The 45,481-nt window shown below is 73.6% G+C and carries 39 protein-coding genes; 18 read left to right on the forward strand and 21 right to left on the reverse strand.

Going from position 1 to position 45,481, the window contains the following annotated elements; genetic code table 11:
- Positions 1–230: 230 nt before the first annotated feature.
- Positions 231–1,415, forward strand: coding sequence for a ribonuclease D (locus tag AB0B41_RS25215; protein WP_358207497.1), 1,185 nt, complete (start codon positions 231–233; stop codon positions 1,413–1,415).
- Positions 1,416–1,443: 28 nt separating this feature from the next.
- On the opposite strand, the gene AB0B41_RS25220 is transcribed toward AB0B41_RS25215, so the two are convergent.
- The 3 genes from AB0B41_RS25220 to AB0B41_RS25230 form a co-directional block, all read right to left on the reverse strand.
- A complete protein-coding gene (locus tag AB0B41_RS25220; protein ID WP_358207420.1) occupies positions 1,444–1,761 on the reverse strand; it encodes a trypco2 family protein in 318 nt (105 codons plus the stop codon).
- A gap of 503 nt (positions 1,762–2,264) precedes the next feature.
- Positions 2,265–6,209 carry a hypothetical protein gene (locus tag AB0B41_RS25225; protein ID WP_358207422.1) on the reverse strand — a complete coding sequence of 1,315 codons (3,945 nt, stop codon included), beginning with the start codon at positions 6,207–6,209 and terminating at the stop codon, positions 2,265–2,267.
- 247 nt (positions 6,210–6,456) lie between these two features.
- Positions 6,457–7,683, reverse strand: a complete 1,227-nt coding sequence (locus AB0B41_RS25230; protein ID WP_358207424.1) for an FAD-dependent monooxygenase — start codon at positions 7,681–7,683, stop codon at positions 6,457–6,459.
- Positions 7,684–7,926: 243 nt separating this feature from the next.
- On the opposite strand from AB0B41_RS25230, the gene AB0B41_RS25235 reads away from it, so the two are divergent.
- Both AB0B41_RS25235 and AB0B41_RS25240 read left to right on the forward strand, forming a co-directional pair.
- Entirely contained in the window at positions 7,927–9,300 is a 1,374-nt protein-coding gene (locus AB0B41_RS25235) for a UDP-glucose/GDP-mannose dehydrogenase family protein (RefSeq protein ID WP_358207427.1), read from the forward strand.
- Positions 9,297–10,649: a lipopolysaccharide biosynthesis protein gene (locus tag AB0B41_RS25240; RefSeq protein WP_358207429.1), complete on the forward strand. Its 1,353-nt coding sequence runs from the start codon at positions 9,297–9,299 to the stop codon at positions 10,647–10,649. The genes AB0B41_RS25235 and AB0B41_RS25240 overlap by 4 nt, the downstream gene beginning before the upstream one ends.
- Position 10,650: 1 nt before the next feature.
- Here AB0B41_RS25240 and AB0B41_RS25245 read toward each other — a convergent pair whose 3' ends face one another.
- Positions 10,651–11,544: an ATP-grasp fold amidoligase family protein gene (locus tag AB0B41_RS25245; protein WP_358207431.1), complete on the reverse strand. Its 894-nt coding sequence runs from the start codon at positions 11,542–11,544 to the stop codon at positions 10,651–10,653.
- 157 nt (positions 11,545–11,701) lie between these two features.
- On the opposite strand from AB0B41_RS25245, the gene AB0B41_RS25250 reads away from it, so the two are divergent.
- On the forward strand, positions 11,702–12,682 hold the full coding sequence (locus tag AB0B41_RS25250) for a glycosyltransferase family 2 protein (RefSeq protein WP_358207434.1): 981 nt from the start codon (positions 11,702–11,704) through the stop codon (positions 12,680–12,682).
- A 16-nt stretch (positions 12,683–12,698) separates the two neighbouring features.
- On the opposite strand, the gene AB0B41_RS25255 is transcribed toward AB0B41_RS25250, so the two are convergent.
- The 5 genes from AB0B41_RS25255 to AB0B41_RS25275 form a co-directional block, all read right to left on the reverse strand.
- On the reverse strand, positions 12,699–13,835 hold the full coding sequence (locus AB0B41_RS25255) for a HAMP domain-containing sensor histidine kinase (RefSeq protein ID WP_358207436.1): 1,137 nt from the start codon (positions 13,833–13,835) through the stop codon (positions 12,699–12,701).
- A gap of 23 nt (positions 13,836–13,858) precedes the next feature.
- A complete protein-coding gene (locus tag AB0B41_RS25260; protein ID WP_037041403.1) occupies positions 13,859–14,524 on the reverse strand; it encodes a response regulator transcription factor in 666 nt (221 codons plus the stop codon).
- The gene (gene dxs / locus AB0B41_RS25265) at positions 14,524–16,500 is read right to left on the reverse strand and encodes a 1-deoxy-D-xylulose-5-phosphate synthase (RefSeq protein WP_358207499.1); all 1,977 of its coding nucleotides are present in this window, start codon (positions 16,498–16,500) and stop codon (positions 14,524–14,526) included. Before dxs ends, AB0B41_RS25260 begins: the two co-directional genes overlap by 1 nt.
- A 69-nt stretch (positions 16,501–16,569) precedes the next feature.
- Positions 16,570–17,190: a histidine phosphatase family protein gene (locus tag AB0B41_RS25270; protein WP_358207439.1), complete on the reverse strand. Its 621-nt coding sequence runs from the start codon at positions 17,188–17,190 to the stop codon at positions 16,570–16,572.
- Between the two features lie 2 nt (positions 17,191–17,192).
- The gene (locus AB0B41_RS25275) at positions 17,193–17,630 is read right to left on the reverse strand and encodes an HIT family protein (RefSeq protein ID WP_358207441.1); all 438 of its coding nucleotides are present in this window, start codon (positions 17,628–17,630) and stop codon (positions 17,193–17,195) included.
- A 70-nt stretch (positions 17,631–17,700) separates the two neighbouring features.
- Between AB0B41_RS25275 and AB0B41_RS25280 the strand changes: the two genes are divergently transcribed.
- From AB0B41_RS25280 to treZ, 5 genes are all read left to right on the forward strand, one after another.
- The gene (locus AB0B41_RS25280; protein ID WP_358207444.1) at positions 17,701–18,168 is read left to right on the forward strand and encodes a PPOX class F420-dependent oxidoreductase; all 468 of its coding nucleotides are present in this window, start codon (positions 17,701–17,703) and stop codon (positions 18,166–18,168) included.
- Positions 18,169–18,257: 89 nt separating this feature from the next.
- A complete protein-coding gene (gene glgX, locus AB0B41_RS25285; RefSeq protein WP_358207446.1) occupies positions 18,258–20,408 on the forward strand; it encodes a glycogen debranching protein GlgX in 2,151 nt (716 codons plus the stop codon).
- The gene (treY, locus tag AB0B41_RS25290) at positions 20,408–22,762 is read left to right on the forward strand and encodes a malto-oligosyltrehalose synthase (protein ID WP_358207448.1); all 2,355 of its coding nucleotides are present in this window, start codon (positions 20,408–20,410) and stop codon (positions 22,760–22,762) included. Before glgX ends, treY begins: the two co-directional genes overlap by 1 nt.
- 202 nt (positions 22,763–22,964) lie before the next feature.
- Entirely contained in the window at positions 22,965–23,432 is a 468-nt protein-coding gene (locus AB0B41_RS25295) for a MarR family transcriptional regulator (protein WP_358207451.1), read from the forward strand.
- Positions 23,433–23,800: 368 nt separating this feature from the next.
- A complete protein-coding gene (gene treZ, locus AB0B41_RS25300; RefSeq protein ID WP_358207453.1) occupies positions 23,801–25,543 on the forward strand; it encodes a malto-oligosyltrehalose trehalohydrolase in 1,743 nt (580 codons plus the stop codon).
- Between the two features lie 74 nt (positions 25,544–25,617).
- Here the strand turns inward: treZ and AB0B41_RS25305 are convergent, their stop codons facing one another.
- Positions 25,618–26,601, reverse strand: a complete 984-nt coding sequence (locus AB0B41_RS25305; RefSeq protein ID WP_358207455.1) for a malate dehydrogenase — start codon at positions 26,599–26,601, stop codon at positions 25,618–25,620.
- A 163-nt stretch (positions 26,602–26,764) separates the two neighbouring features.
- On the opposite strand from AB0B41_RS25305, the gene AB0B41_RS25310 reads away from it, so the two are divergent.
- From AB0B41_RS25310 to AB0B41_RS25335, 6 genes are all read left to right on the forward strand, one after another.
- Positions 26,765–27,907, forward strand: a complete 1,143-nt coding sequence (locus tag AB0B41_RS25310) for a DUF418 domain-containing protein (RefSeq protein WP_358207457.1) — start codon at positions 26,765–26,767, stop codon at positions 27,905–27,907.
- 10 nt (positions 27,908–27,917) lie between these two features.
- Positions 27,918–28,247 (forward strand): hypothetical protein, encoded by a 330-nt coding sequence (locus AB0B41_RS25315; protein ID WP_358207460.1) that lies wholly within the window; start codon positions 27,918–27,920, stop codon positions 28,245–28,247.
- 222 nt (positions 28,248–28,469) lie between these two features.
- On the forward strand, positions 28,470–29,486 hold the full coding sequence (locus AB0B41_RS25320; RefSeq protein WP_358207461.1) for an ABC transporter ATP-binding protein: 1,017 nt from the start codon (positions 28,470–28,472) through the stop codon (positions 29,484–29,486).
- Positions 29,483–30,199, forward strand: a complete 717-nt coding sequence (locus tag AB0B41_RS25325; protein ID WP_358207463.1) for an ABC transporter permease — start codon at positions 29,483–29,485, stop codon at positions 30,197–30,199. Before AB0B41_RS25320 ends, AB0B41_RS25325 begins: the two co-directional genes overlap by 4 nt.
- Positions 30,200–30,859 (forward strand): ABC transporter permease, encoded by a 660-nt coding sequence (locus AB0B41_RS25330; RefSeq protein WP_358207466.1) that lies wholly within the window; start codon positions 30,200–30,202, stop codon positions 30,857–30,859.
- 24 nt (positions 30,860–30,883) lie between these two features.
- Complete coding sequence (locus AB0B41_RS25335; protein WP_358207468.1) at positions 30,884–31,930, forward strand: glycine betaine ABC transporter substrate-binding protein; 1,047 nt, start codon at positions 30,884–30,886, stop codon at positions 31,928–31,930.
- Positions 31,931–32,008: 78 nt separating this feature from the next.
- On the opposite strand, the gene AB0B41_RS25340 is transcribed toward AB0B41_RS25335, so the two are convergent.
- The 4 genes from AB0B41_RS25340 to pyk form a co-directional block, all read right to left on the reverse strand.
- Positions 32,009–32,497, reverse strand: coding sequence for a CoA-binding protein (locus tag AB0B41_RS25340; protein ID WP_358207470.1), 489 nt, complete (start codon positions 32,495–32,497; stop codon positions 32,009–32,011).
- Complete coding sequence (locus tag AB0B41_RS25345) at positions 32,494–33,819, reverse strand: O-acetylhomoserine aminocarboxypropyltransferase/cysteine synthase family protein (RefSeq protein ID WP_358207473.1); 1,326 nt, start codon at positions 33,817–33,819, stop codon at positions 32,494–32,496. The genes AB0B41_RS25340 and AB0B41_RS25345 overlap by 4 nt, the downstream gene beginning before the upstream one ends.
- Before the next feature lie 97 nt (positions 33,820–33,916).
- Positions 33,917–34,792 (reverse strand): acyl-CoA thioesterase II, encoded by an 876-nt coding sequence (locus AB0B41_RS25350; protein WP_358207501.1) that lies wholly within the window; start codon positions 34,790–34,792, stop codon positions 33,917–33,919.
- 52 nt (positions 34,793–34,844) lie between these two features.
- On the reverse strand, positions 34,845–36,266 hold the full coding sequence (gene pyk / locus AB0B41_RS25355) for a pyruvate kinase (protein ID WP_037041382.1): 1,422 nt from the start codon (positions 36,264–36,266) through the stop codon (positions 34,845–34,847).
- A gap of 53 nt (positions 36,267–36,319) precedes the next feature.
- Between pyk and AB0B41_RS25360 the strand changes: the two genes are divergently transcribed.
- Positions 36,320–36,649, forward strand: coding sequence for a VanZ family protein (locus AB0B41_RS25360; RefSeq protein WP_358207475.1), 330 nt, complete (start codon positions 36,320–36,322; stop codon positions 36,647–36,649).
- Positions 36,650–36,653: 4 nt separating this feature from the next.
- On the opposite strand, the gene AB0B41_RS25365 is transcribed toward AB0B41_RS25360, so the two are convergent.
- From AB0B41_RS25365 to AB0B41_RS25395, 7 genes are all read right to left on the reverse strand, one after another.
- Entirely contained in the window at positions 36,654–37,304 is a 651-nt protein-coding gene (locus AB0B41_RS25365) for a DUF2461 domain-containing protein (RefSeq protein ID WP_358207477.1), read from the reverse strand.
- Positions 37,301–38,275: a prolipoprotein diacylglyceryl transferase gene (gene lgt / locus AB0B41_RS25370; protein ID WP_358207479.1), complete on the reverse strand. Its 975-nt coding sequence runs from the start codon at positions 38,273–38,275 to the stop codon at positions 37,301–37,303. The genes AB0B41_RS25365 and lgt overlap by 4 nt, the downstream gene beginning before the upstream one ends.
- Positions 38,276–38,497: 222 nt before the next feature.
- Positions 38,498–39,325: a tryptophan synthase subunit alpha gene (trpA, locus tag AB0B41_RS25375; protein ID WP_358207481.1), complete on the reverse strand. Its 828-nt coding sequence runs from the start codon at positions 39,323–39,325 to the stop codon at positions 38,498–38,500.
- Positions 39,322–40,662 (reverse strand): tryptophan synthase subunit beta, encoded by a 1,341-nt coding sequence (gene trpB / locus AB0B41_RS25380; protein ID WP_358207484.1) that lies wholly within the window; start codon positions 40,660–40,662, stop codon positions 39,322–39,324. The genes trpA and trpB overlap by 4 nt, the downstream gene beginning before the upstream one ends.
- Complete coding sequence (gene trpC, locus AB0B41_RS25385) at positions 40,659–41,504, reverse strand: indole-3-glycerol phosphate synthase TrpC (RefSeq protein WP_231498055.1); 846 nt, start codon at positions 41,502–41,504, stop codon at positions 40,659–40,661. Before trpC ends, trpB begins: the two co-directional genes overlap by 4 nt.
- Before the next feature lie 49 nt (positions 41,505–41,553).
- Positions 41,554–42,231: a Trp biosynthesis-associated membrane protein gene (locus AB0B41_RS25390; RefSeq protein WP_358207487.1), complete on the reverse strand. Its 678-nt coding sequence runs from the start codon at positions 42,229–42,231 to the stop codon at positions 41,554–41,556.
- Positions 42,224–43,810, reverse strand: coding sequence for an anthranilate synthase component I (locus AB0B41_RS25395; RefSeq protein ID WP_358207490.1), 1,587 nt, complete (start codon positions 43,808–43,810; stop codon positions 42,224–42,226). Before AB0B41_RS25395 ends, AB0B41_RS25390 begins: the two co-directional genes overlap by 8 nt.
- 60 nt (positions 43,811–43,870) lie before the next feature.
- Here AB0B41_RS25395 and AB0B41_RS25400 point away from each other — a divergent pair, with 60 nt between their 5' ends.
- Together AB0B41_RS25400 and AB0B41_RS25405 are read left to right on the forward strand one after the other, a co-directional pair.
- Positions 43,871–44,470 carry a TetR family transcriptional regulator gene (locus AB0B41_RS25400; protein WP_358207492.1) on the forward strand — a complete coding sequence of 200 codons (600 nt, stop codon included), beginning with the start codon at positions 43,871–43,873 and terminating at the stop codon, positions 44,468–44,470.
- Between the two features lie 253 nt (positions 44,471–44,723).
- Positions 44,724–45,481, forward strand: a 758-nt coding sequence (locus tag AB0B41_RS25405; RefSeq protein ID WP_358207494.1) for an oxygenase MpaB family protein, incomplete at its 3' end; no start/stop codon positions are given.

The following is a 45,481-nucleotide window of genomic DNA, read 5'->3' on the forward strand; positions in this document are numbered from 1 at the left end:
GGGGGGGGGGGGGGGGTGGGGGGGGGGGGGGGGGGGGGGGGCGGGGGGGGGGGGGGGGGGGGGGTTTTTTTTTTTGTAGTGCTCGCCCGCCGGGCGGGGGGGGCGCGCCGGCGCCGCGGCCGGGGGCGCCCGGCCCCTCCGCCGTGCCCGGGGACGGGTCCGGTCCGGGATCGGCATCGGTCCCGGGTTCCGCCTCGGGCGGTGATGCCGAGGGGAACGCCCCGACCCCGCTGCTGCATCCTGCCGACGGGCTCCCCGAGGTCGTGCGGGACGCGGCGGCGCTGGCCGACACGGCGGCCGCCCTGGCCGCCGGCAGCGGCCCGATCGCCGTCGACGCCGAGCGGGCGTCCGGCTTCCGGTACTCGCAGCGCGCCTACCTGGTGCAGCTGCGGCGGGCGGGCTCCGGCACCGCCCTCGTGGACCCCGTTCCGCTCGGCGGCGACCTGAGCGGCCTCGCGCCGGCCCTGGACGGCCCCGAGTGGGTGCTCCACGCCGCCTCGCAGGACCTGCCCTGCCTCGCCGAGGCGGGGCTGCACCCCGCGCGGCTGTTCGACACCGAGCTCGCGGGCCGGCTGGCGGGTCTGCCCCGCGTCGGGCTGGGCCCGCTCACCGAGCGCATGCTCGGGCTCACGCTGGAGAAGGGCCACGGGGCCGCGGACTGGTCCCGCCGCCCACTCCCCGAGGACTGGCTCGTCTACGCCGCGCTCGACGTCGAGGTGCTCGTCGAGCTCCGGGACGCCCTGGCCGCCCTGCTCGAGGAGCAGGGCAAGCTCGAGTGGGCTCTCGAGGAGTTCGAGGCGGTCCGCACGGCCGGGCCGCCGCCGCCGCGGGTCGACCCGTGGCGGCGCACCTCCGGGATCCACAAGGTGCGCAAGCCGCGGGCGCTCGCCGCCGTCCGGTCGCTCTGGGAGGCCCGGGACCGGTTGGCCGCCGAGCGGGACGTGGCGCCCGGCCGGGTGCTGCCGGACTCGGCGATCGTGGAGGCCGCCGTCGCCTCCCCCACCACCCCGAAGGCGCTCTCGCAGCTGCCGGTGTTCCGCGGGCGCGCGCAGCGCAGGCTCGAGTCGTACTGGTTCGGGGCCCTGCGGTCCGCGCAGACCCTGCCCGACGCCGAGCTGCCCCGCCCCGCCGCGGCCACCGACGGTCCGCCCCCGGTGTCCCGCTGGGCCGACCGCGACCCGGCCGCCGCCGCCCGGCTCTCCGCCGCCCGCACGGGTCTGTCCGAGCTGTCGGAGCGCTGGTCGGTGCCGGTGGAGAACCTGCTCCAGCCGGACCTGCTCCGCCGGCTCTGCTGGACCCCGCCCGCCGACGGCGACGTGCCCGCCTTCCTCGAGCGGGGCGGCGCGCGGAACTGGCAGATCGCGCTCACCGCCCCGGTGCTCGAGAAGGCGCTCTCGCCCCGTCAGGAGCCCTAGGAGCCGGTCGCGCCGTGGCTCGCGCCGATCAGCGCTCGCCGGGCAGCTCGGAGCCCGAGACCTCGGGCGGGCCGGGCACGCCCGACTGCCTGGGCGTGAGCGTGACCTTGACCTTCTGGGTGGTGGTCGACGCGAGCTTCCCGTCGACGCCCGCCTCGACGACCCAGAACTTGACCTTGCCTCCGGTGGTGCCGGACTTCTCGACCGCGACGGTGAGCTCGAGCTCCACCGGACCGACCTCGAAGCGGAGCGCCTCGTTCCGGCCTTTGTCGATGGCATCGGCGAGTTCGGTCCGCAGCTCGGCGATCACCTCGGCGAGGTCCAGCGCCACGAAATCCTCCGTCATTGGGAATCAATCGGTTTCAGGGCATGACTCGACAACAGGCGCCGAGGGCGACCGGGTACACGAGAATCGTCTCCCGACGGAACCGGAGGATAGCGAGAACACCGTCCGCGGGATCGGGCGACCCGATGTCGGACGGAGACTGCTTCTTACGGCAGTGAGCCCATCCCGATGCGAGGTCGCCGGAAGTAGCCGCGAACGGCGGCACCCTCCTGGTCACGAAGGTCGGCAGGCCTGACGGCGGCGAGGCCGGTCGGGTCCCGCAGGACCGACGGGCACCACGCCGCGGTGGCCATGGGCCGAACGCCTCGACCATGGAAGTAGCCGGCGAGCGAAACACTGTTGGCGGACATCACGCTCAGACTCCTTCCCGGCGCATCGGACATCGGGCTCGGACATTAGCGCCAATTCAGTTGCGTGTCACCCTCCCCGCCGCTATTCCGATCCGAGGTAGGGCCTCCACCCGATTTCGACGGGGGCCGAGCCGCTCGGAACTCGGGCGGGCCTCATTGACTCGGCGCGGGGCTGCCGCCAGGCGCGCCGGAGTGCGTCTCGACCCATCCGTGGATCAGGGAGAACGCCTCCGGGCACGCCCGGGCCAGCGCCGGTGCGGCACGGGCCCAGAACGGGCCGGACAGCAGGTCCGCGACCGGCCCGACGACCCAGGCCGCGGCCTCCGCCGCCGCGCCGCCCGGCTGCCCGACCGCGCTCCCGAGGACGGTGCACCCCGTCTCCGCGAGGCGCACGAGGGCCGTCGCCCGAGCCTCGTCGCCGTCGAGCGATCCGATCAGCGTCCGCACGCCACCGAGCCGCCTGACCGCCTCCGCGTACTCCGTCCGGGCTGCGGCCGCGAGCGCGCACTCCGCTCGGACGCGGCTCGCCGGATCCCGGACGAGCGTGGCGTGCGCACGCGCCGACTCCACGTGTCCCTCTCGGGCGAGCGTGTCGGTCAGCCATGCCCGTGACCGGGTGCGAGCGGGCTCGGGCAGGGCCTCCAGCGCGCCGGCGGCGCGGCTGTCGAGGTCCGGGCGCTGCGGCGAGCCGTCCGTCGGATCGGGTGCAGCGGCGCGGACCGCCGCGGCGACGACCGAGAGCGCCCGCGCTCGCCGCTCGGGACGGTCCAGTGCCTCCGCCTCCGCCTCGGCCCGCTCGAGGTGCGGTGTCGCGTCGGAGCACCCCGGCGGGAATGCCACCGCGAGGCCGGCCAGGAGCACGACCCGGGTGAAGGCGTCGTCGACGTCGTCGACGAGCCGAAGACCGGACTCCATCGCGTGCGCCGCCTCCGTCGCGGCTCCCGCGGCGATCAGATGTCGGGCGAGCGCGACCGTGACCCGTGCGCGTTGCGGCGCGGGCAGTGTCCGCGCGATCGACTCCGCCCGCCGGTGGCGACCCGACCTGACGAGGGCGAGCGCGACCCGCCCGAGCGCGGACTCACGGAGCGGCCCGTGCACCGCGCGCGCGGCCAGGCTCTCGGCCTCGGCGAGGCGACCCGCGGTGAGAAGCCCGTCGATCACTCCCTCCGCGGCTGCCGAGAGCTGCTTCGGGTCCCCGATCCCGCGGGCGACACGCTCGACCTCCGCAACCAGTTCGGCCGTCCGGTCGCGATCGCCCCGGACGGCGACGGACTGCGCCACGTCGGTCAGCAGTTCGGCCCGGTCCGCCGCGCTCGGCGTCCCCCTGACCAGCGACGCCACGATGCCCCGGTCGCCTGCGGCCTCCGCGACGAGCGCCATCGTCCGTGCCGCGGCGGGGCGGGCCCGGTGTCCGCAGCGCCCGAGCAGGTCCAGGGCCGCCGGCCACTCTCGTGCGACGGCTCGGGCGACCGCGACGCCTCCCGGGTCGGTGGCCCCTGCACCGGCCTCGCCCGCGACCCCCTCCATGACGTCCTCCGCGGCACGGGCCAGCTTCCTCCCCTGTTCGACGCGCCCCACCTCGACCGCATGCACGGCCGCGTCGAGCAGGATCCGGTAGGAGGCGGCCGGGTCCGGAGCATCGTGTGCCGCCGCGCAGAGCGCGTCCGCGAGCCGGTCGGACCGCTCGGAGAGGGCGCCGCCCGCGCCGAGCACCTCGACCAGGGCCCTGGCCCTCAGCAGGGGCGCACGTATCCGGAGGACGACGTCCTCGGCGGCCTCGGACGCACCCGAGCGGGCCAGGAGCACCGCCACACGACGATGCGCTTCGGCCCCGTTCCGTCCCTTGGGCAGCGCGGGGAGCACCGCGCGGACCTCCTCGTGCCGCCCGGCTCCGGCCAGGGCCGTCGCGAGCTCCAGGGGCGTCGGCGTGCCGCCGGCGAGCGATCCGGCGACCAGTGCGGCGGCATCGTCGGCGGTGGCGAGGTCGAGGCGTGCCCGGGTGAGCGACGACCGCGCCTCGTCGGACATCAGGGTGTCCACCATCCGGCGCGCGCGCCGGACGTCGACCGAGCCGGACTGCGCGAGGAGCGCGGCCACGGCTTCGTCGCGCCGGTCGAGGTTCTCGATGGCCGCGACCAGGACCTCCGCCTCCGGCAGGTACCCCGCACGCCCGGCCGCCAGTGAGGCCAGGGCCAGGGCCTCGGCCTGACGTGCGACGCCCACGGCGCTGCGCGCCAGTGACTCCGCCCGGGCGGCATCGCCGAGCGTCGCCCACACGGCCGGCAGCCCGACCGGGACCGAGGCGTTGCTGTGCACGAGGTCCTCCCAGCGGAGGGCCAGCGTCGTCAGCGCGACGAGGTCGGGCGGGCTCTCGTTCGCAGCAGCGGTCCGCGCCACGGCGATCTCGTCGAGCGCGAGGGCATCGCCACCGGTGACCGCGCGGAGGCGCAGGTGCCGGTCCCGGTCGCCCGCGAGCGCGACGAGCCGGTCGTGGTCGCCGACCGCGGCGAGCATCCGCGCGTAGTCACGCAGGAGATAGGTCGGCGTGCTCGCCGGCCACCCCCGTGCCCGGTAGCTCTCGGCCCAGTCGTGCAGCCGCGCGCGGAACCCGTCCACCCGGGGACCGACCATGTGCTCCGCGGCCCGCCGCAGCGTCTCGTGGGCGAAGAGGTAGCCGCGGCTCGTGCCGGCCGCGCCCGCCGACCCGGGCAGTCGCCGGACCCGGCTCCGAACCGTCCGGCCCAGCGCACCCCGCAGGAGTGCCCGGACCTCGTCGGACGGCCAGCCGGACAGCGCGACCAGATCGTCGAGGCTGAGCCCACCCCGGGCGGCCGCGATCAGACCGAGGAGATCCTGGTGCAGACTGCCGGCGAGGAGCTGCTGCTCGAGTTCCCGCAAGGCGTACGCCGCCTCGTCCCGGCCGCCGCGGAGGGCGGGGATCCCGCGGGGTACGCACCCGCGCAGCGGATGATCCACGGGGACGTCCGACGGCAGTTCCGGGTCGGGCCTGCTCGTCACCACGATGCGGAGGCCGGGCACGGGTCGTCGCGGTAGCAACGACGCGATGCTCCGCTGGTGCGTGCCCGGGCCGGTGTCCTCGTCGAGCCCGTCCACGACCAGGACCAGGCGACGCCCGGCTGCTCGGCTGCGGGCCACCGCGGCCGAGATCAGCTCGAGCAGCCGGCCCTGCCGGGCCGCCGTCGTGGCGGGTGCACCGGGCGGGCGGTGCGCGAGGACCGTCAGCTGCTCGGCGCACGCCTCGAGGAACGCCTCGCTGTCGGACTGGCCCGCGAGACCTCCGACGACGAAGAACGACACGACGTCGACCCCGGCGGGCGGGTGCAGGGCGAACCAGGCCATCAGCGCCGTCTTCCCGGCCCACGGCTCCCCCTGCCACCAGACGTACGGCTCGGGGCCGGAGCAGAAACGCGCGAGCTCGGCCAGCTCCGGCTCCCGGTCCCGCAGGCTCGGGGGTGCGATGTCGACGACCTGGAGCCGGTATGCCGTCGCGGCGAGCGCGGCGGTCGGCGGAGGCACGACGTCCGGGAGGCCGGCGGGATCCGCCGGCAGGCCGACGGCGGCCGCGAAGCGCCCGCCCCGCTCGGCGGCGTCGATGCGGGTGGCCGTGAGCCGCCCGAGGCCGTCGGAGCGGTGGTGGGCGGTCAGCACCCCGACGAGACAGCCACCCGCCCAGACCGCGGCGCCGGACATCCCCTCCCAGGGGGAGACCGCCGGGTCCGGGTCCCTCTCGGGCGGCGCGACGGTGATCTCCAGGGTGTTCTCGCGGCGGTTCGACAACACCGCGATGGTCGCGTCGATCTGGTGGGAGTCGCGGTAGAACCCGGCGTGGGCAGCGTCCGGTCGGTACGGGCGGGCCTTGAACCGGGGGAAGCCGACGGCGACGGCCGCCAGGACCGCGGCGCTGTCGCCCACCCTGCCGAGAACGGGCTCGTCGACCTCCGGCACGCCGTCGACGCCGCGGCCGCCCGCAGGAGGGGCGATCACGATCGCCGCCAGGTCCGCCACGCCGTCGAGTACGACCTCGCGAGCCTCGCTCGTCCACTCGCCGGCGCGGTCGGCGTCGAACCGAACGGTCACCGACGACGCACCCGCCACGGTGTGGGCCGCCGTCAGGACTGACGTCGTGGACAGCCGGTAGCCCGAGCCACGCCGGCTACGGCCGTCCGGGCCCCGGGCGATGACCTCGGCGACCCGGTGTGGCCGCGGGCCGCCGCCGTCGTCTGCAGGACCGAACACCTGTCCGCGCCTCCGACCACCCGCCGTCGTTGCCCTCCGTGACGGGGACGCTACTGGACCGGCGCCGATCGTGGAGCCACCTCGGGGGTCAGATCCCCACGCGCTCCCCGCGCTTCACCGCGCGGACGGTGCGGCGCACGGTGGTGACGCCCTTGCGCACCTTGCGCAGGCCGTCGACCTGGGTGGCCTTGTGCAGCTGGTAGCGCCAGGCCTCGGGGTGGTCGCCGCGGCGGTCGAGGAGGGTGTAGGCGAAGCGGACCGGGTCCTGGCTGTCCAGGTACCGGTCGACCTCCTCGAACCAGTGCATGTTGCGCAGGGCCTGCTCCTGCACCCGGCCGACCTCGGCACGGCGCAGCGCGTCGTAGCCGGCGATGGCGCCCGGCAGGTCGTCGGCGAACAGCTTCAGGGACTCGGCGAGCCGGACGGCGTCCTGCACGGCCAGCACGGTGCCCGAGCCGATGCCGAAGTGCGTGGTGTGCGCGGCGTCGCCCATCAGCACCACGTTGTCGCGGCGCCAGGTGGCGTTGCGCAGGTGCCGGAAGGTCGGCCAGGGCGCGGCGGTGCCGGAGCTGCCCACGCGGCCCGGCGGGCGCATCAGCGGCTCGCCGCCGAGCGGCTCGGCGAAGATCTCGGCGACGCGCGCGACGCCGTCGTCGACGTCGGCGGTGTCCAGGCCGAGCCCGGTCCACGTCTCCGGGCTGCACTCGACGATGCAGGTGCTGGTCCCGCCGGTCGACGGGTAGGCGTAGAACCACAGCCAGCCCGCGTGCGTGCGCTCGAAGGCGAAGGTGAACCGCTCGAGGTACCGCGAGGTGCCGAGCCAGATGTACCGGTTGCGGCCGGTGGTCACCGCGGTGCCGAAGTCGTGCGCCCCGCGGACCCGGCTGCCCGCGCCGTCGGCGGCGATCACGAGGTGGGCCTCGGAGCCGAGGTCGGCCACCCGGTCCTCGGGCAGCTCGGTCTCCCAGCGGATCGTGACGCCGAGCTCCGCGGCCCGTGCGGCGAGGATCTCCAGCAGCGCGGCGCGGCCCATCGAGAAGCCGTACTTGCCGCCGATGTGCACGGGCGGCCGCCCGCCGATCCGGACGACCTGGTCGCCCCACAGGATCGCCGCGTCCCGGATGGCCCGGCCGCTCTCGGCGTCGTGCCGGTAGAGGTCGTCGAGGAGGTCCTCGCCGAACGTGATCCCCCACCCGTGGGTGGCGCCGGGCGCGTTGCGTTCCAGCACCTCGACCTCGGCCGACGGATCGGCCAGCTTGGTCAGGATCGCCGAGTACAGGCCGGCGGGCCCGCCGCCGACGCAGAGCACCTTCATCTCGTGCCTCCCCCTCGTCCGCCGGAGTCCAACACGTGGCGGGTTAACGCCGGGCGTCCGGGGCGCGAACGTAGCAAGGCACTCGTTCGGACGATTGCGGGGGACCTCGGTGACCCTCCCGTGACGGCCGGACCTGTGCGTTCCGCGACGGGCAGGCTGGTCTACGGTCGATCGTGTCGCACGCGGCCTCCCGGTCGTTGGACGGAGTGTCGCCGTCGGACACGGACATCAGGGGGACTCAGCTTGTTCGCACGAACGGTCGCCGTGGTCGGGACCGGCTATGTCGGTCTGACCACCGGAGCCTGCCTCGCCTCGCTCGGCCACCGCGTGGTGTGCGCGGACATCGACGAGACGAAGGTGGCGGCGCTCTCCCGCGGCGAGATCGCGATCCGTGAGCCCGGGCTGGCCGAGCTCGTCGCCGAGGGCCTGGCCGCGGGCCGCCTCTCGTTCGTCGTCGGCGCGGCCGAGGCGCTCAAGGAGCTGGAGTCCGAGGGCCGCCCGGTCGAGGTGATGTTCCTCTGCGTGCCCACGCCGATGGGCGTCGGCGGCGTCGCGGACCTCGCGGCGGTCGAGGCCGTCGTCGAGGAGGTCCGCGAGGCCATGCCGCCGGGCTGCGTGGTCGTCAACAAGTCGACCGTGCCGGTGGGCACGGCGGACCGGACCAGCGAGCTCCTCGCCCGGGACGACGTCGAGGTCGCCAGCAACCCCGAGTTCCTCCGCGAGGGCTCGGCGGTGCACGACTTCCTGCACCCGGACCGGATCGTCGTGGGCTCGAACTCGTCGCAGGACGCCGCCGAGCGCGTCGCGGCCCTCTACGCCCGCCTCGGCGCGCCCACCGTGCTCACGGACGCGGCCAGCGCGGAGATGATCAAGTACGCGGCGAACTGCTTCCTCGCCATGAAGCTCTCCTACGTCAACGCGCTGGCGGAGCTGTGCGAGCGGGTCGACGCGGACGTCGCCGACGTGACCGAGGGCATGGGCTACGACCGCCGGATCGGCCAGGCCTTCCTGTCCCCCGGCCCGGGCTGGGGCGGTTCGTGCCTGCCCAAGGACACCCATGCCCTGCTCCAGGTCGCCGACTCGGCCGACTTCGAGTTCCGGCTGCTCCGGGCGAGCATCGACACCAACACCCGCCAGTTCCAGCGGATGGTCGACAAGGTCCGGGTGGCCGTCACCGGGCGCCGCGGCGGGCCGCTGACGAAGACCCGGCTGGCGCTGTTCGGGCTCACCTTCAAGGCCGGCACGGACGACCTGCGGGACTCCCCCGCCCTCGGCGTGGCCGCGCTGCTGCGCCAGGCCGGTGCGGAGCTCGTGGCCTACGACCCGGGCGTCCCGGTGGGCTCCGCCGCGGCCGGCACGCTCGACCCGCGCATGCTCACCCTCGTCGACGACCCCTACGAGGCCGCCGCGGGCGCCGAGGCCGTCGTCGTGCTGACCGAGTGGCCCGAGTTCCGCTCGCTGGACTGGACCCGGCTGGCGGAGACGGTCGCCGCGCGCACGGTCGTCGACACCCGGAACCTGCTCGACCCGGCCGTGGTGCGCCGGGCGGGCTTCGCCTGGTCGGGCATCGGCCGGCTGGCGCGGGAGAACCCGAACGCCCGCCTGGGCCGCACGTGACACGTCCGGGCACCGAACCGGCTCCGTCCCCGACGGGCCTCCGCGGCCGGATCCACGGGATCCGCCGGGAGCTGTCCGTCCCGCTGTACCGCAACACCTACGCCCTGATGCTCAACACGGCGGTGAACTCCGCCTTCGGGCTGCTCTACTGGGTCGTCGCGGCCCGCACCTACCCGGACGTCGAGGTGGGCCGCGGCAACGCGCTGACCTCGCTGATGCTGCTGGTGTCCGTGCTGACCCAGCTGAACTTCGGCCAGGCGCTCATCCGGTTCCTGCCCAAGGCGGGCACGGCGTCGCCGCGGCTGATCCTGCTGTCCTACGCCGTCTCGTCCGGGCTGGGGATCCTCGGTGCGAGCGGGGTGGCGGTGTACTGCCACCTGTTCCGGGCCGAGGGCGACCCGCTCCACATGTCCGGGCCCTTCGGGCTGTGGTTCGTCGCCTCGGTCGTGATCTGGTCGCTGTTCAACCTGCAGGACGCGGCGCTGACCGGGCTGCGCGAGTCCCTGTGGATCCCGCTGGAGAACGGGATCTACGGGATCGTGAAGCTGATCCTGCTGGTCGCCGTGGCCCAGACCGCGGTGAGCGACGGCGTGTTCACCTCGTGGACGCTGCCGGTGGTCGCGCTGATCATCCCGGTCACGCTGCTGCTCTTCCGGAGGCTGCTGCCCCGGCACGTGGCGGCCACCCGCGCCGACCAGGAGCCGGTGGCCCGCCGGACGCTCGCCCGGTACATGGCCGGCGACTACGCCGGCCAGGTCTTCAACCAGATGTCGTCGACCTTCCTGCCGGTCCTCATCGTGGGGCTGATGGGTCCTGAGGAGGGCGCGTACTTCCTCCCGGCGCAGACGGTGTTCACGGCGATGAACCTGCTGACGATGGGCATCACGTCGTCGCTGGTCGCCGAGGCGGCCCGGGACCCCGCGCACGCGCACCGCTACGCCCGCGCGGTGCTGCGCCGCATCGCGCTCACCGTGCTCCCGGCCTCGGTGGTGATCGCCCTGGTGGCGCCCTGGCTGCTGCAGCTCTATGGCACGCAGTACCGGGAGAACGCCACCCTCCTGCTGCAGCTTCTGATGATCTCGGTGTTCCCGCGGGTGGTCGTGTCGCTGTACATGACCATGACGCGCCTGGAGAACCGCACGGCCCCGCTCGCCTGGATCCAGCTCGTGCAGTCGGTGCTGCTGATCGCCGGCGTCGTCGTGCTGCACGGGCCGCTGGGGCTGGACTCGGTGGGCTGGGCGACGCTCGTGATCGAGATCGTGCTCGCCCTCGCCGTCGGGCCGGTGGTGGTCCGGTGGCTGCGCGGGCAGCGGGACCCGCGCAGCCTGCCGGAGCCGACCCGGTCCTGACTCAGTTCTTCGCGACGAACCGCTCGGGGACCGGGGTGCCGTGGCGCCACATGTCCCCGAGCGCGCGGTCGAATTCGCGCGGCTGCAGGCGCACCAGCCCGCCGCCCGGGTTGTGGGTGATCTCGCCGAAATAGATCTTGCCGTCGACGTTGTAGAGATCGATCCGGGCGAATGCGAATTCGGCACTCAGTGCCTTCGCGACGTCGAGCATCTCCGCGTAGTTCGCCGGCTGCTCGGGGAGCTTCTCGGCGAAAGCGAACCGCCCGCTGATGTCGTATTGCCGCCACTCGGGCGTCAGCATGGTCGAGGTGTGCCCGGTGAACCGGTCCTGGTCGACGACGACCATGCCCGGCACACCCCCGAACATGAAGAACTTGTAGTCCGTCGGCGCGTCCCCCGTGGGCGTGCCGATGAATTGTTCGACGACCGCGCGGGGCTTGAGTCCGCGGTAGGGCGTCTCGCGCCAGCCCGCCCTGTAGAAGTCCGTGCCGAGCCACCGCCGGACCGTCTCGCGGATGGCGGCGCGGTCGGCCGCGGCCAGGTCCGGGACCAGCACGGTCATGTCACAGCCGTGTGTCCCCTTGATCACGCACGGACCGGGGATCGCGTCGAAGTCGAGATCCGCCGCATTGTCGACGACCTGGTACAGCGGAATGAGGTAATCCTCGCCTACCTTCTCCGCGACGTACTCGCGGACCGCGTATTTGTCCGACGTCTGGTGGACCACCGGGTCCTGCTCGCGGAGATTCTTCGCCGCGAGCAGCTGTGACCAGGTCACGGGGTTGCGGAGCGTGGTCAGCTCGCCCTGGAAGAGGGCGTGCTTGGCGATGGCGAAGGGCCGGTCGGGGAGGAAACGCAGCCGGCGGGCGAGGAGAACCCGCGCATCGAACGTCATCTGCGAGACGATAGCGGAGCCCCGCGGACGTCCCGCCGTCACGTCGAGGAAACACAAAGCGTGACGGACTACCCGTAATCACTCTCCTGCACGCGTCCCGAAAGAGTGAATGGGGTCGCGGGAGCACCCGCACAGCACCATTGATAGGGTCCGATTCGTGCCGAAGAATGCAGCGGTGGTCTCGGTGATCACGCCGGCGTACAACGTCGGGCGGTGGATCGGGGAGGCCATCGACTCGGTGAGGCGGCAGAGCGAGGGCCGCTTCGAATACGTCGTCGTCGACGACGGCTCCACGGACGACACGGCGGACGTCGTCCGCGGGCGGGCGGCCCTCGACGCCCGGATCCGGCTCGTCTCCACCACCAACGCGGGCTCCGGCGCGGCCCGCAACCTCGGCATCGCCGAGACCACGGCGCCGTTCGTCGCCTTCCTCGACGGCGACGACCGTTGGCACCCGGAGTTCCTCCGCCGCCAGCTGCACACCATGCACACCGCGCCGGGCCCGATCGGCGCGACCTTCTGCCACACCCGAGTGATGCTGGAGAGCGGCCGGGTCGTCGGCCCGCGCTGGCAGCCGGCCGGCCCGTGCGACATGGACCGGTTCCTCGCCGAGAACAACCCGACGCACAACGGAAGCTCGCTGCTCGTGCGCCGCAGCTGCTTCGACGAGGTCGGCGTGTTCGACACCAGCATCGCCAGCGCCGTCGACCTGGAGATGTGGCTGCGGATCGGCGCCTGGTCGTCGACCCCGCTCTTCTACGGCATCCGCCGCTACCTGGTCGACATGCGGCTCATGCGCACCGGCAGCATCAGCTCGAACCGCACCGCGCGGTACGAGGCGCTGGACAAGATGCTCACCGAGTACGCGCCGATGATGACCCGGCTGCACCCTGGCCTGGCCTACGTCCAGCCCGCCGTGTTCGCCTACCGGGACGGGCACGACGAGATCGCCGAGCGGTGGGCCCGGCAGGCCCTCGCCGCCGGTCCCACCCGGCTCGCCCGCAGCCGCTGGGGCCAGTCGTTGCTGGGCTGGCACGGCGCCGGTCAGGCCGGCCGCATCAAGATGCGCGCCGCGCGCGACGGCGCCCGCGCCGGCATCTACGGCGGGATCTCGAAGGTCATCCAGTCCGTGAGCTGAGCGGGTGGCCGAGCGGTCAGCCGAGCAGGGCCGGCAGCCGGACCACCACGGTCAGGCCGCCGCCCGGCACCGGCTCGGCCCGCACCGCGCCGCCGTGCGCCGCCACCACGGCCCGCACGATCGACAGCCCCAGCCCGGAGCCGGCCGTCCCGCCGGTGCGGGGCACCGGGCCGCGCCGGAAGGGCTCGAACAGCTCCCCCACCCGCGCCGGGTCGATCTCCGGCCCGCTGGAGGAGACCCGCAGCTCCGCGCCGTCGTCAATCGGCCCGGTGCACACCTCCACCCAGCCGCCGTCGACGTTGTGCCGCACGGCGTTCTCCACGAGGTTGCCCGCCACGCGCTCCAGCAGCGCGGGATCGCCGGACACCGGCGCCGGGCCACCCGTCGTCCGCACGTGCAGGCCGCGGCGGGCCGCCTCGGTCGCGGTGACCCGCACGGCGTGCGCCCCGGCGTCGCGCAGGTCCACCGGGCGCCGCGCCGGTTCGGCGATCCCGCCCAGCGCCTCGGTGCGCGCGAGCAGCAGCAGCCCGGAGACGAGGTCGTCCGCCCGGCGGGTGGCGTCCCGGACCACCCCGCCCATCCGCCGCAGCTCGGCGACGTCGGCGTCCGGGTCGGCCAGGGTCACGTCGACCTCGGTGCGCAGCACGGAGAGCGGCGTGCGCAGCTCGTGGCTGGCGTTGGCGACGAAGCGGCGCTGCACCTCGAAGGCGCCCTGCAGCCGGTCCAGCATCGCGTCGAAGGTGGTGGCGAGCTCGGCCAGCTCGCCGCGGGCCTCGCGCAGGTCCAGCCGGGCGTCGAGGTTCTCCGCCGACAGCCGCCGGGCGGTGGCCGTGATGTCGTGCAGCGGGGCGAGCACCCGCCCGACCAGCACCCATGACGTCAGCCCCGCGGCCAGCACGACCAGCGGGAAGGCGATCAGTCCGGCGTGCAGCACCTCGGCGCGCGCCGCGTCCCGCACGGCGGCGGTGACCTGCTCGGCCGGGACCTCGACGGACCCGACGCGGACCGGGGTGCCGGGCGGCAGGGACGGCACGGACGCGGCCACCCCGCCGACGAGCAGCCAACCCAGCCACAGCAGCAGGGCGCTGACCAGCGCGACGAGGGCGGTGCCGAGGAGCGTCAGCTGCCACCGCAGCGTGAGCCGCGTGCGCACGGCACCCTCCTTACGGCCGCCCGTCAGCCGGCGGAGGGCACCCGGTACCCGGCACCGACCACGGTCTCGATCACGCCGGGCTCACCGAGCTTCTTGCGCAGGGTCATGACCGTGACCCGGACCGTGGTGGTGAAGGGGTCGGCGTTCTCGTCCCACACCCGCTCGAGCAGCTCCTCGCTGGACACGACCGCGCCACCGGCGCCCATCAGCACCTCGAGGACGCCGAACTCCTTGCGGGTCAGCTCGACGGGCGACGCCGCGCGGGTCACCGTGCGCCGCGCGGGGTCCAGGGCCACGTCCCCGGCCACCAGCACGGGCGGGACCGCGGGGGCGGACCGCCGGCCCAGCGCCCGCACCCGCGCGACCAGCTCCGGGAAGTCGAAGGGCTTGGCGAGGTAGTCGTCCGCGCCGCGGGAGAGCCCGTCGACCTTGTCCTCCAGCGTGCCGCTGGCGGTGAGCATGAGGACGCGCGTGGTGCCGCCCCCGCCCACGATGGCCGCGCACAGGTCGTCGCCGGGCATGCCGGGCAGGTCCCGGTCCAGCACGACGACGTCGTAGCGCGTGATCGAGGACTTCTCGTGCCCGGTGTCGCCGTCGAGCGCGACGTCGACCGCCATGCCCTCCCGACGCAGGCCGCGCGCGACCGCCTCGGCCAGCGGGGCCTCGTCCTCGACGACCAGGACGCGCATCAGCCCGCCTGCTCGCCCGACACCTCGCCGGGCTCCGGCACGGCGGCGCCGGCGGACTCCACCACCGGCCCGTCGGGCAGGCAGCCCGGCACCTTCACGGCCCACTCGGTGACCCGGCGGGCGACGTCCTGCGCGGTGAGCCCGACGGCGGCCAGCACGTCCGACCGGGCGCCGTGCTCGAGGAACTCCTGCGGCAGCGCCACGTCCCGCTGCGGGACGTCGACCTCGGCGGTGCGCAACGCGTCGGCGAGGGCGGAGCCGAACCCGCCGTGCCGGCCGGCGTCGGCCACGGTGACGACGAGCTGGTGCGCCCGCGCCATCTCGACCAGCTCCGGCGGCACCGGCAGCACCCACCGCGGGTCGACGACGGTGACGGACACGCCTTGCCGGGCGAGCCGCTCCGCGGCCTCCACACCCAGCTCGCCGAACGCGCCCACGCACACCATCAGCACGGACGGCTCGGTCCCGTTGACCCGGCCCTCGCGCAGCACGTCGACGGTGCCGGCCCGGCGCACCGCCGGGACCGACTCGATGACCGGCCCCTTCGGGAACCGCAGGGCGGTGGGCCCGTCGGCCACGGCGACGGCCTCGCCCAGCTCCTCGCGCAGCGTGGCCGCGTCGCGCGGGGCGGCGACCCGGATGCCCGGTACCACGCCGAGGATCGACAGGTCCCACATGCCGTTGTGCGAGGGCCCGTCGTTGCCGGTCACACCGGCCCGGTCGAGCACCAGGGTGACGGCCTCGCGGTGCAGCGCCACGTCCATCATCAGCTGGTCGAAGGCGCGGTTGAGGAAGGTCGAGTAGACCGCGACCACCGGGTGCATCCCGCCGCGGGCGAGACCGGCCGCCGAGGTGAGCGCGTGCTGCTCGGCGATCCCGACGTCGACGCAGCGATCCGGGAACTCCTGCTGGAACTTCGCCAGCCCGGTCGGGCCCAGCATCGCCGCGGTGATCGCGACGAGATCCGGCCGCTCGGCGCCGAGGCGGACCAGCTCGTCGGCGAACACGCTGGTCCAGCCGGTGGTCTTGGGGCCGGTCGGCAGGCCCGTCTCCGGGTCGAACGCCGACGGGCTGTGCATCTGCTCGGCCTCGTCGTTCTCGGCCGGGGCGTAGCCGTTGCCCTTGCGGGTCACCGCGTGCACCACGACCGGGCCGCCGAAGTGCCGGGCGCGGCGCAGCGCGGATTCCATGGCGGCGACGTCGTGCCCGTCGACCGGGCCGAAGTACTTGAGGCCGAGGTCGGCGAACAGCTCCTGCGGGCTGATCGCGTCCTTGAGGCCGGCCTTGAGCGCGTGCAGCCCGGCGTAGACCGCGGGGCCGACGACCGGCGTGCCGCGCAGCGTGTGCTTGCCGGCCTCGAGCAGCTTCTCGTAGCCCGGCTGCAGCCGGAGCGTGGCGAGCCGGTCGGCGAGGCCGCCGATCGTGGGCGCGTAGGAGCGGCCGTTGTCGTTGACCACGACCACGACGTTGCGGTCCCGCGCCGCGGCGATGTTGTTCAACGCCTCCCAGGCCATGCCGCCGGTCAGCGCGCCGTCGCCGATCACGGCCACGACGTGCCGCTGCTGGCCGGTGAGCGAGTAGGCGCGGGCGAGCCCGTCCGCCCACGACAGCGACGACGACGCGTGGCTGGACTCCACGTGGTCGTGCACGCTCTCGGTCCGGCTCGGGTAGCCGGACAGCCCGCCCGTCTTCTTCAGCCGGTCCCAGCCCTCCTGGCGGCCGGTGAGCAGCTTGTGGACGTAGGCCTGGTGCCCGGTGTCCCAGATCAGGGTGTCCCGCGGGGAGTCGAACACCCGGTGGACCGCGATGGTCAGCTCGATCACGCCGAGGTTCGGGCCGAGGTGCCCGCCTGTCCGGGACACCGCGCTGACCAGGAAGTCCCTGACCTCCGACGCCAGCCCGGCCAGCGCGTCGGGGCCGAGCCGCCTGAGGTCGGCCGGGCCCCGGATCGACGACAGAACGGAGGATGGCTGCACGCTCACGTCCGCCACTCTACGAGCGGTGGCCAGCACGGGGCCCGCCGGACACCGGGCGTGACGCCGCGGTCACGTGCGGGCGGCCGGTTCGAGCAGGTCGGCGACGTGGGCGAGCTCGTTGACCGTCCACGGCCTGCGGACCCCGTCCCGCCGGGCGACGACCCTGGTCAGGCCGGTGTAGTCGAGCGGGAACGGCAGCGGCCGCTCGATCCCGAGCAGGTGGCCCAGGTAGACGTTGATCACGCCGGCGTGCGCGAAGACCACCGCGGTCTCCCGGCCCGGGTGCGCGGCGACGACCTCCTCCAGCGCCGCGACGACCCGCGCCCGGAAGGCCGGGACGTCGACGTGCTCCGGCAGGTGGCCCTCGACCATCCGCCGCCACTCCTCGGGGTTCTCCCGGGCCAGCAGGTGCACCGGCAGGTACTGCTGCTCGTCCGCGTCGTACTCGCGCAGGTCGTGCACGGTGCGGACCGCGAGACCGCGGGCCCGGGCGAGCGGCTCGGCGGTCTGCCGCGCCCGAGTCATGGTGCTCGCGTAGACGGCGTCGACCGGCTCGCCGGCCAGCGCGCCGACCACCCGCTCGGCCTGCCGCAGGCCCAGCTCCGTCAGCGCGGGATCGGCCCGGACCCGAGCCTCGGGCGCACCGTCGACCCGGTCCGGCAGCCCGTGCCGGACCAGGACCAGCCGCACGCCTAGAGCTTTCCGGTGGTGGCCACGCGGTCGCCGTGACCGGCCTCGCGCAGGGTGGTGCGCAGCCGCTCGGCGATCCCGTCCTGCTCGGCGTCGTCGACCGACTTCGCGGCGTTGGCGAAGTCGAACGCCGCCATGTCCCACGCCGGGAACACGTGCAGGTGCAGGTGCGGGACCTCGAACCCGGCCACCAGGAAGCCGACGCGCGGCGGCTGCCAGATCGCCTCGACCGCCTTGGCGATCGTGTGCGAGACGCCGGTGAGGTGCGCGACCAGGTCCGGGTCGGCGTCGACCCAGTGGTCGACCTCCTCGCGCGGCACGACCAGCGTGTGGCCCGGCCCGAGCGGGTTGATCGACAGGAACCCGGCGCAGCGCTCGTCCGACCAGACGAACCGGCCGGGCAGCTCGCCGTCGATGATCTTCGTGAACACGGTGCTCATCACGGCGGACCCTACCGGCCCGCGGCCGTACCGGGGGCGGTCGTCCGTCCGCTCTCCTAGAGTTCCCGCCATGCCCCGCACGATCGCCACGAACACACCCGTCGAGCGCGAGGAGCTCCTCGAGTTCCTCCGCCCGCGGCACAAGGTCGTCCTGCTCACCACCCGGTCGGACGGCGGGGTCCAGGGTTCCCCGGTCACCGCGGGCGTCGACGCGGAGGGCCGGATCGTGGTGTCGACCTACCCGGAGCGGGCCAAGGCGCGCAACGTCGCCCGCACCGGCACCGCCTCCGTGATCGTGCTGTCGGACGAGTTCAACGGCCCGTGGGTCCAGGTCGACGGGGACGCCGAGCTGATCACGTTGCCGGAGGCCGTCGAGCCGCTGGTCGACTACTTCCGCGCCCTCTCCGGCGAGCACCCGGACTGGGACGAGTACCGGCAGGCGATGCGGGACCAGGGCAAGGCGTTGATCCGCGTCACACCCACCCGGTGGAGCCCCGTCGCGACGGGCGGCTTCCCCGCGCGGCTCGCCGAGTCCTGACCCACGCCCCCGGTAGCGTTGCCGGGTTCCTCCACCACCGAACGACAACCGAGACGGTCGGCGGGCACCCGCCGGGAAGTAGGGATCGCATGCGTCCGTGGCCGGGCAACCCGTACCCGCTGGGTGCGAGCTACGACGGGGCCGGGACGAACTTCGCCTTGTTCTCCGAGGCCGCCGAGAAGGTCGAGCTCTGCCTGTTCAGCCCGCGGGGCAAGGAGACGAAGGTCCCCCTCACCGAGGTCGACGGCTTCGTCTGGCACGCCTACCTGCCGACCGTCGAGCCCGGGCAGCGGTACGGCTACCGGGTGCACGGGCCGTACGACCCGGCGCAGGGCCTGCGGTGCAACCCGAAGAAGCTGCTGATCGACCCGTACGCGAAGGCGATCGACGGGCCCGTCAAGTGGGACGAGGCCGTCTTCGGCTACAACTTCGGCGACCCGCTGTCGCGCAACGACCGGGACTCGGCGCCGTTCGTGCCCAAGTCCGTGGTGGTCAACCCGTACTTCGACTGGGGCTCGGACCGCCCGCCGAAGATCCCGTACCACGAGACCGTCATCTACGAGGCGCACGTCCGCGGGCTCACGGTCGCGCACCCGGACATCCCCGAGGAGCTGCGCGGCACCTACGCCGGCCTGGCGCACCCGGTGATGATCGAGCACCTGCAGCGGCTCGGGGTCACGGCGGTGGAGCTCATGCCGGTGCACGAGTTCCTCAACGACCACCACCTGCAGGAGAAGGGCCTCTCCAACTACTGGGGCTACAACACCTTGGCCTTCCTCGCCCCGCACCACGCGTACACGATGCGCGGGTCCCGCCCGGGCTCGCAGGTGCACGAGTTCAAGGCGATGGTCCGGGACCTGCACGAGGCGGGCATCGAGGTCATCCTCGACGTCGTCTACAACCACACCGCCGAGGGCTCGGACATGGGCCCGACGCTGTCCCTGCGCGGCATCGACAACCACGCCTACTACCGGCTGGTCGAGGACGACCCGCGCTACTACATGGACTACACGGGCACGGGTAACTCGCTCAACGTGCGCAACCCCCACACCCTGCAGCTGATCATGGATTCGCTGCGCTACTGGGTCACGGAGATGCACGTCGACGGCTTCCGCTTCGACCTCGCCTCCACCCTCGCCCGCGAGTTCTACGACGTCGACCGGCTGTCGGTGTTCTTCGACCTCGTGCAGCAGGACCCGGTGATCTCGCAGGTCAAGCTGATCGCGGAGCCGTGGGACGTCGGTCCCGGCGGGTACCAGGTCGGTAACTTCCCGCCGCTGTGGTCGGAGTGGAACGGCAAGTACCGCGACACCGTGCGGGACTTCTGGCGCGGCGAGCCGGGCACCCTGGGCGAGTTCGCCTCGCGCCTGACCGGCTCGAGCGACCTCTACCAGGAGGACGGCCGCAGGCCCTACGCGTCGATCAACTTCGTCACCGCGCACGACGGGTTCACCCTCGCCGACCTGGTCTCCTACAACGACAAGCACAACGACGCCAACGGCGAGGGCGGCAACGACGGCGAGAGCCACAACCGCTCCTGGAACTGCGGCGTCGAGGGCCCCACGGACGACGAGGCGGTGCTGGAGCTGCGCGCCCGCCAGCAGCGCAACTTCATCACCACGCTGATGCTGAGCCAGGGCGTGCCGATGCTGCTGCACGGCGACGAGCTCGGCCGCACCCAGGGCGGCAACAACAACGTCTACTGCCAGGACAACGACATCGCCTGGGTGGACTGGTCGCTGGCCGGCAAGAACGCCGGGCTCGTCGGGTTCACCGCGGGCGTCGCGGCGCTGCGGCACGCGCACCCGGTGTTCCGCCGCCGCCGCTTCTTCCAGGGCAGGCCGATCGCGCCGCGCCGCCGGGACTCGCTGGCCGACATCGCCTGGTTCACCCCGGACGGCACCGAGATGACCGAGGGCGACTGGGACTCCGGCTTCGGCAAGTGCGTGATCGCCTTCCTCAACGGCGAGGGCATCTCCGACCTCGACCCGCGCGGCGAGCGGGTCACGGACGACTCGTTCCTGCTGGCGTTCAACGCCCACTGGGAGGACATCGAGGTGACCCTGCCGACGGCGGAGTACGGCAAGGAGTGGGCCATCGTCGTCGACACGGCGGCGGGCGAGGTGGTCACGCTGTCGACCGCCCCGGGCGTGGTCGCGGCCGAACCGCCGATGACCAGGGCCGGCGCCACGCACACCGTGCCCGCCCGCTCCCTCCTCGTCTTCCAGCGGACCGCGTGATGGCGCGCCCCATCCCCTCCTCCACGTACCGGCTGCAGTTCTCGAAGGACCAGACCTTCGCCGACGCGCAGGGCCTGGTCGAGTACCTGGAGCGGCTCGGGGTCGCCACGCTGTACGCGTCGCCGCTGCTCGAGTCGGGTGCCGGTTCCAACCACGGGTACGACGTCGTCGACCCGACCCGGATCTCCGCCGAGCGCGGCGGGCCGGAGGGGCTGCACGCCCTGCTGGCCCGGCTGCGCGAGGCGAACCTGACGATGCTGCTCGACGTGGTGCCCAACCACGTCGGCGTCGAGGCGCCGAAGGCCAACCCGTGGTGGTGGGACGTCCTGAAGCACGGTCAGGGCTCCCGGTGGGCCGGGCACTTCGACATCGACTGGTCCGCCGGCCCGCTGCTGCTGCCGATCCTCGACGCCGACGAGGCCAAGGCCTTGTCGGAGCTCGCGGTGCAGGACGGCGAGCTGCGCTACTACGAGCACGCCTTCCCCCTGGCGCCCGGCACGGACCACGGGTCGGTCGCCGAGGTCCACGAGCGGCAGCACTACCGGCTCGTGTCGTGGAAGCGCGGCGCGGCGGAGCTGACCTACCGGCGGTTCTTCGACGTGTCCACGCTGGCCGCGGTACGCGTCGAGCTGCCCGAGGTCTTCGCCGACACGCACCGCGAGATCCTGCGCTGGCTGGAGGAGGAGCCCACGATCATCGGGCTCCGCGTCGACCACCCGGACGGGCTCTCCGACCCCGGCGGCTACGCGCGCCGGCTGCGCGAGGCGATCGGGCCGGACCGGTGGCTGCTGGTGGAGAAGATCCTGCACCTCGGCGAGGAGCTGCCGGTCTCCTGGCCGGTCGACGGGACCTCGGGCTACGAGGCGCTCGCGGACGTCCAGGGCGTGTTCGTCGACCCCTCGGGCGCGGGCCTGCTCACCCAGTTCACGGCCGAGCACACCGGCGTCAAGGTCTCCTCGCACGCGGTCGAGCACCAGGGCCGGCGGGAGGTCGCCGACACGATCCTGGCCGCCGAGGTGCGGCGGATCGCCGCGCTCGTCCCGGTGCCCGAGGCCGCGCCGTCGACCGAGGAGGAGCCGGGCCCGGCCGCGGACCGCGTCCGCGAGGCCGTCGCCGAGTTCCTCTGCGGCTTCCCGGTCTACCGCAGCTACCTGCCCGAGGGCCGGGAGGCGCTCGACACCGCGGTCGCGGTGGCCCGGGCGCACCGGCCGGACCTCGCCCCGATCCTCGAGGCCGTCCACGCGGCGATGCTCGCCGACCCGGAGGGCCTGCTCGCCACCCGCGTGCAGCAGACCTCCGGCATGGTCATGGCCAAGGGCGTCGAGGACACCGCGTTCTACCGGTACAACCGGCTCGTCGCGCTCAACGAGGTCGGCGGCGACCCGGGCCGGTTCGGCCTCTCCCCCGCCGCCTTCCACGCGGCGCTGTCGGCCCGTGAGGCGGGCTGGCCGCGCACCATGACCACGCTGTCGACGCACGACACCAAGCGATCCGAGGACGTCCGGGCGCGGCTGGCCGTGCTCGCCGAGATCCCCGGCGAGTGGGTCGAGCGGGTGCGCCGCTGGTCGGCCCGGCACCCGCTGCCGGAGCGCTCGCTCGAGCTGCTGGCCTGGCAGAGCGTGGTGGGCGCCTGGCCGATCCCGGCGGACCGGCTGGCCGCCTACCTCGGCAAGGCCTCGAAGGAGGCCAAGCTGGCCACCAGCCACGTCGAGGCCGTGCCCGAGGTCGACGAGGCGATCGCCGCGTGGCCCGAGCAGGTCCTGGGCGACGGCGAGCTGGTCGCCGAGATCACCGCGTTCGTCGAGCGGATCTCCGCGCCCGGCTGGTCGAACTCGCTGGGCCAGAAGATCCTGCAGCTCGCCGGGCCTGGCGTGCCGGACGTCTACCAGGGCACCGAGCTGTTCGAGTACTCCCTGGTCGACCCGGACAACCGGCGCCCGGTGGACTTCGCGGCCCGGCAGCGGCTGCTCGCCCGCCTCGACGAGGGCTGGCTGCCCGGCATCGACGACACCACCACCGAGGGCGCGGCGAAGCTGCTGGTCACGACCTCGGCGGCGCGGCTGCGGCGGTACCGGCCCGAGCTCTTCCACGGCTACCGCGCCGTGCCGGCACAGGGCCACGCGGCCGAGCACGCGGTGGCGTTCACGCGCAGCCCCAAGCTCGTCGCCGTCGCGACCCGGCTGCCGGTCGGGCTCGAGGCGAAGGGCGGCTGGGGCGACACCGTGCTCCCGCTGCCCGACGGTGCCGCGGACTGGCACGACATGATCACGGACACCCCGGTCGACGGCAGTGCACCCCGGCTGGCGACGCTGCTGTCCCGCTACCCCGTCGCCCTGCTCGTCCGCCCGGCCTGACTCACCGCCCGTCCTGATGCACCGCCCGGCCGGCCCCGCACGGGGGTCGGCCGGGCCGCGCGTATCGCGCCTTGCATCGCGTTGCGCATGATGCAGCTCACGTTCCGGAACTCCGTCACACGGTCTTTACGTTGTCCACCTGATATCTCGGCGATCGAAGTAAAGATCATCCCGAGCGGGAGGACGAGTCACAAGGAGTTCGGTGAGTGAGATCGCAGTACGACTGAAGAACGTCCTGGCCGCGTCGGACGCCTACCGCCAGACCATGGCCCGGCTCGTGGGCCTGGGCGTCCCGGAGACCACGATCCTGGTGCACCTGCTGCACGAGGGTCCGCGGACACCGTCGGCGCTCGCGCGCCGCGTGGGCGTCACGCCGGCGACCGTGACCGCCCAGCTGGACCGCCTCGAGCTGGCCGGGCACGTCGTCCGGCGCTCCAACCCGCGCGACCGGCGGAGCGTGCTCGTGGTCCTGACCGACCGCGGCCACGACCTGGCCGCGCGATTGTTCGCCCTTTTCGACCGCGACGTGGCCACCGGCATCGGCGAGGCCGACCCCACCGTGACCGCGGAGCTGGGGCGTATTCTCGAGCACCTGTCGCAGCGGCTCGACGAGCGCGCCCGCGACACCCACGCCATCGCCGCCGACCTGGAAGAATCCGGCCTCCGCTGATCGCGGGCCGGCCCGGCGCAATTGGTTCGGCAGCCGTACTTCTCGGCATCGGGATAATCTGCGGAAAAATGCGGCTGAACGGCCGATTCCGGCACGGCGTGCCGTTCCTAGTCTCGACCAGGCAACGCACAAGGTCCGGGTCCGATCCCCCCATCCCACCGGAACCACGTTGCCGGGATCGCCGGCCGACTCCGTGCCCCCCGACCGGCCGGCGGTCCCGACCCCGGAGCCCCGGGTCCCGCCGTGCGGTGGCGGCGGGAACCGGCCGCATCCGGTCGGCCCCCGTCACGAGCCCCGTCCCGGGCCCTGCGCCGCGTGTCACGTGGCCCCCGCGGGCGCACCGGCCGCCCATTCGGCAGGATTCCCCCGTGGCTGAGTACGCGGTGTGGGCGCCGGAGAAGGACAGGGTCCGGGTCCTGGTGGACGGCGAGACCTACGCGATGCGGCGGGAGCCGGGCGGCTGGTGGCGCGCCGACGTCGAGGACAACGGCCCGGGCTCGGCCTACGCCTTCCTCGTCGACGACGATCCGACGCCCCTGCCCGATCCGCGCTCGCAGTGGCAGCCCAACGGCGTCCACTCGGCCTCGCGCCGCTACGACCAGAACTCCTTCTGGTGGACCGACCAGGCGTGGACCGGCCGCACGCTGGCCGGCAGCGTGCTCTACGAGTGCCACATCGGCACCTTCACCGAGGAGGGCACCTTCGACTCCGCGATCGAGAAGCTCGACCACCTGGTCGCGCTGGGGATCGACATGGTCGAGGTGCTGCCCGTCAACGCCGTCGACGGGCCCCGGAACTGGGGGTACGACGGCGTCGGCTGGTACGCCGTCACCGAGAACTACGGTGGCCCGGACGGCTTCAAGCGGTTCGTCGACGCCGCGCACGCCCGCGGGCTCGGCGTGGTCCTCGACGTCGTCTACAACCACCTCGGCCCGTCGGGTGCCTACCTCGACAGGTTCGGGCCGTACTTCGCGGGCAGCAACATCTGGGGCCCGTCGCTCAACCTCGACGGCCCGTGGTCGGACGAGGTGCGCCGGTACGCCATCGACAACGCGCTGATGTGGCTGCGGGACTTCCACGTCGACGGGCTGCGGATCGACGCCGTGCACGCGCTGCGGGACACCCGCGCCCAGCACGTCCTCGAGCAGCTGGCCGTCGAGGTCGCGGCGCTCGAGGCGCACGTCGGGCGGCCGCTCTCGCTGATCGCGGAGTCGGACCTCAACGACCCGAAGATGATCACCGCGCGCGAGGGCGGCGGGCTCGGCATGACCGCCCAGTGGACGGACGACATCCACCACTGCCTGCACAGCGTGCTCACCGGCGAGGGCCAGGGCTACTACTCGGACTTCGCCGAGGCCGACCTCGCGGGCCTGGCGCACGTGCTCACCCGCGGGTTCCTCCACGAGGGCACCTGGTCGAGCTTCCGGAAGCGGACGCACGGCGCGCCCGTCGACACCGCGCGGATCCCGGGGCACCGGTTCGTGACCTACCTGCAGAACCACGACCAGATCGGCAACCGGGCCACCGGCGACCGGCTCACCCAGCTGCTCTCCCCGGGCATCCTGGCCTGCGGCGCGGCGATCCTGTTCACCTCGCCGTTCACGCCGATGCTGTTCATGGGCGAGGAGTGGGGCGCCCGCACGCCGTGGCAGTTCTTCTCCTACTTCCCCGACGAGGGGCTCCGCGAGGCCGTCCGCACGGGCCGCACCGCGGAGTTCGCCGAGCACGGCTGGGGTGACGTCGAGGTCCCCGACCCCAACGCCGAGTCCACCTTCCTCGACTCGAAGCTCGACTGGACCGAGCACGAGCAGGAGCCGCACGCGACCCTGCTCGCGATGCACAAGGAGCTCATCGCCATCCGCAAGGCGTGGCCGGAGCTCTCCGACCCGTGGCTCGACGAGGTCGCGGTCGATGTCCACCCCGAGGCCCGCACGCTCGTCATCCACCGGGGTCGGCTGCGGGTGCTGGTCAACCTCGGCCCGGAGGAGGTCGCGCTCGACCTCGGCGCCACCATCACCCGCATTCTGCTGGCCAGCGAGCCCACGGCCAGCGAGCAGTCCGACATCACGCTGCCCGGGGAGTCCTTCGCGATCGCGGTGCTCGCCGAGTAGCTCCCCCGCATGCGCGAACGGCACCTCCGCTCACCAGGTGTGAGCGGAAGTGCCGTTCGTTCGGCGGTGGGCGGTCAGATGAGGCCGAGGCCCTTGACGGCCTCGCGCTCCTCGACCAGCTCGGCCACGGAGGCGTCGATCTTCTCGCGGGAGAAGTCGTTGATCTCCAGGCCCTGGACGATCTCGTACGTGCCGTTCCTCGTGGTGACCGGGAACGACGAGATGATGCCCTCGGCCACGCCGTAGGACCCGTCGGACGGGACGGCCATGGAGGTCCAGTCGCCCTCGGGGGTGCCGTTGACCCAGGTGTACACGTGGTCGATCGCCGCGGAGGCCGCCGACGCCGCGGACGACGCGCCGCGGGCCTCGATGATCGCCGCGCCGCGCTTGGCCACGGTCGGGATGAACTCGTCCCGCAGCCAGGCCTCCTCCACCTGCTCGGCGGCGATCTTGCCGCCGACCTCGGCGTGGTAGAGGTCCGGGTACTGGGTGGCGGAGTGGTTGCCCCAGATCGTCATCTTCGTGATCTCGGAGACCGGCACGCCCAGCTTGCCCGACAGCTGCGCGAGGGCGCGGTTGTGGTCGAGGCGGGTCATCGCGGTGAACCGCTCGGCCGGGACGTCCGGCGCGGCGCTCTGCGCGATGAGGGCGTTGGTGTTGGCCGGGTTGCCCACGACCAGGACCTTGATGTCGTCGGCCGCGCCGGCGTTGATGGCCTTGCCCTGCGGGGCGAAGATCCCGCCGTTGGCCTCGAGCAGGTCGCCGCGCTCCATGCCCTTCGTGCGCGGGCGGGCGCCGACGAGCAGGGCGACGTTCGTCCCGTCGAAGGCCTTGGTGGCGTCGTCGAAGATGTCGACGCCGGCCAGCAGCGGGAAGGCGCCGTCGCTCAGCTCCATCGCGGTGCCCTCGGCGGCCTTGACGGCCTGCGGGATCTCCAGCAGGTTCAGCTTCACCGGGGTGTCGGACCCCAGGAGCTGCCCGGAGGCGATCCGGAAGAGCAGCGCGTAACCGATCTGGCCAGCGGCTCCGGTGACAGTGACGGTGACAGGAGTGGACACGCCGTGAGGCTAGCCCTCCCTCCGCGGGTGCGCCGCGACGGGGATCACCCTGGTGGCGGCACCTTCGGTGTGACGTCCGACCCGCGCGCCGCCGCCCACCCCGGACCGCGCCGCCGGTACGCCCCGGTGGCCCGGGGACCGGACGGCACGGGATGATCCGGACGTGACCGCTCCCCTGCCGCTGTCCGCCCGGGCGGTCGCCCCCGACCTCGCCCGGGGCGCGATGCTGCTGCTGATCGCGCTGGCCAACGTGCACCTGTTCCTGCTGGCCGCGCCCGGGGTCCGCGGGTACCCGGACGAGCCGGGGCCCGTGGGCGGGGTGATCACCTTCCTGCAGATGCTGCTGGTCGACGGGCGCGCCTATCCGTTGTTCGCCCTGCTCGTCGGGTACGGGGCGGTCCAGCTCGCCCGCCGGCGGGACGACACGGGCGCGGCCGTCCGGCTGCTGCGCCGCCGGGGCGCGTGGATGATCGTCATCGGCGCCGTGCACGGGATCCTGCTGTTCCCCGGCGACATCGTCGGCGCCTACGGGCTGCTGCTGGTCCTGCTGGCCGGGTTCCTCGTCCGCGGCACCGAGGTCACGCTGCGGACGATCGCCGCCGTCGGGGTGGCGATCACGGTCCTGCTCGGCGCGGGCACCGGGCTGCGGACGGGCGCGCTCACGCTGCCCTCGGTCGCCGCGCCCGACGTGGGCACCGCCCTGGGCCTGCACGTCGGCGAGTGGCTGGGCGGCACGCTGTCCGCGGCCCTGTTCACCGCCGGGATGCTGGCCGTCGGTGCCCTGGCCGCGCGCCGTGGGCTGCTCGACGAGCCGGACCGGCACCGCCGCACGCTCGTCCGGGCGGCCGTGGGCGGGCTGACCGTCGCGGTGGTCGCCGGGCTCCCGCTCGCGGCGGCCGCGGCGGGCTGGTGGCAGCCGTCGGTGGGGCTGTCGGCCCTGTTCGGCCTGCTGCACGCGGTCGGCGGGCTCGCCGGCGGCGTCGGGTACGCCGCCCTGTTCGGCCTGCTCGCCACCCGCGCCGTCGGTCCCGTCGGGCGGGCCCTGGTCGCGACGGGTCGCCGGTCGCTGACCTTCTACCTCGCCCAGTCCGTGGTGTTCTGCGCGCTGCTGCCGGCGTGGAGCCTGGGGTGGGGCGCGTGGATCGGCGTGCCGGGCGCGGCGCTGCTCGCCGTCGCGACCTGGGTGGCGTCCGTGCTGGCCGCGACCCTGCTGGACCGGGCGGGCCGTCGCGGACCCGCCGAGGTCCTGCTGCGCCGGCTCACCTACGGCCGACCTCGGGGTCCGGGCGCTGACCAGGCCGGATAGGGTCGGTGGCGTGGCGAAGCGGGACAGCAGGGCGAAGCAGGCGAGCGAGCCGGCCCCGGCGGCCGACGTCCCCTACCACCGGGCCCTCTTCGGTGCGCTCGGCTGGGGCGTGGTCGCCTTCGCCCTGCAGGTCGTGTTCGGCGGAAGCGGCGGAAGCACGGGCCTGCTGATCCAGGTCGGCTGGATCCTCATCGCCGCGGTGCTCGCCGCGTGGCCCACCTGGTACGCGGCCCGTCAGCGGGGCTGGCCCGAGCTCTGGAAGCTCTTCCTCCTCGCCGCGCCGGCCTTCTGGGTGCTGCGGGCGGTCACCCTGATCCTGGACCGCCTGCTGTTCCACTGATCGGGCGGTCCGCTCATCTGCGGAGCCACCGTCCTTCCCGGACTTTCCGGACGGATCCGGCGCCAGATCACGATCCCGTTTCACGCCGCACCCGTTCGCCCGGTCGTGGCTAGTGTGCGTTGCGCATTCCGACGCGCGTACCGATAGGCGCCGATTCGCGAGCACCTGGGCCTTCCGGGCACGGCACACGCGGCGAGGCGACGGGCACGGGAGGTTCGACCGATGGCCGATGTGGTCACCCAGGAGGGCTCGAGCGGGGCCACGGGCGGCGACCCGGCCGCCTCGCAGGGGGCGCTGGCGATCGAGTTCCGCCACGTCACCAAGCGGTACCGGGAGCAGGACGCCCCCGCGATCGACGACCTGTCGCTGACCGTGCCACCCGGTGAGACGTGCTGCCTGGTCGGGCCGTCGGGCGGCGGCAAGACCACGGCGATGAAGCTCGTCAACCGGCTGATCGAGCCGACCTCCGGCGACATCCTGATCGGCGGCCGCAGCGTGCTGAGCTACGACGTGACCACGCTGCGCCGCGACATCGGCTACGTCATCCAGCAGGTCGGGCTGTTCCCGCACATGACGATCGGCGCGAACATCGGCACGATCCCGCGGCTGCTGGGCTGGGACAAGCAGCGCATCGCGGAGCGCACGGACCGCCTGCTCGACCTGGTCCGCCTCGACCGCAGCTACGCGAAGCGCTACCCGGCGCAGCTGTCCGGTGGGCAGCAGCAGCGCATCGGCCTGGCCCGCGCGCTGGCCGCGGACCCGCCGGTGATGCTCATGGACGAGCCCTTCGGCGCGCTGGACCCGATCACGCGGGCCGAGATCCAGGACGAGTTCCTGTCATTGGAGAACGAGATCCGCAAGACGGTCATCTTCGTGACCCACGACATCGACGAGGCCATCAAGATGGGCGACAAGATCGCCGTGCTTCGGCCCGGCGGGCGGCTCGCCCAGTACGGCAGCGCCGACGAGCTGCTGGGCGACCCGGTCGACGACTTCGTCGCGGACTTCGTCGGCGCCGACCGCGGGCTCAAGCGGCTCTCGCTGCGCAGCGTCGGCGAGCTCGCCGACCCCGGCCGCGAGGCACCGCCCGGTGCGCCGTCCGTGTCCGCGGGCACCTCCCTGCGCGTCGGGCTGTCGGTGCTGCTGTCCGCCAACGCCGACGTCCTGGAGGTGACGAAGGAGGGCCGGCCCGCCGGCGCGGTCACCCTGGCGGAGATCCGCGAGGCGGCGGGATCGTGAGACTTCCCGCGCAGGGCCCCGTCATCCCGGACTTCGGCAACAGCTCGGGGTGCAAGGCCAACGAGACCTTCTGCTGGGACTGGTTCGCCGACCACTGGGACCGGTTCGCCACCGAGCTGGTGCAGCACATCTACGTCAGCGCCATCGCCATCGTGATCGGGCTGGTCATCGCCCTGCCCGCGGCGCTGCTGGCCTATCGCCTGCCGCGCCTCGAGACGCCCGCCGTCGTGTTCTCGACCATCCTCTACACGATCCCGGTGCTGGGCTTCTTCCTGCTGATGATCCCGGTGACCGGCATCGGCCTGCTCACCATCGAGATCGCGCTCGTCGGCTACACGCTGCTGCTGCTGTTCCGGAACACGGTCACGGGCCTGCGCTCGGTGCCGCCCGAGGTGCGGGCCGCGGCGCTCGGGATGGGCCTCACGCCGGGGCAGATCCTCGTCCGGATCACCTTCCCGCTGGCCCTGCCGGCGGTGATGGCGGGCCTGCGCGTCGTCACGGTCACCACGATCTCGCTGGCCACGCTCGCGGCGTACATCGCGCCCTACGGACTGGGCCAGTCGATCCTGTTCTACATCGGCAACACGTTCATCTCCGGGCTGATCTCGGCCGGCGTGCTGGCGATCCTGCTCGCCCTCGTGGCCGACGCGCTCATCGTCGGCCTCACCAAGGTCGTCACGCCGTGGGCGCGGGCCCGCCGGGGAGGTGCGTAGATGATCCTCGTCGACGCCTGGCGGTTCGTCGCCGACAACCCCGCCCGCGTCCTGGGCGACATCGCCGGGCAGCTCGTGCTGTCACTGGTCTCCGTGGCCGTCGCGATCGCCGTCGCCGTGCCGCTCGGCGCGGCGATCGGCCACACCCGCCGGTTCGCGCTGCTCGCCGTGAACGGGGCCAACGTGCTCCGCGCCCTGCCGACCCTGGCGATCATCGCCATCGGGATCGGGCTCTACGGCGTGGGCTTCGTCAACATCATGGTCGCGCTGGTCATCCTCGCGCTGCCGCTCATCCTCACGAACACCTACGTCGGGGTCGCCGAGGTCGAGCCCGGCACGGTCGAGGCCGCGCGCGGCATGGGCATGACCGGCTGGCAGATCCTCACCCAGGTCGAGCTGCCGCACGCCGTCCCGTTGATCATGGCCGGGATCCGGACCGGCACGGTCTTCGTGATCGCGACGGCCTACCTGGCCGGCACGGCGGGCTACCCCCACACCCTGGGCTCGGTGATCACCAACCCGACCCTGCCCGTCTACCAGCTGCTCGCCTACACCGTGATCGCGGTCCTGCTGGCCTTCGCCGTCGACGGACTGCTGCTGATCGTGCAACGCGCCGTCACCCCGGCCGGGATGAAGATCGTCCCCGTCACGGCGACCTGAGTTCCCACCACAGGAAGGATCCCCATGTCCGAGAGCAACATCGGCAGGCGCGGCAGGGTCGCCGCGCTCGCCGCGGGCGTCGCGGCGCTGGCCCTCGTCGTCGCGGCGTGCGGCGGCGGCAGCAGCTCCTCCGGATCCTCCGGGTCGGCCGCGCCGAGCGCGGGCGCGCAGTCCGCCGGCCAGGACGTCATCACCCCGGTGACCGCGCAGAACGTCAGCTGCCCGACGGGGACCCCCGGTCAGGGTAAGCCGCCGATCAAGTTCGGCAGCAAGAACTTCTCGGAGCAGTTCGTCCTCGGCGAGCTCTACACCCAGGCCCTCGAGGCCCGCGGCTACGACGTGACCTACCAGCCGAACATCGGCGGCTCCGAGGTCATCGACCGCGCCTTCCAGGCCGGCCAGATCGACGCCTACGCCGAGTACCTGGGCGAGATCGAGAGCAGCATCGCGAACAAGCCGGTCGGCGCCACGCCCGAGGACACCTACAACACGGTCAAGGAGTTCGAGGCGCAGAACCGCCAGGCCACGATCTTCAAGCAGACGCCGTTCGAGGACACCGACGTCATCATCGTGAAGTCGGACTTCGCCAAGCAGAACGGGCTCGCCGCGGTACCGGACCTCGCCAAGGTGGGCAACGCGGGCGACGGGATCACCCTGGCCGCCCAGCCGCCCTTCGAGACCCGGCAGAACGGCCTGGTCGGCATGAAGAACGAGTACGGGCTGACCGGCATCAAGTTCACCGGGGTCGACCCCGGCCTCGTCTACCAGGTCCTCGACCAGGGCCAGGCGAACGCGGCCGACGCCTTCTCCACCGACGGCCAGCTGGCCACCGGCAGCTACACCCCGCTCGAGGACCCGAAGCACATCTTCGGCTTCCAGTACGTGGCGCCGGTGGTGAAGCAGTCCGTGGCCGACGCGCAGGGCCCGGAGTTCCAGCAGACCCTCGACTGCGTGTCGAGCCTGCTCACCACGAAGGTCATGCAGGCGCTCAACCAGCAGGTCCAGATCAACGGCGGCGACCCCGCCGAGGTCGCCAAGGCCTTCCTGACCCAGAACAAGGTCACCACCTGACCGGACTGGCGCCCCGGGTCGGTCCGGGGCGCCCGTCCGGGGTCGGTCCAGAGGCCGGTCGAGTGGCCGGTCGCGGGGTCAGTCCCGGCGCCGGGCGCTGATCACCCCGGTGTCGAAGCCGGCCAGGTGCAGGCCGCCGGCGAACCGGGCGTGCTCCACCTTCAGGCACCGGTCCATCACGACGGTCAGGCCCGCGTCCTCGGCCTTGGCCGCCAGGTCCTCGTCCCACAGCCCGAACTGGAGCCACCAGGTCCGCACGCCCTGCGCGTCCGAGCCGAGCGCCAGCACCTCGTCGAGCACGGCGGGCAGGTCCTGCGGGCGGCGGAAGGTGTCGACGAGGTCGGGCACGCCCGGGCAGTCCGCCAGCGACGGGTACACGGGGCGGCCGAGGATCTCGGTGGCGTTCGGATTCACGAACCAGACCTCGTAGTCCGTGCTCGACAGCAGGTACGTCGCCACGAAGTTCGACGCCCGCGCGGGGTTGGGCGAGGCGCCCACCATCGCGACCGTGCGGGTGTCGCGCAGCATCCGCTGCCGCTCCAGCGCCGACGGGTTCTGCCAGCTCATGCGCTCTCCTTCGCGGCCTCGGCCAGCGCCTGGTCGAGGTCCCAGATGATGTCGTCCGCGTCCTCGAGCCCGACGCTGATCCGGATCAGGTCCTCGGGCACCCCGGCCGCCTCGAGCTGCCCGGCGGTCAGCTGCTGGTGGGTGGTGGAGCCCGGGTGCAGGACGAGGGTGCGGGCGTCGCCGACGTTGGCCAGGTGGCTGCACAGCCGCACGGACTCGATGAACCGCGCCCCGGCCGCGCGGCCGCCCTGCACGCCGAAGCTGAACACCGCGCCCGGGCCCTCGGGCAGGTACCGGCGCGCCCGCTCGTGGTGCGGGTGGTCGGGCAGCCCCGCGTACCGCACGTACTCCACGCGCGGGTCGGCGTGCAGCCACTCCGCGACGCGCTGCGCGTTCGCGACGTGCGCCTGCATCCGGAAGGGCAGCGTCTCCACGCCCTGGAGCAGCAGGAACGCCGAGTGCGGGGCCAGGGTCGGCCCGACGTCCCGCAGCTGCTCGGCGCGGAGCTTGGTGAGGAAGCCGAGCTCCTGGAAGTTGCCCCACCAGGTGAGTCCGCCGTAGCTGGGGACCGGCTCGGTCATCGACGGGAACCGGCCGTTGCCCCAGTCGAACCGCCCGGACTCGACGACGACGCCGCCGAGCGTGGTGCCGTGCCCGCCCAGGAACTTGGTCGCGGAGTGGATCACGATGTCCGCGCCGTGCTCGATCGGCCGGCAGAGGTACGGCGTGGCCAGCGTGGCGTCGACGATCAGCGGCACGCCCGCCGCGTGCGCGACGTCGGCCAGCCCGGCCAGGTCCGCCACCTCGCCACCGGGGTTGGAGACGACCTCGGTGAACACGAACTTGGTCTTCTCCGTGATCGCCGCGGCGTAGTCCGCCGGGTCGCCGCCCGGGACGAACGTGGTGTCCACGCCGAACCGGCGCAGCGTGACGTCGAGCTGGGTGATCGTGCCGCCGTACAGGCCCGACGCGGCGACGCCGTGGTCCCCCGCCCCGGCCAGGCAGGCGAAGGTGAGGAACTCCGCGGCCTGCCCGCTGGCGGTGGCCACCGCGCCGATGCCGCCGTCGAGGCTCGCGATCCGCTCCTCCAGCACCGAGACCGTCGGGTTGCCGATCCGGCTGTAGATCAGCCCGTACTTCTGCAGCGCGAAGAGGCTGGCCGCGTCCTGGGTGTCCTCGAAGACGAAGCTCGTCGACTGGTAGATCGGGACCGCCCGCGCGCCCACGGCCGAGTCCGGCACCGCCCCGGCGTGCACCGCCCGGGTGTTGAAGCCCCAGGCGCGATCCCGGCGCTCCCGGCCGTCTCCGGTGTCGTCGCTCATGCGCCCATCCTGCCTCGCGGGCTCACCGGCCGTCGCCACCGGCCGACTACCCGGGTGGGCTCGCTGGAGCTCGACCACCGGCTGCTCGACTGACCGGTCACCGGCGGGGCAGGCGGACCAGGCCCTCCTGCATGGTGCTGGCCACCAGCCGGCCGTCGCGGGTGAAGAAGCGGCCCTGCGCCAGCCCGCGCCCGCCCGACGCGGCGGGGCTCCAGCACTCGTAGAGCAGCCAGTCGTCCGCGCGGAAGGGCTGGTGGAACCACATGGCGTGGTCGAGGCTCGCCATCTGCACGGACGTGCTCGTCAGGTCGTGGCGGCCCACCACCGAGCCGAGCAGGGTGAGGTCGGAGATGTAGGTGAGCAGGCAGACGTGCCGCAGCGGGTCGTCGGGCAGCCGGCCGTCGGCCTTCATCCAGGCGCGCAGCGGGTCGTCCGTGGCCACCCGGTCCTCGGTCCACACCGGCTCGTCGACGAACCGGATGTCCAGCGAGCGCGGCACCCGCTCGATCCAGGCCGCGCCGGCGCCGGACACCACGCGGTCGCCGATGCTGGGGAGCTCGTCCGGGGTCGGCACCCCGTCGCTCATCGGCACCGAGTGCTCCAGCCCCTCCTGCACGAGCTGGAACGACGCCGACAGCGCGAAGATCGCCTCGCCGCCCTGGATCGCGAGCACCCGGCGGGTGCTGAACGAGCGGCCGTCGCGGATCCGCTCGGTGCGGAACACGATCGGCCGGCTCGGATCGCCGCCCCGGATGAAGTAGGCGTGCAACGAGTGCACGCCGCGGTCCGGCTCGACCGTGCGCCCCGCGGCGACCAGCGCCTGCGCCGCGACCTGCCCGCCGAACACGCGGACGGGCGAGGTCGCCGGGCTGGTGCCGCGGAACAGGTCCACCTCGATCTGCTCCAGCTCGAGCAGCCGCATCAGCTCGTCGAGGACGCCCTGCCCGCGCGGCACACCGTCGACGTCCAGCATGATCCCGGAGGCAGGAGGTTCGGTCACGCCGCGATCCTCCCGCACCCGGGCCTCAGGCGTGGTCCTCCTCGCCCAGCCGGTGGACGCGGATGAGGTTGGTCGAGCCGACGGTCGAGGGCGGCGAGCCCGCGACGATCACGACGAGGTCGCCCGGCTGGAACCGGCCGATGGAGAGCATGGCGTGGTCGACCTGGCGGACCATTGCGTCCGTGGAGTCGACGGCCTCGACCAGGAACGTCTCGACGCCCCAGGTCATCGCCAGCTGGCTGCGCACCTCGGGGGCCGGGGTGAAGGCCAGCAGGGGCAGCCGGGTGTGCAGCCGGGCGAGCCGGCGCACGGTGTCGCCGGACTGGGAGAAGGCGACCAGGGCGCGGGCGGAGAGGCGCTCACCGATGTCCCGGGCGGCGTAGGAGAGCACGCCCCGCTTGGTGCGCGGCACGTGGTTCAGCGGCGGCACGTTCGCCGGGCCCGCCTCGACGGCCTCGATGATCGTGCTCATCGTGCGGACCGTCTTGATCGGGTAGCGCCCGACGCCGGTCTCGCCGGACAGCATCAGCGCGTCCGCCCCGTCGAGCACCGCGTTGGCCACGTCGGAGGCCTCGGCGCGGGTCGGCCGCGAGTTCGTGATCATCGAGTCCAGCATCTGCGTGGCCACGATGACCGGCTTGGCGTTCTCGCGGGCGATCTGGATCGCGCGCTTCTGCACCAGCGGCACGTTCTCCAGCGGCAGCTCCACGCCCAGGTCGCCGCGGGCGACCATCACGCCGTCGAACGCCAGCACGATGGCCTCGAGGTTGTCGACGGCCTCCGGCTTCTCCAGCTTGGCGACGACCGGGAGCTTGACCCCGACCTTCTCCATGATCCGGTGCACCCCGTCGATGTCCGCCGGGCTGCGCACGAAGCTCAGGGCGATCACGTCGACGGACAGCTTGAGCGCGAACTCCAGGTCCGCGATGTCCTTCTCGCTGAGGGCCGGGACCGAGACGTTCATGCCGGGCAGCGAGATGCCCTTATTGTTGGACACCGGGCCGCCCTCGGTGACCCGGCAGACCACGTCGTCGCCCTCGACCTCGACCACGCGCAGGCCGACCTTGCCGTCGTCGACCAGCAGCCGGTCGCCCGCGCGGGCGTCCCGGGCCAGGCCCTTGTACGTGGTGGAGACGCGGTCGTGGGTGCCGGCGCAGTCCTGGACCGTGATCCGCACCTCCTCGCCGGTCTGCCACTCTGTCGGGCCGTCGGTGAAGGTGCCGAGCCGGATCTTCGGCCCCTGCAGGTCCGCGAGGATGCCGACGGCGCGGCCCTCGGCGTCGGCCGCGTCGCGCACCATCTGGTACACGCGCTTGTGGTCGTCCCGCGTGCCGTGGCTGAAGTTGAGCCGGGCGACGTCCATGCCGGCAGCGACCAGCTCCCGGATACGGTCGGGTGTGGCGGTGGCCGGCCCGATGGTGCAGACGATCTTGGTGCGACGGGTCACGAGGTCAAGAGTAGCGCGCTCTCTTTAACGATCAGGTAGGAGGAAGTCGAACAGTGCGACGGCTGAGTTTCGCCCTTGCGGTGCTGGTCAGCCTGCTGGTGCTGTTCCTCCCGGCCTCCGGGGTGCCCACTGCCCCACCCGGCGTCGACAAGCTCGTCCATCTGGGTGTGTTCGCCCTGCTGGGTCTCACCGGTCGGTGGGCGGGCGTCCCGCCGCTCCCACTGGTCCTCGGGCTCGCCGGGTACGCCGGGGTCTCCGAGGTCCTGCAGGGTCTGCTGCCAATCGGGCGCAGCCCCGAGGTGCTCGACGCGGTCGTCGACTGCGTCGGCGTGTCGATCGGGATCGCCCTGCACGAGCTGCTGCTGCAGCGGGCGCGCCGGTAGCCCCTCAGCGGCGGGGCTGCTCGCTCGGGCCGACGTGGTCGGCGAGCCATTCCGCGAGCGGGCGGGCGGCCCGCCACGTGCGGCGGACGCGGTCGAGGCAGGTCCGCTCGTGCAGCGCGTCGTCCGGCGGCCAACGGCGGGCGACCATTAATCCCTTGTGCCGCAACAGGTCGAGCCGCGGGTGGTCCGGGTCGGTGCCCTTCGGCCGGGTGCGCAGCTGCTCCCCGCCGACGGTCAGCCCGGCCTTCTCCGCGGCCCGCAGGATGCCGCGCAGCGCCTCGCCGCGGCGCTCGTCGTCGACGGCCGTGCGGTAGCGCGCGACCTGGTCCGGCGCCATGCCGTAGTACCCGGCCGCGGCGAGCAGTCCGTCGGGGCCGACCTGGACGTAGTACGGCGGGGCGAAGCCGCCGCAGTGGGTCTTGTACGGCGACTTGTCCTTCGCGAACCGGACGTCCCGGTACGGGCGGAAGATCTTGCCCGGCCCGAACTCCTCCTCCAGCTCGGCGAGCAGCGCCGACATCGGCGCCCGGACGTGCGCCTCGTAGACCTCGCGCTGGTCGGTCCAGTACGCCTTGCTGTTGTCCGCTAGCAGGCCGTCGTAGAACTCGACGGCGCCGTCGCCGAAGCCGTCGAAGCGCGTCGCCGACGTGGTCACGGCGTCCGGTCGCCCGCCCGGCCCTCCGGGACGTCCGCGTCGGCGGACCCGGCCGGGTCGTCGGTCTCCTCGGCGCGCGCCCCGTCGGGGTTCGCGATCTCGGGCGGCAGCACCTCGCGGGGCTTGCGCACCAGCGCGACGTAGAGCACCGCCAGGACGAACACCAGCGCCGAGACGACGACGTTGATCCGGATGTCGCCGAACACGCGCGTGGCCGGGTCGGTGCGCATGAGCTCGATGAAGAACCGGCCGAGCGTGTAGCCGGCGACGTACAGCGCGAAGACGCGGCCGTGGCCGAGCCGGAAGCGCCGGTCCGCCCACACGATCACCGCGGCGACGGCGAGGTTCCAGATCAGCTCGTACAGGAACGTGGGCTGCACGATCGCGATCGGGTTCGCGGTGTCGACGGCCACGCCGCCCAGCGGGTCCGACGCGCCGGTCGCCGGGTCGACCCGCTCGTAGATCTCCAGGCCCCAGGGCAACGTCGTCGGGGCGCCGTAGAGCTCCTGGTTGAAGTAGTTGCCCAGCCGGCCGATCGCCTGCGCGACGACGATGCCGGGCGCCACCGCGTCGGCGAAGAAGGGCAGCGGGATCCCGCGGCGCCGGCAGCCGATCCAGGCCCCGACCGCGCCGAGCGCGATCGCCCCCCAGATCCCGAGGCCGCCCTCCCAGATCTTGAGCGCGTTCACCGGGTCGCCGCCGGGGCCGAAGTAGGTCCGCCAGTCGGTGGCGACGTGGTAGAGCCGCCCGCCGACCAGGCCGAACGGCACGGCCCACACCGCGACGTCGACGACCGTGCCGGCCGGACCGCCGCGCGCCACGAACCGCTTCTCGCCCCACCAGATCGCGACGACGATCCCGGCGATGATGCAGAGCGCGTACGCCCGGATCGGGATCGGCCCGAGATGCCAGACGCCGCGGTCCGGGCTGGGGAGGTAGGCCAGCACGGTGCTGCTCGCGAGGGCGCTCACGCCGCCACCGTAGCGCGGGCGCCGGGACGACCGGGCCCCCGACCTCCCCGTTCGCGCCCTCGCCTCGCGTCGTCCGGCCCCGCCGGGCCCGTCTGCGACCGATCCATGATCACCGGCCCGGACCGTTCGGGGCCGCCCGTGGCCGCGGGCGGCACACGACGATCACAGGCGATGGTTCGGCGTCCCCCGCGCACCTGCTTCGGCAGCCCCGGTGAGTCGGGCTCAGGCCGGCTGCGGCAGCCCCGCTCGCGCGACGCCGGCAGCGAGCTCCCGGGCGAGGTCGCGGACCGCGTCGGGCCCGCCCTTCTCCGCGGCGCTGACGAACGCCGACCCGACGATGACGCCGTCGGCGAAGCCCGCGATCTCGGCGGCCTGGTCGGCGTTGCGCACCCCGAGCCCGACGCCGATCGGCAGCGAGGTGTGCGGCCGGGTCCGGCCGACGATCTCGCCGGCGGCCGAGTTCACCGAGTCCCGCGCGCCCGTCACGCCCATGATCGACGTCGCGTAGACGAAGCCGCTGGAGGCGGCGGTGGTCGAGGCGATCCGCTCGTCCGTCGACGACGGCGACACCAGGAAGATCCGGGACAGCCCGTACTTGTCCGAGGCGGCGAACCACTCGTCCGCCTCGTCCGGGATCAGGTCCGGCGTGATCACGCCGAGCCCACCCGCGGCGGCGAGGTCGGCGGCGAAGCGGTCCACCCCGTAGCGCAGCACCGGGTTGAAGTAGGTCATCACGACGCAGTTGCCGCCCGCGGCCGTGACGCGCTCGACCGTGCTGAACACGTCCCGCAGCCGGAACCCGTTGCGCAGCGCGGTGTCCGCGGCGGCCTGGATCGTGGGCCCGTCCATCACCGGGTCCGAGTACGGCACGCCGACCTCGAGCAGGTCGCAGCCACCCTCGCTCATCGCGGTGAGCAGCGCGACCGCCTCGTCGACCGTCGGGTAGCCGGCGGGCAGGTAGCCCACCAGCGCGCCGCGGCCCTCGGCCCGGCAGCGTGCGAACACCTCGGCGACGCTCCGTGTGGGCTGTCCGCTCGCACGCTCGCTCACGCCTGGATCCCCTCGGTCTCGCTGCCCGCGTCGGCGAACGACCCGGACCGCTGCTGCGTGGCGCCCTCGGCGATGGCGGTGCCGTCGGCCGCCTCGGCGCTCTCGTCCTGCCCGATCATCCCGAACCACTTCGCGGCCGTGTCGACGTCCTTGTCGCCGCGGCCGGAGAGGTTGACCAGGATCACCGCGTCGGGCCCCAGCTCCTCGCCCAGCCGCAGCGCACCGGCCACGGCGTGCGCCGACTCGATGGCCGGGATGATCCCCTCGGTGCGGCAGAGCAGCGCGAACGCGTCCATCGCCTCCGCGTCGGTCACCGGTTCGTACTCGGCGCGCCCGAGGTCCTTGAGCAGCGCGTGCTCCGGCCCGACGCCCGGGTAGTCCAGCCCCGCCGAGATCGAGTACGACTCCGCGGTCTGCCCGTCCTCGTCCTGCAGCAGGTACGAGAAGGCGCCGTGCAGCGCGCCCGGCGACCCCTCGGACAGGGTCGCCCCGTGCCGGCCGGTCTCGACGCCGTCGCCGCCGGGCTCGAACCCGACGAGCCGGACGCCCGGGTCGTCGATGAAGGCGTGGAAGATGCCGATCGCGTTGGACCCGCCGCCCACGCACGCGGCGACCGCGGTGGGCAGCCGCCCGGTGCGCTCGAGCACCTGGGCCCGCGCCTCGAGCCCGATCACCCGGTGGAAGTCCCGCACCATCTGCGGGAACGGGTGCGGACCGGCGACCGTGCCGAGCAGGTAGTGGGTGCTGTCGACGTTGGTGACCCAGTCCCGCAGCGCCTCGTTGATCGCGTCCTTCAGCGTGCGCGAGCCGGTCTTCACCGGGATCACGGTGGCGCCGAGCAGCCGCATGCGGGCGACGTTGAGCGCCTGCCGGCGGGTGTCGACCTCGCCCATGTAGACCACGCACTCGAGGTCCAGCAGTGCGCACGCGGTGGCCGTGGCGACGCCGTGCTGGCCCGCCCCGGTCTCGGCGATGACCCGCTGCTTGCCCATCCGCTTGGTGAGCAGCGCCTGGCCGAGCACGTTGTTGATCTTGTGGGAACCGGTGTGGTTCAGGTCCTCGCGCTTGAGCAGGATCCGCGCGCCGCCGGCGCGCCGCGAGAGCTTCGGCACGTCCGTCAGCGGGGACGGCCGCCCGGTGTAGTCACGGTGCAGCCGGTCCAGCTCGGCGAGGAACTCCGGATCGTGCCGGGCCTTCTCGTAGGCCGTCTCCAGCTCGTCGAGCGCCGCGACCAGGGCCTCGGGAACCCATCGACCCCCGTAGCGGCCGAAGTGGCCGCGCTCGTCGGGCTCGTGGCCCGAGGGTGTCTCGATCCCCTGACTCGCCTGAACGCTCACCGCACCATTCTGGAGCACGACGGATGAAAGCCCGCAGCCACCAGGGCCCGCACCGCCGCGCCGGGATCTCCGCTGGTCACGAGGCCCTCGCCGACGAGCACCGCGTCGGCGCCCCAGCCCGCGTAGGTGAGCAGGTCGCCCGGCCCGCGCACGCCCGACTCGGCCACGCGCAGCACGTCGTTGGGCAGCCCGGGGGCCAGCCGCCCGAAGATGCCCAGGTCGACCTCGAGGGTCTTCAGGTCCCGCGCGTTGACGCCGATGACCTTCGCCCCGGCCTCGAGCGCCCGGTCGGCCTCCTCCTCGGTGTGCACCTCGACCAGGGCGGTCATCCCGAGGGACTCCACGCGGTCGAGCAGCGACTCCAGGACCGGCTGCTCCAGCGCCGCCACGATCAGCAGCACCAGGTCCGCGCCGTAGGCCCGCGCCTCGTGCACCTGGTACGGCGTGACGACGAAGTCCTTGCGCAGCACGCAGACGTCGACGGCGGCGCGCACGGCGGCCAGGTCGTCGAGGCTGCCGCCGAACCGGCGCTGCTCGGTGAGCACGCTGATCACCCGCGCGCCGTTCTCGGCGTACGCCTTGGCCAGGACGGCCGGGTCCGGGATCGTCGCGAGCGCGCCCTTCGACGGGCTGCGCCGCTTGACCTCGGCGATGACCCCGACACCGGGCTCGTTCAACGCGGCCATGACGTCCTTCGGCGGCGCCGCCGCGGCGGCCCGCCGTTTGATCTCCGCGAAGTCCACCGCGGCCTCCCGGGCCGCGAGGTCCTCCCGGACACCCTCCACGATGGAGTCCAGGACGCTGGGCCGGACTCCCGCACTCACCTCACCGTGCTCGCCCACGGGGCGCACTCCCCTTCCGGGTTCGGGCCTACCAGGCGTTCCGGCCATGCTATTCCGTGCCGTCCGGGCGGCCGGGCCGGGGGCCGCCGTCCGGCCCACGGTCCCGCGCGAACGCACCCTCCGTGGTCGGGTCGACACCGGAGTCGAGCTCGTCCCAGGCCGCCCGCTCGGGGTCGGCCGGGCGGCGCGGCGCGCCCGGGGCGTCGTACCGCGCCCCCATCCGCGGCAGCCGCCGGTCGGCCACCACCAGCAGCACACCTCCGGCGACGACCAGCAGCCCGCCCAGCACCCCGAGCAGCGGGGCGGCCGTGGTCGAGACCGTGGCGCCGGGTGCCGTGGTCGCCCCCGCGGCCGCGCTGCCCACCAGCGCGGGCAGCTCCGACGCGGTGGGCGGGCGCAGCCATCCCGAGGCGGCCGCGTAGGCGCCGTACCCGCCGGCCAGCGCCACGATCACGCCGAGGACCCGCCGCACGACGCCGGACACCGCGATCGCCGCGGCCACCGCTGCGACCGCGAGCGCGGCCAGCCCGAGCAGCGACGGCGCGATCTGAGCGCCGGTGGCCGCGACGGGCACCGCCCCGGTCGCCCCGTGCCCGGCCACCTCGACCTGCGTGGACGCCCAGTCCAGCCGGGTCGTCCCCCACAGGCCGAGCGCACCGAGCAGCAGCAGCGCGGCTGTCAGGAGGAACAGCTGTCCGCTGCGGGCGGGGGCGGGCGCGTCAGGCATGCCCGCCGGGGCGGCCCAGGGTGGCCGCGGTCGCGACCGCGGACAGGACCGCCCGGGCCTTGTTGAGGCATTCGGTGTCCTCGGCCTGCGGGTCCGAGTCGGCGACGATCCCGCCGCCCGCCTGCACGTACGCCCGGCCGTCCCGGATCAGGGCGGTCCTGATGGCGATGGCGGTGTCGGCGTTGCCGGCGAAGTCGAGGTACCCGACGATCCCGCCGTAGAGGCCGCGGCGGGTGGGCTCCAGCTCGTCGATCACCTGCATGGCCCGGACCTTCGGCGCGCCGGACAGGGTGCCCGCGGGGAAGCAGGAGAGCACGGCGTCGACCGCGTTCTTGTCCTCCCGCAATGTCCCGGTGACCGTGGAGACCAGGTGCATGACGTGGCTGTAGCGCTCCACGGAGAAGAAGTTGCGCACCTTCACCGTGCCCGGCTCGCAGACCCGGCCCAGGTCGTTGCGCCCCAGGTCGACGAGCATGACGTGCTCGGAGCGCTCCTTCTCGTCGTGCCGGAGGTCCTTCTCCAGCAGCTCGTCCTCCTCGTCGGTGGCGCCGCGCCAGCGTGTCCCGGCGATCGGGTGCGTGGTGGCCTGCCGGTCGGCCACCGTGACCAGCGCCTCCGGGCTGGACCCGACGATCGTGAACGGGCTGCCGCCCGACTCGTCCTCGATGTTCAGCAGGTACATGTACGGGCTGGGGTTGGTGGTGCGCAGCACCCGGTAGACGTCGAGCGGGTCGGCCCCGCAGTCCATCTCGAACCGCTGCGAGACGACGATCTGGAAGCACTCCCCCGCGCGGATCTGCTCCTTCGCCACCTCGACGGCGGCGAAGTGCTCGGCCTGGGTGCGCTTGCGCTCGAAGTCCGGGGACACCGCGCTGAACACCGCGACGGTCGACGCGGCGGGCGCGGCCAGCTCGGCGGTCATCCGGTCCAGCCGGGCCACGGCGTCGTCGTAGGCCTCGTCGACGCGCTCGTCCGAGTCGTCCCAGTTGATCGCGTTGGCGATCAGCGTGATCGTGCCCTCGTGGTGGTCGACGGCGGCGAGGTCCGTGGCCAGCAGCAGCACCAGCTCGGGGATGCGCAGGTCGTCGACCGGCGGGTTCTCCGCGCTGCCGATCCGCTCGATCCGGCGGACGATGTCGTAGCCCATGTACCCGACGAGCCCGCCGGTCAGCGGCGGCATGCCCGGCAGCGGCTCGCTCTGCAGCTCCTCGACGACGCCGCGGACCGCCTCCAGCACGTCGCCCTCGGTGGGCAGGTGGTCGGGGACCTCGCCGGTCCAGCGGATCCGCCCGTCGACCGTGGTCAGCGAGGCGGCGGAGCGGGCGCCGACGAACGACCAGCGCGACCAGGACCGCCCGTTCTCGGCGGACTCGAAGAGGAAGGTGCCGGGGCGGGCGCGGCCGTCCGGGGCGGCGAGCTTGCGGTAGACGCCGACCGGCGACTCGTCGTCCGCCAGCAGCCGGCGGGTCACCGGGATCACCCGGTGGTTCTCGGCCAGCGCGCGGAACTCGTCGCGGGTCGGGCTGACCGCTCCCAGCGCGGCGGGAGGTGCGGTGGGGCTCGTGGTGGCTGCGGTCACGGGCCTCATTCTTCCGTGCCGGGTGCGTCGGGTGACGACGGGGCGGGTGAAGATGGGCCCGTGACCACCCGCGAACCGCGCCGCCGCGGCCGCCGCACCTCCGGCGAGGACACGCGTGCGGCCTTGCTCACGGCCGCGCGCGTCGAGTTCGCCGAACGGGGCTACGACGGCGCCACCGTCCGCCGGATCGCCGAGCGGGCCGGCGTCGACGCCGCCATGGTCAACCACTGGTTCGGGGGCAAGGCCCAGCTGTTCACGGCCTCGCTCGACGTGCCGGTCGACCCGTCCGCGATCGTCGCGACGGTCGAGCCCGGCGACCCCGAGCAGCTCGGCGAGCGGATCGTCGCGATGTTCCTGCGGGTGTGGGACGAGGCGTCGGGCGGCGCGCTCGTCACGCTGATCCGCAGTGTGGCCGGGCATCCCGCGGCGGCGCGGATGATGCGCGAGTTCATCGTCCGGGTGGTCATCGGGCCCCTCGTCGGACGGGTGGCACCGGACCGGGCCGAGGAGCGGGCGGCGCTGGTCGCCTCGCAGGTCATCGGGCTGGGGATGATCCGGTACGTCGTGCAGCTCGAGCCGCTGGCGTCGGCGGAGCACGCGACGCTCGTCGCGCAGGTCGGCCCCACGGTGCAGCGCTACCTCACGGGACCGCTTCCGTAGATCCACCGATCCGGGTGGGCATGAGCGACGAACGGCGGAGAGGGCAGCGGCCCGCTGGTCCTCCTCGACCCGGCGCGCGGCCGGGTGGCGGGCGTGGGGCCGGGACCGGGGCCGCGGGAGGTGGGGTCGCCGTGGCGTGGGGCGGTCCGCGGCTCACGGTGTTCGGGACCCGCTGATCACGGCCAGGGGCAGCGCACGACGTGGCCGCTCGATCGGGTGGCCGGGTCCGCGGCGGGGCCGCATCATGGATCTCGTGGTCGATCTGCAGGTTCCCGGGCTGGGGGACGTGTCCGCCGCCCTCGCGGACCGCGTCGCGGGCCTGCGGGCACGGCTCGGCGCGGACGTCTTCCAGAAGGTGGCGGGCGACGAGGGGGCGAACCGGCGTGCGCGGATCCACTCGGCGCCCGGCCCGCGGTGGTTCGCCGAGGACCGCCCGATCCGGCGGGTGCACGGCGACGCCTCGATGTTCGTCGGCGGGCTGCGGGCGCTGCTGCTGCAGTCGTTGCACCCGTTGGCGATGGCCGGGGTCGCGGGGCACTCGGGCTACCGCGGCGACCCGTGGGGACGCCTCGCCCGCACCAGCTACTTCCTCGCCGCCACGACCTTCGGCCCGGACGCGGAGGCCCGCGCCACGATCGAGCGGATCAAGGCCGTGCACGGCCGGGTCCGCGGGGTCGCGCCCGACGGGCGGCCCTACTCCGCCGGGGACCCGCACCTGCTGGAGTGGGTGCACATCGCCGAGATCGACAGCTTCCTGCGCGCCCACCAGCGGTACGGGTCGCAGCCGCTGGACCAGGAGGGCCGGGACGGCTACGTCGCCGACACCGCCCGCGTCGCCCGGGAGCTCGGGGTCGTCGACCCGCCGGAGAGCGAGGCGGAGCTCGCGGCGCGCCTCCGGGCGTTCCGCCCGGAGCTGCGCGGCACCCCCGAGGCGCGGTCCACGGCCCGGTTCCTGCTGCTCAAGCCGCCGCTCGCGCTGCCCGCCCGGGCGCCGTACGCGCTGCTCGCGGC

The sequence above is a fragment of the Pseudonocardia sp. NPDC049154 genome (assembly GCF_040648315.1).
Classification (GTDB): Bacteria; Actinomycetota; Actinomycetes; order Mycobacteriales; family Pseudonocardiaceae; genus Pseudonocardia.

Excerpts from the sequence above, each read along its gene's own strand:
- AB0B41_RS25220 (WP_358207420.1), bottom strand. The coding sequence starts at position 1,761 with ATGACGGAGGATTTCGTGGCGCTGGACCTCGCCGAGGTGATCGCCGAG.
- AB0B41_RS25230 (WP_358207424.1), bottom strand. The coding sequence starts at position 7,683 with ATGAAGGTGCTCTGCGTCGGCGGCGGGCCCGCCGGCCTGTACTCGGCG.
- AB0B41_RS25245 (WP_358207431.1), bottom strand. The coding sequence starts at position 11,544 with ATGACGTTCGATGCGCGGGTTCTCCTCGCCCGCCGGCTGCGTTTCCTC.
- AB0B41_RS25260 (WP_037041403.1), bottom strand. The coding sequence starts at position 14,524 with ATGCGCGTCCTGGTCGTCGAGGACGAGGCCCCGCTGGCCGAGGCGGTC.
- AB0B41_RS25275 (WP_358207441.1), bottom strand. The coding sequence starts at position 17,630 with ATGAGCACCGTGTTCACGAAGATCATCGACGGCGAGCTGCCCGGCCGG.
- AB0B41_RS25280 (WP_358207444.1), top strand. The coding sequence starts at position 17,701 with ATGCCCCGCACGATCGCCACGAACACACCCGTCGAGCGCGAGGAGCTC.
- glgX (WP_358207446.1), top strand. The coding sequence starts at position 18,258 with ATGCGTCCGTGGCCGGGCAACCCGTACCCGCTGGGTGCGAGCTACGAC.
- treY (WP_358207448.1), top strand. The coding sequence starts at position 20,408 with ATGGCGCGCCCCATCCCCTCCTCCACGTACCGGCTGCAGTTCTCGAAG.
- AB0B41_RS25320 (WP_358207461.1), top strand. The coding sequence starts at position 28,470 with ATGGCCGATGTGGTCACCCAGGAGGGCTCGAGCGGGGCCACGGGCGGC.
- AB0B41_RS25330 (WP_358207466.1), top strand. The coding sequence starts at position 30,200 with ATGATCCTCGTCGACGCCTGGCGGTTCGTCGCCGACAACCCCGCCCGC.
- AB0B41_RS25335 (WP_358207468.1), top strand. The coding sequence starts at position 30,884 with ATGTCCGAGAGCAACATCGGCAGGCGCGGCAGGGTCGCCGCGCTCGCC.
- AB0B41_RS25340 (WP_358207470.1), bottom strand. The coding sequence starts at position 32,497 with ATGAGCTGGCAGAACCCGTCGGCGCTGGAGCGGCAGCGGATGCTGCGC.
- AB0B41_RS25345 (WP_358207473.1), bottom strand. The coding sequence starts at position 33,819 with ATGAGCGACGACACCGGAGACGGCCGGGAGCGCCGGGATCGCGCCTGG.
- AB0B41_RS25350 (WP_358207501.1), bottom strand. The coding sequence starts at position 34,792 with ATGCTGGACGTCGACGGTGTGCCGCGCGGGCAGGGCGTCCTCGACGAG.
- AB0B41_RS25390 (WP_358207487.1), bottom strand. The coding sequence starts at position 42,231 with ATGCCTGACGCGCCCGCCCCCGCCCGCAGCGGACAGCTGTTCCTCCTG.